The sequence below is a fragment of the Dermacoccus sp. BD5 genome, from assembly GCF_044878485.1.
Classification (GTDB): Bacteria; Actinomycetota; Actinomycetes; order Actinomycetales; family Dermatophilaceae; genus Dermacoccus; species Dermacoccus nishinomiyaensis.
In genome coordinates this window covers 55,797-112,787 of the sequence record NZ_JANJER010000005.1, presented here as the reverse complement: position 1 = coordinate 112,787, position 56,991 = coordinate 55,797, and the positions used below count along the sequence as shown (strand labels likewise).

Sequence of the window (56,991 nt, the reverse complement as noted above, 5' to 3'; positions counted from 1 at the left end):
GGGTGCGTGAGGATCTCACCGACCGCGCGAGCCGTTCGCCAGCCGCCGGAAGCGCGCCAGACGAGCGCCTTCGCCCAGAGCTCCCGGATCCCCTGTTCGACGGCCTTCTTCGACGCGCCGAGCGCGGCCGCGGCGCCGTCAGCACCGACGACGAGGAGGGCTTCGACGAGGCGCAGCGCGCCGCCGTCGAGATGTTCGAGCGCACGCTGGACGCTGGCGCGCGTCGAGGCGCGAGCCGCGAGGGAAGTGATGTCCGCCGGCGCCGGTCGCGTGAGGTCGGGGCGCGCGAGCAGGAGGGCCGCGAGCTCGTCGTCGCTGCGGGCCCTCAGATCATCGGCAAAACTGCGCGCGGCTCTGGGCACCCGCACCACGGTAGTCGGCGGCGCGGCCGGGGGCACCTCGACGTCCGGTGAAGACGTCTGTGGCGAGACGGCAGAGCGCACCATGGACGTCGGCTGGGTGGGCGGGGGCTCGAGTGCGCGGTATGACGGCCTGCTGAATATGAGCGAAATTCGCACATGCGGACAGCAATCGCGGATGTGGACGTGGATCGCGAAGGTGGACAGGAATCGCCGATGTGGATCTCGGATGGGGACGGGTGGGGCCAGCATTGTGAGGGTCGGGGTCGTGAGGATCAGTGGCGTGAGGAGATGCCGAAGGAGGCTGTCCATGTTCGGCCGGGGTGCAGCACCATGAGGCCCTCGCCCGTGTTGAACGCATTGGCGGGGCACGTCATCGGCTCCACGGCCAAGCCCGAGCGTCGGTTCTTCGGCTCCGGCAACCCGTCGCCCGTGAACAGCTGCACGTAGCCGAACTCGCGCGCATCGGCCCACAGCGTCGTCACCCGCGACGACGTGCTGACGCTGACCTCCCAGCGTGCGGCGTCGTTGCTCGACGACGCGGCTCCGTCAGCCCGTGGCGCCGCGTCAGCAGGCCGCGAGGGCATTCCGCTGCCCGGGCGGGCTCCGATACCGGTGAAGCACGTATCGAGGGTGACGCCGCGCAATGATGCGCTTTCGGTGAAGTCGATCGAGGCTGGTTCACGCCCCACCGGGATGAGCCGCTCGTCGACGGTAAGTGCTTCGTCTTGAGGGGCAGTCAGCGTCACGTCGTCGAGTGAGCTCTCACCTGCCGTCAGATAGGGGTGCATGCCGAACCCGAACGGGCATGGCGTGTCGGAGAGGTTCGTGGCGCGCGGCGTGATCGCCAGGCCATCGGGGCCGAGCACGTACGTCATCTCGAATCGCACCGTCCACGCCCATCCCGGCTGCGGGTGCAGCGTGACGCCGACGGTGACGCGATGCGTCGCGTGCTCCACGAGCTGCCACGGTTGCCAGCGCACCAGCCCGTGGGCGGCGTTGGCGTGCTCCGGTTCGGTCAGCGGCAGCAGGTACGTGTCGCCGTCGAACGCGTAGCGCCCGCCGGCGATGCGGTTCGGCCACGGCGCGAGGACGTGCCCGCGGGCCGCGTCGGCCATGGTGTCCTCGGCGTATCCATGGACGATGTCCTCGCCGTCGTGGCGCAGCGCCCGCAACCCGCCGCCGACCTCGACGATCGTCGCCTCGTACCCGGACGCCCGGATGTGCCATTGCGTGCCGCTGGGAAGGGTGGGCTGCTCGTCGTTCGTCACGCCCACAGCGTAGGGAACGGGCGCGTCGTTGGGGTTGTCGGCGCCATGCGCCAAGATGGTGAGCGTGAATCCTTCGACTGCCATGGCAAGCGTGATCATCGACGAACTCGTGCGGCTCGGCGTCAAGGACGTGGTGCTCTCGCCCGGTTCGCGTTCGGCGCCGCTCGCGTACGCGGTGGCCGCGGCCGACAAGGCTGGACGGCTGCGTCTGCACGTGCGCGTCGACGAACGTTCGGCTGGGTTCCTCGCCCTCGGTCTCGCGAAGATCTCGCGCAACCCGGTGCCCGTCATCACGACGAGCGGCACGGCCGTCGCGAACCTTCACCCGGCTGTCCTCGAAGCGCATCACGCGCAGGTGCCGCTCATCATCATGAGCGCCGACCGCCCCGCAGAACTGCGCGACACGGGCGCCAACCAGACGACCGACCAAGTCAAGATCTTCGGCTCCGCGACGCGGTGGTTTCACGAGTTCGCGACGCCGAGCGAGCGCGCTGGGCAGAACACGGTGTGGCGCTCGGTCGTCGGTCGCGCGTTCGCCCACGCGACGGGCGTTCCGACGGGCGACGTCGGGCCGGTTCACCTCAACCTGCCGTTCCGCGAGCCGCTGACGCCCGACGTCGCCGACCTCGCGATGGCCGGAGCCGTTGCGGGCGCGGGGGCGATCGTGGCGAGGGATACGAGCGCGACGTCCGATGAGGACGGCCGGGCTGATGACGCCCCCTCAGCGACGACACCCGTGTGGCCCGAAAGCCTCGAGGGGCGGGATCGCGGGCGCCCCTGGATGCAGTTGCGTGCTCCGGCATCGACGGTCACCGTCGCGCCCGGCCCGGGCATCGCACCGGTGCCGCGTACGCTCGTCCTGCTCGGTGATCTGCCCGATCCGAAGCTGGCCGCCGAGGTCGCCGAACTCGCCGACGCGGCGGGCTGGCCCGTCATCGCCGAGCCGTTCGGCGATTACCACCGCGGGCGCGCCATGCCGCACGGTTCGCTCATCCTCGCCGCCCACGACTGGCTCGACGAGCACCTGCCCGAGCGTGTTCTCGTCGCCGGACGCATGACGCTCTCGCGCGACGTCGCGAAGCTGCTGCGTCACCCCGAGGTGACCGTCGAGGTCATCACGGCCTCGACGTCGTGGGCCGACCCGTCGCACGTCGTGCAGCGCGTGCACGAGTGGGCCGCCATCGCGCGCTCGCACGAACTCGTCGCGGCGTGCGCGGACCGTCGGTGGTCGAGCAGTTGGCGCATCGCAGGGCAGCGTCTCGCGCAGCGCATCGGGCCGCTCGTCGCGCGGTCGTGGCCGTCCGGCCTGGCCGCGACGTCGACGCTCGTGCAGCACGTGCCGGCCGGGTCGGCGCTGCTCATCGGGTCGTCGAACACGGCGCGCGACCTCGATCTCGGTCGCAACCCGCAGCGCATCGCGCGTCAGGTCTGCTCCGTCGCGAACCGCGGGTTGTCGGGCATCGACGGGGTGGTCTCGACCGCCGTCGGCATCGCGCTGTCGCACGACGGCCCGAGTTTCGCACTCATGGGCGACCTGACGTTCCTGCACGACAGCAACGGCCTGCTCATCGGCCCCGGCGAGCCGCGCCCCGACCTGACGATCGTCGTCATCAACGACGACGGCGGCGGCATCTTCGGCACGCTCGAGCAGGGACGCAGCGAACTCGCCGAGCACTTCGAGCGCGTCTTCGGCACGCCGACGAACGCCGACCTCGCGCTCGTGTGCGAGGCCCGCGGTGTCGGGTATTCGCTCGTCGGGTCGCGTGACGAACTCATCGAGCGCGTCAGCGACCCGGCGCCCGGGCTGAACGTCATCGAGGTGCGCATCGAGCGTCACCTCGAGCGTCAGGCGCGCCACGACCTTTTCGCGGCCGCCATCGACGCCGTCGCCGACGCCGGTGAGATGGACGCGCGCTACGAACGTCGATGACGCGCCCCACCCTCAGGTATGGTGCGCGCCCGCGTCATCTCGGCAAGAGTGGCAGCAGGCGACGCCCGCCCGGGCGCCGCAGCCCACATGGTGGCGCACCACACGATGAAGGAGAGACGACATGACGGTTGCGACCGACGCAGTGTTCGAGATGCCCGAGGACGGCGACAACGACGGTGAGCGTCTGAGCGAGCAGGACGCCTCCAACATCGACACCCCCGACGCCGGCGGCGAGGCCGACACGGTGGACGAGGACAACGTTCCGCACTCCGGCCTCGACGGTGACAAACTGCAGGAGAACTGATCGCGCTGCCCGGCCGCCCGCGAGGTTGCGGGCGCCCGGGCATGATGCGCGAGACGACGACACGAGGAGATGACGAACATGGCACTGTCCGACTTCATCGAGCAGCTCAAGGCGCGCCTGAGCGGCGCGTCCGATAGGACCGGAGAGACGGCTCAGAACGCAACCGACAAGGCTGGTTCGATCGACGAAGGTGACCCCACGCGCACCATCGTCAGCAACGACCCGGGAACGCCGACGGACCACGCCGTCTGAACCGCATCGTCTGAATCACGCCATCACGCGGGAGCCGATCCGGCCCCGGTGAAGGTCATGTCGGCCTCGTCATGCACCACGTGCGTGGCGGGGCCGTTCGCCACTGTGATGTCGTATCCGGCCGAGTGGACGGGCGGCCATGCGAGGTCAGGCGGACCTCGCTGATCGCCTGATGCCCGGGCAAGATCTCGTGTGGGTGCGCGACGGTAGGAAGCGACGCGACCCCTATGCTGATTGCCGTCTCGAGATCAAGGGGGCCGTCGGCAGGCCCCGCGTCGATGACGGCGAAATCGCGCACATCGACATGCGACTATCCAGCGTTCGGTGTGATCGTCATGATCAGGGCCGTGTGCTGATCCGTGTTGGCGATGACACCGCTCGGGAAGGCCTTCGGTTCGAACGCGCCGCAGGCCCCGATCGCGAAGGCGATGTTGCCTCCAGTGGTGCGGCGCACGTTCTTGGGCCCGCCGAAGGCCGCGACGAAGGCCAGGGCCACACCCAGTGCGACGACGATGGCCGTCCAGGTGAGCGCGGGGTTCGGTTCGCCCCGCCGGGGGCGGAACGCTGGCATCGGTGTGACCGCTCCGCGTCACTACACGATGAGCGCGACCTCAGCCTATGTGTTGCGCCGCCGACCGAGGGTACTTCCGGGGCGATCGGGGGCTGCGTGATGGCGGGTGGCCGGTTGTCGCGCGTCACGATCGAGTGGCCCGGCGCCGCGCGGGCATGGTCACGCGTGTGAGTTCACCAGCCCATGTGAGTTCACCAGCCCAGCGGAGACGGCGAGATGGATGCTCAGTCCAACAGGTGTGCCGCGACGGTGGCTCCGAACTCGCGGGCAGCGGCGAGGTCGTCATCACCCACGTCGCCGAGACGTTCGAAGGGCTCGGCGACGAGGCGCAGTTCGAGGCCCGTCGTGATGGCGTCGAGAGCGCGGCGCGCGCCCGTCGCGTCGCTGCGTCCGTGCACCCAGTAGCTGAACGGGCGCCTGCGGACGTGCCCCTGCAGCGCGTCGTACGTCGAGTCAAAACTGTGCTTGAGTGCGCCAGAGAGGTAGCCGAAGTTGACCGGTGTGCCGAACAAGTACGCATCGGCGTCGAGGTAGGCCCGCGGGTCGGTCGCCTCCAGCGCTTCGATCGCGACGACCTCGACGAGTCCGTCGAAGAACTCCGGGTCGCTCGCCCCCGCGATCACTGCATCGCGCAGGGACACCGTGGCCAGGGTCGGTGCGTGGCTGATGACGAGAAGACGCTTCATCTGATCGACGCTACCGCCCGGCCGCCGAGCGTGGAACCAGCCGTCCCGCGCGGAGCTGAAGTACCGCATGGCAGGGTTGTGGCGCTCAACTCGCACCGTGAGGGCTGAAAGTCGGCATGGCGCGATCGCAGCTCCGAACGCGCACAAGAACCGGAGCGACGTCGCCAAACCTGCCCTCCTCGCGCGTCAGTCGTCGCGCAACGCCTCGCGCATGGGTGAGAGCTTGGCGACGGATTCGGCGACCTCGCTCACCGGATCGGACCCGGCGACGATGCCGCACCCGGCGAACAGCCTGATGCGGCAGGGGTTCTCGATGTCGATCTGGCCGCTGCGCAGCGCGATGCCCCACTCGCCGTCGCCGGCGGCGTCGATCCAGCCGACGGGCCCGGCGTAGCGTCCGCGGTCCATGTGTTCGAGCTCGTCGATGACGAGCGCCGCCTCGTTCGTCGGCGTCCCGCACACCGCAGCCGACGGGTGCAGCGACGCCGCGAGCGTCAGCGACGACGCACCCCCGGCGAGCGCGCCGGAGACGTCCGTGGCGAGGTGCAGCACGTTCGGCAGATTGAGGACGAACGGCGCGTCGGGCACGTTCATCGACGAACAGTGCGGCCGCAGCGCCGCCTCGACGGAGCGGACGGCATACTCGTGCTCCTCGAGGTCCTTCGAACTGCGCGCGAGGCTCGCGGCGAGCGCCAGATCCTGCTCCTCGCTGGAGGCGCCGGCCCCGGCGCGACGGATCGTCCCGGCGAGGACGCGTGAGGTGACGAGCCCCTTCTCCGAGCGCACGAGCAGCTCCGGCGTCGCGCCGACGAGACCGTCGACGGCGAACGCCCACGTGTCGCGGTAACGCGCCGCCAGACGCGTCAGCAGCCAGCGTGGGTCGATGTCGGCGTCCGCGACGTGGATCTCGTCACGCGCGAGCACGACCTTCCCGATGCGCCCCGTGCGGATCATCTCGATGGCGTCGCTCACGGCGCTGCGCCACTGCGCGGGCGTCAGCGCGCCGTCACGGGCCTCGACGCCCGTCGGTGCCAGCGCCGGCGTGACGTCGGGCAGGCGGTCGCTCGTGCGGTTGATCGTCGTGAGCCACGCTCGCCCGCCGCGGCGCCCGACGACCATCTCGGGCACGACGAGCGCCGAACCCTCGTCGGAGGAGTTGCGGAAACTGAACGAGCCGAACGCGACGAGTCCACTGCCGGGCAGGGCGACCTCGTCCTCGACGTCGGCTGCCGCGACGAGCGCATCCCACCACGACTCGGCGTCGGCGAATCGCTCGTCACCGCTCGTCGCGATCGACGCGGCGCGCCCCCACGCGACGAGACCCTCACCGCGGCGCACCCACGACATGACGTCCTCGGCCGGGCGGCCCGCCGGAACGAGCGAGACGAGATCGCCCGGGTCGGCGAGCTCCTGGGTGCGCACCCGCAGGTGCGGCGTGCGCGCGGCGTCGGCGGGCGATGGGGAAAGGCTCACGAGACACCAGCCTAACCCCGTGCCGCAGACGGCTCGGTGGCGCGAGGCGCCGCCGTCAGCGACGCGTGATGACGCCCCGCGCGCCTGCTCATTCAGGTGGCCGCGAGGGCACGCGCGCGCGAATGCGAGAATGGCCCCATGAATCGTGCTGGCCTGGACAAGCGACCCAGCGATGTCGCGCGCATGTTCGACGACGTCGCGGCGCGCTACGACATCATGAACGACCTGCTCTCCCTCGGCCAGGACCGTCGCTGGCGCAAGCAGGTGCTGACGGCGCTCGACCCCAAGCCGGGCGAGATCGTGCTCGACATCGCCGCAGGCACGGGAACCTCGTCGGAGCCCTTCGACGCCGCGGGCGCCCACGTCGTGCCCGCCGACTTCAGCCTCGGCATGCTGCGCGAGGGCAAGAAGCGCCGCGCCGACCTCGGATTCACCGCCGCCGACGCGACGAAGCTGCCGTTCGCCGATGCCTCGTTCGACGCCGTCACGATGAGCTTCGGCCTGCGCAACGTCGTCGACGTCACGGGCGCGCTCGCCGAGTTCGCGCGCGTGACGAAGCCCGGCGGGCGCCTGCTGATCTGCGAGTTCAGCCACCCGACGAACGGGCCGTTCCGCCGCGTCTACACCGAGTACCTCATGCAGGCGCTGCCGCCCGTCGCGCGCGCCGTCAGCTCGAACCCGGAGAGCTACGTCTACCTCGCCGAGTCGATCCAGAGCTGGCCCGCGCAGCGTGAGCTCGCCGAGCAGATCAAGACGGCAGGCTGGGCCGACGTCGAGTGGCGCAACCTCACCGGCGGCATCGTCGCGCTGCACCGCGCGGTCAAGCCCGCGGCGAAGAATGCGCCGAAGAACCAGCAGACGAAGAAGAAGGGCGGCGCGGCGTGAGCGACGCCGTCAGCACCAGCCCCCAGGCAGCCACCGAGAGCGCCGACGTCATCGTCGTCGGTGCCGGCCCGGGTGGGTCGACGATGGCCGCGTACCTCGCGCAGGCCGGCCTCGACGTCCTGCTGCTCGAGAAGACTCGTTTCCCGCGCGAGAAGGTGTGTGGTGACGGGTTGACGCCGCGCGCCGTCAAGGAGATCGACGCGCTCGGCATCCCCACGCCCGAGAGCGAGGGGTGGATCCGCAACAAGGGGCTGCGCCTCGTCGGGCGTGGCATGCGTCTGCAGGTCGACTGGCCCGACGAGGGAGCCTTCCCCGCCTACGGTCTCGTGCGCACGCGCCAGGACTTCGACGGCATCCTCGCCCAGCACGCCATCGCCCAGGGCGCCCGGCTGCTGCAGGGCGTCAACGTCACGGCGCCCGTCGTCGAGAACGGCCGCGTTGCCGGCGTCGAGGCGAAGCTGCTCGGCGAGGACGGGCGTGCCACCGGCGAGAAGGCGACGTACCGTGCCCCGCTCGTCGTCGCCTGCGACGGCAACTCGAGCCGCCTGGCGCTCGCCGTCGGCCGCGAGAAGCGCGAGGACCGGCCGATGGGCGTCGCCGTCCGTGCCTATTACACGAGCCCGCGCACGCACGACGACTACCTCGAGAGCTGGCTCGAACTGCCGTCGACGAACGAGCGCGGCGAGAAGATCCTGCTGCCCGGCTACGGGTGGATCTTCGGCGTCGGGGACGGCACGAGCAATGTCGGCCTCGGCATCCTCAACACCTCGAAGGCGTTCGGCAAGACCGACTACCGCGAGGTCATGCGCCGCTGGGTCGCGACGATGCCGCCCGAGTGGACGTTCGGCGACGCGACGATGGTCGGCGACATCCGCGGAGCGGCGCTGCCGATGGGCTTCAACCGCACCCCGCACTACGCCGACGGCCTCATGCTCGTCGGCGACTCCGGCGGCATGGTCAATCCGTTCAACGGTGAGGGCATCGCGTACGCGATGGAGGCCGCGCGCCTCGGTTCGAGCGTCGTCGCGGACGCGTTCGGCGCCGCGAAGAACGGCGGCGACGTCGCCCGCGAACGCATCCTCGCCACCTACCCCGACGTCATGAAGCAGGCCCTCGGCGGCTACTTCACGCTCGGTCGCCACTTCGCCACGATGATCGGGAATCCGCAGATCATGAAGCTCGCCGTCACGTACGGTTTGCCGCGCGAGGACCTGATGAAGATCATCGTCAAGGTGATGGCGAACCTCGCCGACCCGGGCGGCAAGAGCGCCACCGATCGCCTGTACACCGTGCTGACCCGCCTCGCGCCCAACGCGTGAACGGCCCAGGAAGAGTTGAACCATGAGTGCTGAATCCGCGCGCACCTCGAGCGCCCAGTCGGTCGCGTCCGCGATCGTCCCGGACGCCTCGGCGGAGCTGGGCGACCGCCTCGTCGACGGGTTGGAGCGCGTCAACGCACGCCTCGACGTCGTCGTCGACCACGACAGCCCGCTCGTGCGCGAGGCCAGCCACCACCTCGTGGACGCCGGCGGCAAGCGTTTCCGCCCGATGCTGACGTTGCTCACCTCGATGCTCGGCACCGGCATCAGCGACGAGGTCGTCGACGCGGCGGCCGGCGTCGAGCTGACGCACCTCGCCTCGCTGTACCACGACGACGTCATGGACGAGGCCGACATCCGCCGCGGTGTGCCGAGCGCCAACGCGGTGTACGGCAACTCGACGGCCATCCTCATCGGCGACCTGCTCTTCGGCAAGGCATCCGAACTCATCGCCCACCTCGGCCCGGAGGCCGTCATCCTGCAGGCCCGGACGTTCGTGCGCCTGTGCGCCGGCCAGATCGAGGACGAGCGTCAGACACCCGACGGCGCCGACCCGATGGAGTACTACCTCAAGGTGCTCGCCGACAAGACGGGCGTCCTCATCGCCGCCGCCGCGCAGTACGGGGCGATGTTCTCCGGCTGCGACGAGCGCACCGTCGAGGTGCTGGGCCGCTACGGCGAGCTCGTCGGGCTCGTCTTCCAGCTGAGCGACGACATCCTCGACATCGCGAGCGAGGCCGAGACTTCGGGCAAGACCCCGGGCACCGACCTGCGTGAGGGCGTCGCGACGCTGCCGACGTTCTACGTCAACGCCTCGAGCGACCCCGCCGACGCGCGCCTGAAGGCACTGCTCGCAAGGCCACTGACGGACGACGCCGAGCACGCCGAGGCCCTCGAGCTGCTGCGCGCGCACCCCGCCATGGAGCAGGCCCGCGCGCACACGCTGACGACAGCGCGCGAAGCCGCCGCTCTCATCGACGAACTCGGCGAGGGCGAGGTGCAGGACGCGCTCAAGGAGGTTCCGCTGAGCGTCGCGACACGTTCGGCGTGACGGGCGCCGGTGCGGGGCGCGTTGAGACCACGTGCTGACACCGCGTTCCGTCCCGAGGCGTGAACGCCGGGTGTTCAGCAGGTGACCATCTGGGTGTCGAATGTGGTGCAAGACACATGTCCAGTTGAGGGGGCGTTAGAGTCGCAGTTATGCCTCGGCTAGACATCGAAACGCGACGCGCGCAACTCATCCAGGCGGCCGTCGCGATCGCCCTGCGGGACGGTCTGGACAACACGACCGTCCGCCGTATCGCGACGGAGGCGGGCGTCTCGCTCGGCACCGTCCACTACTGCTTCGACAGCAAGAAGGCGCTGCTCGAAGCCATGGTCGAGTCGATCGCGACTCGCGACATCGGGGCGGCGTCACTGCCGTTGCAGGACGACGTCTCGCCCGTCGACGCCATCCGCGCCGCGTTCCGCCACTGCTGGTCGATCAGTGGTGCGCAGGCGGACCGGCAACGACTCGTCTACGAACTCGTCGCCTACCTCGTGCGTCAGGAAGACTCGGGCCCCGAGCTCGCGCGCCGCATCTTCGCCACGAACTACGCGATCGTCCACGACTTCGTCGAGACCTTCCAGACGCGCTGGTCGAACGACCTCGGCATCCCGACCGAGGTCGTCCAGCGCATGGTCGTCGCCATGACGGACGGCGTCGCCCTCGCCTGGCTCGCCGACGGTGATGACGACAAGGCGCTCGCCGTCCTCGACGCCTTCGCCGGCCTGTTCGCCGACCGAGTGTCCGCGTGAGCGTCTTCGACACACCGTTGGGGCCGATCGGGGCGCCGACGGCCGTCCTCGACCGCGCAGCGTTCACGCGCAACCTGACGGCGCTACGCGACGTCGCGGCCCCCGTGCGGCTGCGCATCGCGACGAAGTCGATCCGCGTGCGCGCGCTCATCGAGGAGGCGCTGCGCCACGACGGCGTCAGCGGTCTGCTCGCCTATTCGGTCGCCGAGGCGCGGTGGCTCGTGTCTCACGGGCTACGTGATGTGCTCGTCGCCTACCCGAGCACCGACGTCGTCGCGATGCGCGCCATTGCCGACGACGAGGACGCACGCGCCACCGTCACGCTCATGGTCGACTCGCCCGAGCACGTCGCGATGATCGCGCGCGTCGCCACGCAGGCGGGGGTCGTGCTGCGCGTGGCCATCGACGTCGACATGACGTTCAAGGTCGGTCCGTTCACCGCCGGCGCGCACCGTTCCGACGTGCGTACGCCCGAGGGCGCCGTCAGCCTCGCGCAGTGCATCGAGCGGACGCGAGGCGTCGAACTCGTCGGCTGCATGTTCTACGAGGCACAGATCGCGGGCGTGCCCGATTCGACGCCCGGTCACCGCCTCATGAAGTGGGCGTCGATGCGCGAGATCGAGGGCCGCCGACGCGCCGTCGTCGACGCGCTGCGGGCGTACTCCGACCTCGAGATCATCAACGGAGGCGGCACGGGATCGGCGCACATCAGCGGGCGTGACGGCGTGCTCGGCGACATCGCCGTCGGCTCCGGTCTGTTCGCGCCGCGCCTGTTCGACGGCTACCGCGCGCTGCGCACCGAACCGGCCTGCTGGTTCGTCTCACCCGTCGTGCGCAAACCCGACCCTCAGACCGCCGTCACGTATTCGGGCGGCTACATCGGCTCCGGGCCGCCGTCACGCTCGCGGGTGCCGGTGCCCGTGCATCCGCGTGGGCTCAAGTACTACGGCCAGCTGGGCGCGGGGGAGGTGCAGTCGCCGCTGCACGGAGCGTCCGCGCGCGGGTTGAGCATCGGTGACCACGTGTGGTTCCGCCACTCCAAGGCGGGGGAGATGTGCGAGCGGTTCGACTCGATCCTCGTCGTCGAGAACGGCGCCCTCGTCGACGAGGTCGCGACCTATCGGGGAGAAGGGCAGAACTTTGGCTGAGTGGAGCAACTGGGCCGGCAACGTGACGGCGACGCCGCGCGAGGTCGTCACGCCGCGATCACGCGACGAGGTGGTTGCGCTCGTGCAGCGCGCCGCGGCGTCGGGCGGGCGGGTCAAACCGGTCGGTGCAGGGCACTCGTTCACGGCGATCGCGGAGCCCGTCGACGTCCAGGTGCGTCTCGATGCGCTGAGCGGCATCGTCGTCGACGAGGCGACGAACCGGGTGCGCATCAAGGCGGGGACGCACCTGTACGACCTCGTCGAGCGGCTCGCCGAACACGGGCTCGCGCTGCCCAACATGGGCGACATCGACCGTCAGACGATCGCGGGAGCGGTCTCGACGTCGACGCATGGCACAGGGCTCGGCTGGACCGGGTTCGGTGGCGCCGTCGTCGGCGGCGAGATGGTGACGGGCACCGGCGAGGTTCTGCGCTGGAGCGACGGCGGGGAGGACGCCGACCTCGTTCCGGCGCTCGCCGTCACGCTCGGGGCGCTCGGGGTGATCACCGAGGTCGAGATGCAGTGCGTGCCGGCGTTCACGCTGGCCGCGACGGAGGGCCCGTCGACGATGACGGCGGAGTTCGCCGGCCTCGACGCGACGCTCGCCGAGATCGACCACTACGAGTTCTACTGGTTTCCGCACACCGACAAGGTGATGACGAAGCGCAACGTCCGCAGGGGCCGTGACGCGGCGGTGAAGCCGCTGCCGCGTTGGAAGGGACGACTCGAGGATCAGTTTCTGTCGAACACCGTCTTCGGGTGGCTAAACGAGCTCGCGGTGCGACGGCCGTCGCTCGTGCCGCGCCTCAACGGCATCTCCGCCTCGACGCTGTCCGCGCGCGAGTTCTCGGACCGCTCGCACGCCGTGTACGCCTCGCCGCGAACGGTGCGGTTTCGCGAATCGGAGATGGCCGTGCCGCTCGAGGCCGCCGAGCCGATCCTGCGCGAGATGCAGCGGTGGGTGGAGCGCACCGGTGAACCCGTCGCGTTCCCCGTCGAGGTGCGCTGGGCCGCCGGTGACGATCGCTGGATGTCGACGGCCTACGAACGCGACAGCTGCTACATCGCCATCCACCAATACGTGAAGGCCGACCACCGCGCTTATTTCGCGCACTTCTGGGACGCCACCCGCGAACACGGCGCGCGTCCTCACTGGGGCAAGATGCACGACTACGACGCCGACTACCTGCGCTCGGTCTACCCGCGCTTCGACGACTTCGTCGCCCTGCGCGATCGTCTCGACCCGCAGCGGGTGTTCGCCAACCCGTATCTGGGACAGGTGCTCGGGGCCTGACGTCTGGGCGCACGGGGCCGAGTCGAGCCGAGTACGAGCGAAATCGGTGGGATCGAGCGCTGCAGTGCTCGATCCCACCGATTTCGCTCGATCGTGGTTGGTTGCCCACACGGCGACGTCGTTCGCCCAGCACGCCATGTCCTCGATGGGCGACATTGCGAGAGTGAATCCACCACCCCGAGCTGCTGCGGCAGCGAATGCAGCACGGACCCCATCATCTGCACGTGAGTGAACTCGCCACCCATGGGCTCACGCATGACCACGTCCGACGCCGGGTGCGTGACGGTTGGCTCGAATCGCTCGGCAACGGCAGCTATCTCGTCGTGACGCCGCCGACGTCCGAGAATCCGGCGGCGTGGCGCCGCGAATTGGCCCGACGCCGTGTTGCCGCCACGCTCACGGCACTGCCAGGGGCCCACGCCCGCAGTACGAGCGCCGCCCTCATCCATCGGCTGCCGACACTGCATCTGCCCCACCGCGTAGAAGTGGCGCGCCGTGCGGAGATCCGTTCGCGTCGGGACGCGCTCGACTGTCGGGTCGCGTGGGGCCCACCGCCTGAGGACGTCGGCGGGGTGTTCACCCAGCGGGTGGCGGAGACCGTCGTCGAGGTCGCGGCGTGTCACGGCGCCGAGGCCGGGCTCATCGTGGCGGGCGCCGCGCTGCACCGTGGACTGTCACATGCACAGCTGTGCGACGCGCTCGCCCTCCATGACCGTCGCAAGGGGGTGAACATGGCGCGCGTCGTCGTCGATCTCGCGGACGCCCGGGTCGAGTCGCCGGGGGAGAGCCGGCTGCGCTGGTTGTGCCACACCTACTGGATCGCCTTGGAGCCGCAACACTCGATCCGCGACGAGACGGGCCACGTCTTCGCCCGGGCTGATTTCCGGGTGGCAGGTACCCGTGTCCTCATCGAGTTCGACGGGCTCGGCAAGTACGACAGCCCGCGCGCCCTGCAGGCCGAGAAGCTGCGTCACCTGCGTCTTGAGCGTCTTGGCTACATCGTCGTGCGGTTGACGTGGCCTGCGCTGCGTGTTCAGCCGGCGGCTGCGACGCGTCGGGCGCGGCGGTGCGGGTGGCGTGCTGCAGCGAGTCGAGCGTCAGGGCGACGAGGGCGAGCCACACGAGGCCGAAGCCGACCCAACGTCCGGCACTCATGTGCTCGCCGAGCACGAGCACGCCGCACAGCAACTGCATGATCGGCGTCATGAACTGCAGCAGCCCGATCGTCGTCAGCGGGATGCGACGGGCCGCCGCGGCGAACAGCAGCAACGGGATGGCCGTCGCGACGCCGCTGAAGGCGAGCAGAACGCTGTGCGAGACGCCGTGCCCGCTCCACGTCAGATCCTTCGACGGCAGCACGAACAGCAGCAGCGCTGCGGCCAACGGCGCGAGGACGACAGTCTCCGCTGTCAGCCCCTCGAGGGCGCTGAGGTGGCCGCCGATGCGCTTCTTCATGAGGCCGTATGCGGCGAACGACAACGCGAGGGAGATGGAGATCCACGGCGGGCTGCCGTAGTCGATCGCGAGGTAGACGCACGCGACGACACCGATCGCGACGGCGAGCCACTGCAGACGCCGCAGCTTCTCACCGAGCACGAGGACGCCGAGCATCACCGTCACGAGAGGGTTGAGGAAGTACCCGAGCGCGGCCTCGGTGACGTGGCCGCTCGTCACGGCGACGACGTAGATCGTCCAGTTCGCGGCGATGAGCAGCGCCGCGATGGTGATGGCGCCGAGCCTGCGCGCGTCCCTGAACAACCCGCCCAGGAAGCCCAGATTGCGGGTGATCGCCAGCAGGACGAGACACAGCAGCAGCGTCCACAGGATGCGATGGCTGAGGATCTCCCACGCGCCCGCCGGTTCGAGGGCATGGAAGTACAGCGGAAACAGACCCCACGCCAGGTAGGCGAGGAAGCCGTAGATCGTGCCTTGGCGCTGCTCGTCAGCCACGCTTCTCCATCGGTCGTCGGTCCGGGTGATCCCGGCGGGGCAGGTGACACCGGTCAGTGCATCAGAAATCTATCCATTCTCGGTTTTCGTCTCGCGCTGGATGTTCGTCTCGCGCAGGCGCCGCGCCAGCCCTGACGCTCGTCGCACCGGGGTGCGCACCGCGTGCTCGATGGCGTCGTCCGTGCCGACGACGGTGAGGTGCGCACTCGCGCGCGTCAGCGCGGTGTAGAGCATCTCGCGCGTCAGCAACCGCGAACCGACCGGCGGCACGATGACCGTGACGTGCTCGGCCTGGCTGCCCTGAGCCTTGTGCACCGTCATCGCGTGCATCGTCTCGACGTCGGCCAGGCGCCACGGTGAGAACTCGGTGCGTTTCTTCGTCCCCTCGCCCGCCTTCTGCCCGCGGTCGACGAGGACGACGAGGTGCCCGCCCGCGTCGATGACGACGCCCGTGTCACCGTTGAACAGCCCGAGGCTCGGGTCGTTCTTCGTCACGATGACCGGCCGGCCGACGTACATGCGGCCCGCCACGATGTCGATGCCCCGATCGGCGAGCGAGGCCTCGACGAGGCGGTTCCAGCGGGCGACACCGTATGGTCCGGTGCGGTGCGCGCACAGGAGACGGTGGTGACGCAGGGCGTCCAGTGCTGCGGCACGATCCCCGGCGGCGGCCGCCTGACGCAGCTGCCACGCCGATTCCGCGACGTGCGGCAGCGCGGCCAGGTCGACGTCGTCCTCGCTGAGGTGTTCGACGTCGCCGCGCCCACCGCGCAGCACCGCGGCGACGCCCGCGACCTGTTCGTCCGGCGTCGGCGCCGCGAAGGCCAGCGCGAGATCGCGGCGGGATTCGCTGAGCCGGTGATGCGTCGTGAGGCGCACGATCTGCGCGTCGTCGAGCCCGGAGACGAGGTCGCTCAGCACCGAACCGGCCTCGACGGATGCGAGCTGATCGGGGTCGCCGACGAGGAGCAGGCGCGCCGTCGGCTTCAGCGCTTCGAGCAGGCGCGCCGTCATCGCGAGCGACAGCATCGACGCCTCGTCGACGACGACGAGATCGTGCGGCAGCGGGTTGCTCGCGTCGTGCACGAAGCGCTGCGAGTTCGTGCGATCCCACCCGAGCAAGCGATGCAGGGTGATGGCGTCGGGGGCCGCGTCGGGGCCGACGCCGTTCTCACGCAATGACTCCGTCATGCGCGCCGCCGCCTTGCCGGTGGGAGCCGCGAGCGCAAGGCGCAGGTCGGCTCCGAGCCCCGCGTGGGCGGCGCGGATGATCGCAGCGAGCGTGTAGGTCTTGCCCATGCCCGGGCCACCGGTGAGGACGGTCAGCGATCGCGTCAGGACCGAGTGCACCGCTCCGCGCTGCGCGTCGTCGAGCGCGATGCCGGCGATGGCCGCGTCGGCATCTGCCTGCGACTGCGTGGTGAGGGGAGCCAGCAGTGATTGCCGCTGTGCGATGAGGTCGGCGATGAGGTTCTCGTCGCGGTCGTGACGATCCATGATGAGCAGCGGCGGATCTGCGGCGTCCGCGCCGTCGCCGCGCACGTGCACGACGCCTTGGTGCGCGAGCGCACTGGCACGCACGAGATCGGCGAGGGCCGCAGGGTCGGGCACGGCAATCACCTCGGCGAGCGTCGTCACCGCGAGGTCGACCTCGTCCTCCTGGTCACGCGCGACCTCGGCGCCCGTCGTGGCGACGCCTGTGAGGTCGAGCGCGCTCGATCCTTCTCGGGCCGCGCGTACGGCGAGAGCGAGCAGCGCGAGCGGCCACCCGTCGGGTTCACCCACGGCGCGGGCGATGCGACGGCCCACGAGTTCGTCGCCGCGGCTGACGAACTCGTGCTCGGCGAGGACGTCGAGTGGGTGGCGTCCGTCTGCGCGACCCGCGTCGGGCGCGACAACCGCCGATTCGGGCGCAGTCTCGACATGGTGGTCGGTCATCGTTGGCTCCCTCGCTCGCGACCGTCGATGATGGCGGACAGCGCGACAACGAGCGCTGCCGGTGGGCGCCACGTGAAGACTCCGAAGGGGGTGTCGTCGTCGCCTCGCGGCGTGTCAGCCCCCGCCATGCCACGCAGGTAGAGATACATGACGCCGCCGAGGTGGGTCTCGGGGTCGTAGCCGGGCAGGCGCCAGCGCAGGTAGCGGTGCAGGACGACGGCGTACAGAATCGCCTGCAGCGGATACGACGAGTGATTCATCGCCGCGGCGAGGGCCTCGGGGCCGTAAGCAGACAACGTGAGCGGGGCATCCGGATCACCCAGGCGGTTCGTCTTGTAGTCGACGACGAAATAGCGCCCGCCGTGACGGAACGTCAGGTCGATCGAGCCGGTCAGGTACCCGCGCAGCGTCTCCTCGCCGAGCAGGGAGGCCTCGAGATGGTCGGCGTAGGGACGCAGCGGGTCGTCTTCCGGCAGGTGACGGCGCAGGACGTCGGCGAACGCACGCAGGGTCGCCCGGGCGTGGGGGGTGTCACCGCCACCGAGGGGGATCTCGAAGTCCATCTCGGCGATGCGGTCGCTCGCTGCGATCCGACGCAGGCACACGTCGTCGGCCAGGGGCCCGAACGGGGTGGCGAGCACCCCGCGCAGCGCTTCGACGAGGGCGTCGACGTCGACGTCCGCCGGCCAGCGCAGCTGTTGTTCGACGATGTGCCGGCGCAGCTCGGCGTCGAGGTCGTCGGCCTGGAAGTCGGCCTCCTCGAGCACACCGTGCACGAGCGAGCCGAACGTCGCGCCGAGCGGCTGGTCGTACATGGGGGAGAGAGCGTCAGCCCCCAGGACATCGAGCGCCGACGGTGCCTGCGGCAGCGCGAGGTCGACGTCCGGGTCGAGCTGGGCGCCGACGGCGTCGGGCTCGCTGACGACGCCCGCCAGCTCGTCGGCGCGCTCGCCGGCGGCCGACAGCGCGGAGTACGACGTGCGTCGCCAGGACGTGTCGACGAGGCGTGGGTCGAACCGTGAGAGGTTCATCTCGTCCCTCGAGACGGCGACGTGAACGGGCGTCGGCTCGGCGCCGGGCACGACCTCGGTGAGGGTGAAGGCCCGGTGTTCGGCCCAGGTCTGGAGGGTCTCGAACCGCTTGTCACCGCGCGGCAGGCCGTTCTGCTCGGTCGTGGTGATGACCTCGCTGCCCTTGTCGCTCGTGCGGCGCGTCAGCAGTTCTCCCAGCGACGCGGGGTCGGCGGCCTGACCGAACAGCAGCCGGTGCAGGGCGCTCTTCGAGGTACTGCGTGCCGTCGGCGCCCACCACAACACCACCTTGCTCTGGGCGCGCGTCATCGCCACGTACGCGAGGCGCATCTCCTCGCCGGAGGCCTCCTCGTGCGATCGCGACGCGTTGATGACGCCCGGGTCGAACGAGACGACACGGCCCGCCTCGGTGTAGACGATGTCGGGAACCGAGCGGTCCTTGTCCCATCGGTTCCACAGCGTCGGCGCGAAGACGATGGGGTACTGCAGCCCCTTGCTCGCGTGGATGGTCGACAGTGTCACGGCCTGCGCGTCGGAGTCGAGACGCATGAGGCGCGCGTCGGCGGTGACCTTGGCATCCGCGGCGCTCTGCTCCTGCACCCACGCGACCAGCGCCGCGATGCCGCCGCCGGACGCGAGCTGACGCTCCGTCAGCAACTGCGCGCAGTGCTCGATGTCGGTGACGTCGCGTTCGCCGCCGACGCGGGCGAGGAGGCGTTCGAGCATGCCGCGCGCCCGCAGCGCATCCATGACGGCGGGGATGCCGCCCTCGTCGAACTGCGCCGCGAGCGCGTGGACGAGTTCGGCGGATTCGTCGACGTCGGCCGTCTCGAGTGCGTCGATGCGGGCGACGTCCCAGCCGATGAGGGGCGTCAGGCACGCAGCTCGCACGCGCTGCGCGCGATGGGGTTGTTCGAGGGCGAGCAGGAGCTCGAGCCACCAGGCCCCGGCGCTGCTGCGCAGTACGGAGTCGCCACTCATCATCACGGCGGGGATGCCGGCGGCACGCAGCTGCTCGCGGACCTCGAGCAGCTGTGCGTGGGTGCGCGCGAGGACCGCCATGTGGTGCGGCGCGAGCGGCGCGTCGGCGAATGTCGTCCCGCTCGCCAGCAGCTCGCTGGCGCGCACCGCGAGGTCGTGCGCGACGGCGCTGCGCGCGCCAGCTGCGGGCAGCGGGTCACCGTTGACCCAGCGCATCTCGATCGGCGCGGCGTCGCCGACGAGGCGGGACGTCTCGCGGTCGGCGGTGACGGGGTGCGCGACGATACCGGGCGAGAGCGTCACGTTGCCCATGAGGCGGCCGAGGGCGTCGACGAGCGGGCCGTCGCTGCGGTAGTTCGTCGGCAGCGTCGAACGGTGCTCGGCGGTCTGCGACGCCCGCAGGTAGGTGTGGACGTCGCCGCCGCGGAAACCGTAGATCGCCTGCTTGGGGTCGCCGACGAGGATGAGGGAGCGGCCCGCCTCCGAGAACGCCGTATGGAAGACCTCCCATTGCACGGGGTCGGTGTCCTGGAACTCGTCGACGAGCACGACACTCCACCGCGCCCGCATCCGTTCGCGGGCGATCGACGGGGTTGCACGCAGTGCGGTGCGCAGGTCGACGAGCAGGTCGTCGTACTCGATGATGCCGGCGCGGCGCTTGCGGCGCGCGTACTCGTTGCGCAGCGCCTCGGCGAAGTCGATGACGGCGCGTTGGCTGTCGTCGGCGGCCGCGTCGAGGGCGGCGCCGGTGTTCGTCAACACGCAGTGGCCGATGAATCGTGCCCGCTCGTGCGAGAGGTCGAACGACGGATCCTGCGCGCGGCGGGCGACGTAAAGGTCGTCGATGACCTCGTCGCGCAGGCCGGTCGTGTCCTCGACGAGCGTCGCGAACGAGTCGGAGTCGCCGGCGACGCCGAGGCCCTTGAGCACGTCGTGGCAGAACTGGTGGATCGTCGCGATGAGCGCCGAGTCGAACGACGCGAGCGCTCTCGCGAGGCGGTCGCAGCGCTCCGTGATCACCGCTGGGTCGTCGCTGCGCAGGGCTGCGACGAGAGCGCCGTCGTCATCGCGCGGCGCCTGACGCAGCCGCGTGAGCACGCGTTCGAGCTGTTCGCGCACGCGTTCGCGCAGCTCTTGGCTGGCGGCGCGCGAGAACGTCACGACGAGCAGTTCCTCGAGCGGCAGCCCCTCCTCGGCCACGAGACGGGTCACGAGGGCGCTCAGCGTCCAGGTCTTGCCCGTTCCGGCGCTGGCCTCGATGAGGGTCGTGCCGTGCGGGATGGGCGTCGTGACGTCGAACTGCACGGACGGCGGCGGCGCGGGTGCCCCGAGCGGGTTCGTCGCGACGGGTGCTGGGGTCTCGGTCATCGCCCGATCGGTCCCTTCTGGTCGAGCAGCGGCATCCACAGCCGTTTGCTCCGGTCGATGAACACGTTGCCGGCATTGAGCCGGTCGAGTGAGGGCACCTGTGGCGCGTAAACGCGCTGCCACCAGGGGTCGTCGCGTTCACCTTCGCGATCGAACGTGCCCACCCAGACCGGGAGCGCCTTGCTCGCCCCGACGTTGAGGGCGAGTTCTTCGGTGGCGTTGCGCGAGCGTCGCCCGGTGCGGTAGCCCTCGATGAACGCGAGCGACGTCTTCGCCGGCACCGGCAGGGGCGCGCGCAGACCGTCGAGGCGCAGGGACGCGAGGTCGGTGAGCGCGCCGAGCGGGTCATCGGGTGCGGTGAGGCGGCACTCGCCGTACTTGCCGCGCACGGCGGCGCTCCACTCCTGCCCGGGACGGGAGGCGGCGACCGCGAGGACGCTCACCCAGGCCCGCGCGAGGTGCCGAGCACTGACGGAGCTGTAGTTGACGATCTGGATCTCGTCGCCGATGACGTGCGGGACGACACCCGTCAGCCGGATGGAGGTCGGCCCGCTCGGTCCGTTGAGCGGGAGGGGGATCGACACGTCGATACTGCGTCGCTCACCCGGCGGCAGGCCCCGAAGGATGGCGCCGACCTTGCGCGTGATGTCGCCGATCTTCGACGGCAGCGGGCTCGGTGGCAACGCGCCACTGTGGCTCTCCTCGGCGCTCGCCTGCTCCAGCGGCACCCCGCTGAGGGTGCGACGCAGGAGGCGATCGCCGACGGCCCACTGCTCGAGCGGGTCGAGGTCGATCGGTAGCGCATCCTCGGTCTCGTCGGCCTCGTACGTGACGCCCGTCTGCAGCCGGTCGGACAGGAACGTGCGGGCCGGGTTCTCGATGAACCTCACGAGCTCGTCGAGGGTGACGTCACGGGGTTCGCGGGCCGGCAGCAGGCCGGTGAGCAGCGGCGGCAGCGAGGCCTCGTCGGCGACGGCGCGTCCGCTCTCACGCGCCTGCCGCAACGAACGCGCGCCGGCGAGCGCGGCCGCGTCGTACGAGCCACCCGGCAGGGGTGACCTGAACGTGAAGTTGCGTTCGTCGAACGGTTGCAGCGGGTGGACGAACTCGAAGGGGTGACGCTCGGCGTCCTCGGGGGTCGGCGCGCCGGTCGCGGCGGCCGCGGCGATGAGCTCCTGCAGCGGGACGGCGGGCGGGCGGCGAGTGCCGTCACGCTCGTCGAAGCCCGAGTAGAACGCGATGAGGTGCTTGCGCGCCGCCATGACGGCGTCGAGAAGCAATTGTCTGTCCTCACTGCGCGGGTCGCGCTCGCCGAGATGAGGGTCGCGAGCGAGTGCGTCGTCACCGTCGACGACGAAGGAGCGGGGGAAGCTCTCGTCGTCGAGGCCGAGCAGGATGACGGCCTGGTGCGGCACCGAACGCATCGGCGTCAGCGTGCACACGCTGACGGCGCCGTTGCGGAAGTTGCTGCGCGACGGGCGCGGGCCCCAGCGCTGCTCGAGCATGACGCGCATGTCGGTGAGACGCAGACCGGTGCGGGTGCTGCCTTCGGCGAGGAACGCCAACTCGCGCTCGAACGCCCCGAGCTGCCACGCCTCGTCGCGCGACGGAGCAGCGACGGCGCCCACGTGACGCCGCAACCAGTCGAACCATTCCTGCGGCGTGAAACTGCCCCGGGGAAGGTCGACGCCCGCTGAGCTCGTGCCGCGCACCGCCTTGGCGGCCGCCGTCACCTCCGTCATGAGGGTGACGAAGGCGCTCGCCGTCTCGATGTCGGAGGTGCCCAGGTCGTCGATGGGCAGCAGGGCGCCCGCCGGGGCTTCGGTGTCGGCGCTCATCGCGACGCCGAGTGCGAGCCGGTCGAGAGCCAGCGTCCACGTGTTGGCCGGCATCTGGAGGAGGCCGTACTCGCGGCGGTGCTCGGCGTCGTAACCCCAACGTGCACCGCTCGTGCGCACCCACCGGCTGATGCGGTCGAGGGCGTCCGTGTCGAAACCGAATTTCTCGCGCACGGCGGGCAGGTGCGCGAAGTCGAGCACCTCGGATGCGGTGGCGCGCCCGCCGGCGAGGCCGAGCAGTCGCAGGGCCACCTCGGCGAGGGGGTTGGTGGCGGCGAGGCCGCGGTCGGCGAGCTGCACGCGCAGACGTCGACCGGGATGGTGCGCGCCGTCGTCGTCGACGGAGGCGAACGCCGCCTTGATGAGCGGCGCGTACGTCTCGACGTCGGGGCACATGACGACGATGTCGCGCGGCTGCAGCCTGCCCTCGGACTCGTCGAGCAGCCACAGCAGCGTCTCGCGCAGGGCGTCGACCTGACGGGCCGGGCCGTGACAGGCGTGAACCTGGAAGGAGGCCGTGTCGTCGATGGTCGACACGGCGCTCGGGGCGCGGTTGGCGCGGATGTCGGCCTGCAGCTGCTCGAGGCGCGTGCCGGCAGCAGCCCCGCGCGAGGATCCCTCACCGGCAGGCCCCTGACCGAACGGGGCGGCCGCCGGTGCGCTCGCGTCCTCGACGTCGCGTCGCAGCAGCGTCAGTTCGAGTTCGCGGACGTCACGCCCGAGCATGGCGAGCAGCGGGTGCTCCGCGGCGCGCGCGCTGTCGTCGCCGCGGCGCCGGAGACCGCCGGAATCGAGCTGGCGCAACCGCTGCCAGAGGGCGTCGCTCGGGTGCGGCAGCCACAGATGCGTCTCGTGACGTGCGGCGAGCGCTTCGAGCAGGTCGAGTGTCGCCGTCGACACCCGGGTGTAGCCGAAGAAGTTGACGCGCCGCGGCAGGGACAGCGTCAGCGTGCCGTCGCGCAGGCCGGTGGACACGCGGTCGAGCCGCGTGACGGGCGACTCGTCGATGCCGTGCGCGCGCGCCACGTCGAGCACGTCACGCCACAACCGGGGCTGCCACGCGAGGTCGGGCGGGACGTCGCCGCCGGCACCGCTCTCCCAGGCACGAACGAGCGCGGGACGCTCGTCGCTGTAGCGCGCGAACAGCCCCGCGAGGCGACGCGCGACCGCGTACCGACGAGACTGGCGGGCACGGTGGAACCACGCGTCGTTCTTCGACGCGCCACCGGACAGCGCATCGGCCCCGAGGTGGTGGGCGAGCGTCTCGAACCCGGGGCGCTGCACGGCCGCGTCGACGGCTTCGAGGACGAGCCAGGCGAGCCGGTCGGGGTGCCACGGGTCGTCGAACTCGCGCCCGAGGGCGAACGACATGAACGAGTACGGCGTGTGGACGCTCAGCCCGGCGCACACCCCGTCGTCGCCGATGTCCGAGCCGAGCTCGTGCGCGAGGCGTTGGCTCAGCCAGCGCTCGACGCCGGGGGAGGGCGCGATGACGAGTTCACGGTCGAACACGTCGAGCGGATCGCTCGCGAGGAGCGAGCCGAGCTGCTCGGCGAGCGCGGTCGGGGAAGCTTCCCGATGCAGGATGAGTGCCACGTCACAGACAGTAGACGCTGCCTCCGACAACCGCGGGATTCCGGGGTTCTTGCGTCCTGCCGGCGACATCGCACCTGCCGGCAGGAGCCTATGAACGCCACGGCTGCGGGTGCGGGCCTTGTGCCCCGACGAACTCCCGTCGGTAGCAGGGGCAGACAGGCTCCCCACTCCATCTGTGAGAGGGCAGCCGCATGATGCCCGGCATCACCGCAGAACGCCCACAGGCGAGACACACGCGCCAGCCTCGCGGGCGCAGGTGGTGCGCCCCGATAGGCTGGCCCGGTGAATTCCGGTCTGCTGGGCTACCTCGTCGTGCTCGGCGTCACCCTCGGTGGCGTCGCGCTCTTCGTCGCTGCCATGGTGGTCCGTCGTGTCCTCGCACCGCGCGTGCCCAGCCCGACGAAGCTGACGACGTACGAGTCGGGCGTCGACCCCATCGCCGGCAACTGGCAGCAGTCCGGGTTCCGGTACGTCGCGTTCGCGTTTCTCTACGTGGTGTTCGCCGTCGACGCCGTCTACCTGTTCCCGTGGGCGCTCGTCCTGCGCACGAGCGGTCTCGGCGTTGCTTCACTGTTCGAGATGGGCATCTTCATCCTCGTCCTGCTCGTCGGCCTCGCGCATGCCGCGCGCCGGGGCCTGCTGGCCTGGCTGTGAGGTGAGCCGACGATGACCGACGATTCCCGCACGCCCGCCGCCGACGCGACCTCCCCCACGGCAGGGCCGATCGAAGCCACCGCAGCGCCCGCCGTCGACCTGCCGATGCCGATGGTGCGTCCCCACGTCGGCATGGCGCAGGAGCATGCACCGAAGCCGATGCGGCTCGTCCTCAACTGGGGGCGCCGCTACTCACTGTGGGTGTTCAACTTCGGCCTCGCCTGCTGCGCCATCGAATTCATCGCCGGCTCGATGTCGCGCCACGACTTCATCCGCCTCGGCGTCATCCCCTTCGCGCCGGGCCCACGCCAGGCCGACCTCATGGTCGTCTCCGGCACCGTCACCGACAAGATGGCGCCCGCCGTCCGTCGCCTCTACGACCAGATGCCCGAGCCGAAGTACGTCATCAGCTTCGGCGCGTGTTCGAACTCCGGTGGGCCGTACTGGGATTCGTACTCCGTGACGAAAGGCGTCGACCAGCTCGTGCCCGTCGACGTCTACGTGCCCGGTTGCCCGCCGCGCCCCGAAGCGCTGCTGCAGGGCATCGTCACGCTGCAGAACCAGATCGCGCAGGAGAAGCTGACCGGCGAGAGCATCATGTCGCGCCTCAACCCGTTCTCCACCAAACGCCGCAGCGCCGCGTCCGTCCAGCGTCCGCTCGTGACGAAGCCGGGGCACGACGTCCCCTCGACGAAGGCGACGGGCGCCACCAAGGCCGACGCCCCGACACCCGACACCCCCACGACCGGTGATGACGCATGAGCCGCGAACCGCGCCGCGTCGACGTCGCGCTCGACGAGTGGATCGCCACGCATGAAGCGCACCGCGCCGACGGCTACACGTTCTTCGACTTCGTCACCGCCGTCGACGAGACCGATCGCGATCTGCCCGACAAGCCGGCAGGTTTCGACCTCGTCAGCCACCTCTATGAGATCGGTGACGGCGACGTCCCCGGCGTGCGCGCGAGTGTCATGACGCGCGCACGGGTGCCGCTCGCCTCGGGTGACGACCCTGCGCACGCCCCGAGCCTCACCGGCCTGTGGCGCGGCGCGGCATGGCACGAACGTGAGACGTTCGAGATGTTCGGCATCGTCTTCGACGGGTTCGACGACGGCACGGGCGCCGGTCTGCGCAAGCTGCTGCTGCCCGAGACGTTCATCGGCACGCCGCTGCGAAAGTCGTTCGTCCTCACGGCGCGCGCGAGCAAGGAGTGGCCGGGCATCAAGGACCCCGGCGAGTCCAAGGGTGAGAGCCCTCGCGCGGGAGCGGCCAAGCGCCGCAAGGTCATGGCGCCGGGCGTCCCCGACGACACGTGGGGGCCGCGATGAGCGTTCTCGACGTGACGTTGCGCAGCGTGGCCGTGCTCGCCTGTTTCATGGTGCTGCCGCTCGTGCTCGGCCAGGTCGAGCACAAGGTGATGGCGCACATGCAGGGGCGCCTCGGCCCGATGGAGGCCGGCGGTTTTCACGGGTGGGCGCAGCTCGTCGCCGATGGCGTCAAATTCGCGCAGAAGGAGGACGTGACGCCGCGCGCCGCCGACCGGGGCGTGTTCAAGCTCGCGCCGGCGGTGTCGATGTTCAGCTATCTGCTGGCCCTCGCGGCCATCCCGTTCACGCCGAGCCTCGTCGCCGGTGACCTGCCCGCGTCGCTCGTCTACGTGCTCGCCGTCTCCGGCATCGGCACGGTCGCGACGCTCATGGCCGGGTTCGGTTCGGGCAACAAGTACGCGATGCTCGGCGCGTTCCGGTCGGCCGCGCAGCTCGTCAGCTACGAGGTGCCGCTCATCCTCGCGTGCGCGTCGTTCGCGATGGCTGCGGGTTCGCTCAGCATCTCCGGCATCGTCCACGAGTGGCACCCGATCTGGTTGCTGTGGCAGCTGCCGGGCGCGTTCGTCCTGCTCGTCGCGATGACGGCCGAGCTGCAACGTCCGCCGTTCGACATGCCCGTCGCCGACTCAGAGGTCGTCATGGGCGTGATGACGGAGTACACCGGCCTGCGTTTCGCGCTGTTCCTGCTGAGCGAGTACGCAGGCATCGTCGTGATGTCGGCACTGTTCGCCGCGCTCTACCTCGGCGGGTGGAACGGCCCGTTCGAGGGCGCGCTCGGGTTCGTATGGATGCTGCTCAAGACGGCCGTCGTCGCCTTCGTCATCTTGTGGATGCGCATGAGCTGGCCGCGGCTGCGTGAGGACCAGCTGCAGCGTTTCGCCTGGTTCGTGCTCGTCCCGCTCGCACTCGTCCAACTCGCTCTCACCGCGGCAGGAGTGATCTACACCGCATGACTCAGCCTCACGAGAACGACACGTCCACCTCAGGCGACGCGACTCCCGACGCCCCACGCGATCTCGGTCGCCACGTCCACCCGCTGCCCTCCTCCGGGCGTGAGGCGGGTCCGATCCGCGGCCTGCTCGCCGGGATGCGCACGACCGCGCGCACGATGACGAAGAAGACGTCCGTGCAGCAGTACCCGGACGTCAAGCCCGACCTGCCGCCGCGCAGCCGCGGCGTCATCGCGCTGCTCGAGGAGAACTGCACCGCCTGCATGCTGTGCGCACGCGAGTGCCCCGACTGGTGCCTCTACATCGACTCGCACAAGGAGACGGTGCCGAGCGAGACGCCGGGTGGGCGCGATCGTCAGCGCAACGTCGTCGACCGGTTCGCGATCGACTTCTCCCTGTGCATGTACTGCGGCATCTGCATCGAGGTCTGCCCGTTCGACGCGCTGTTCTGGAGCCCCGAGTTCGAGTACGCGACGAACGACATCCGCGACCTGCTGCAGGAGAAGGACGAGCTCGGCGCGTGGATGCGCACCGTCCCCGCGCCGCCCGACCTCGACGACGGCGCACCCGAGGCCGCCGAGGTGGCCGCGGCGAGCAAACCCGCACGCGTGCAACGACGTCGGCCGACGCAGTGAACGCGAGCGCCACGACGACGCGGGTCACCGCCCGCCACACCGAAGTCGACACGCCCATCAGCAGCCGGACAGCCAGGACCAGGGGGAGCGACCATGACCGTCCATGACGCCCTGTTCGCCTGCCTCGGCCTCATCAGCGCCGCGTCCGCGATCTGTGCGGTGACGACGCGGCAGATCGTCCACGCCGCACTGTGGCTGACGGTGTGCCTCGCGACGCTGTCGGGCTGCTACCTCGTCCTCGGCGCCGAACTCGTCGCGCTCGTGCAGTTGCTCGTCTACGTCGGCGCGGTCGTCGTCCTCGTCCTGTTCGCCGTCATGCTGACGCGCGCGCCGATCGGGCGCAGCGGCGACCACGACGCGCCCATCATGACGCGGATGGCCGCCCTCGTCATCGCCGCGGCGACGGGCGGTCTGCTGTTCTCGGCGTTCGTCTCGGCGTTCGGCACACGCCGCGCGCGCATCGACTCGGGCACGACGACCGACCTCGCGCAGAACCTGTTCGGCCGGTTCGCGTGGCCGTTCGAGGTCGTCTCGCTCGTTCTGCTCGCCGCCCTCGTCGGGGCCCTCGCGATGATCGGTTCGCGACGCTCGGGAGGCGGTCGATGATCCACCTCGTGCTGCCGTTCGGCCTCGCCTCGATCCTCGCCGGCGCCGGTGTCTACGCCATCCTCGCGCGCCGCAACGCCGTGCTCATGCTCATCGGTGTCGAACTCGTGCTCGCGGCCGCGAACCTCGTGCTCGTCACGACGAGCGCGATCCTGCCCGATCCGGGCGGCTCCGCCCAGATCATGTCCCTGTTCGTCATCACCCTCGCCGCCGCCGAGGTGACGCTCGCGCTCGGCATCATCCTGTACGCGTTCCGCGCGCGCGGCCACATCGACCTCGGCGAAGGACTCGACGCCGACGAGGTACGCGCCGACACGCGTGAGGTCACGGGGGAAAACAGCGGCGCTCGCGAGGCGGGCGCGACGGCCACCGCAGCTTCGCCGGCCGCGACGTCGACCACGTCGCCGGCATCCTCATCATCCTCGCCGGAGGTGACCTCGTGACGAGCGTGACGTCTCACCTCGCGCAGGCGGCTCTCGCGTTGCCGCTCATCGGCGCGCTGCTGGCGTTCGTCCTCGGGCGCCGCAACGTCGTCGCCTTCGTCCTCGCCTCCGTGACGACGGCCGCGGCGCTCGGCGCGGCCGTCTGGCTCGTGCTGCGTCATCTCGGCTCGGGGGTGGCGCAGGACGTCACGACGCTCGACGCGCTGCCGCTCGGGCCCACGCTGCGGGTGCCGCTGCAGTTGCGCGACGATGCGACGAGCGCGCTCATCGTCGCCGTCGTGCTTCTCGTGTCACTGACGGTGCAGCTCTTCGCGCGCTGGTACCTGTACTCCGATCCGCGCTATCGCGTGTTCGCCTCGAGCGTCGCGCTGTTCACCGCGGCGATGGTGCTCGTCGTGCTGTCGAACGACGTGCTGCTCACGCTGATGGGCTGGGAGGTCATGGGCTGGTGCTCGTACCTGCTCATCGGTCACGAGAGCGAGCGCGCTGCGGCCCGCCGCGCAGCGTTCAAGGCCCTCGTCGTCACCCGCCTCGCAGACGCGCCGTTCATCGTCGGCCTCGCGGCGCTCGCGATGGTCGCGCACACGACGCGTATCAGTGACATCCTCAGCACGTGGACGCACATCGACGGCCCTCTGCGTCTCGCCGTCCTGCTCGGCCTCGTCTGCGGCGTGCTCGGCAAGTCGGCGCAGCTGCCGTTCAGTGACTGGCTGCCTGATGCGATGGAGGGCCCGACGCCCGCCTCCGCGCTCATCCACGCCGCGACGATGGTGGCCGCCGGCACCGTCGTGCTCGCCCAGTTCGAGCCGCTGCTCGCGCTCGAACCGACAGCCCGCCTGACGCTCGTCCTCGTCACCGGCGTGACGTCGCTGCTCGCGGCGCTGGCCGCGTTCTGCCAGTTCGACCTCAAGCGGTTGCTCGCGTGGTCGACCGTCAGCCAGGTCGGGCTCATGCTGCTGGCCGTCGGCGCCGTCCCGCCGGGCGACTCGGCCGACGCCGCGCTGCTCCACCTCGTCGGCCACGCCTTCTTCAAGTCGATGCTGTTCTTGCTGCTCGGCTGGCTGTCCGTCGTCATCGGCAGCACGCTCGCGAGTCGCATGTCGGGGTCGCTGCGTCGCCTGCCGCGCACGCTCGTTCCGGCGACCCTGGGGCTGTTCACCATGGCGGGGCTGCCGCCGACGATCGCGTTCGTCTCGAAGGACGCGATGATCAACGACGCAGCGCGCTCGCAGGCGGACGGACACGTCGAAGGGCTCATCGGGTTCATCATGCTGTTCCTCATCGTCGCCGCGACCGCCGCGTACTCGATGCGTGCCTGGCTCATCCTGCAGCACCGCACGACGCTGGAGCGCCGCGGTGAACGTCAGGTCCTCAACGACTCGCACGTCGTGCGCGACGTCGACATCGTCGAACTGCTGCGCACCTCGCCCGAGGTCGACGAGCACGGCGAGGAGATCGCCGCCGTCGAGGAGTACGACGAGGACGAGGTGCTGCCGCGCCCCGGCGTCATGGTGCGGTTCATGCTGTGGGTGCTCGCCCTCGGCGGCATCTTCGGTGGAGCCCTCGCGCTGACGCCACTCATCGACATCGACACCCGGCATCTCAACCTGCCGATGATGGGGGCCACCGTGCTGCTCGTGCTCGCGTCGGTGCTCGTCGTGCGCATCATGTCGCTGCGTCAGCTCTACGGTGACGCCTCCCGGCGCCTGCCGCGACGCATGACGCTGCTCGCCACGCGCGGGTTCGGCCTCGATCGTGCCTATCTCGCGCTGGCGCGGCCGGTCGTGTGGTTCGCCCATGTCGTCCACGGCACCGATCTTCGTCTCGCCGCAGCGCACGACACGCTGCCCGCCGGCATGGCGCGCCTCGGCGACCTCGCCGACGCACCGCACACGCGCCGCCCCTCGACCGGCCTGTCGTGGGTCGTCGTCGGCGTCGTCGTCGCCTCGGTCGTGGGGGTGACGTTGTGGTGATCGCCCTGCTCCTCGCCAGCGCCCTGCCGCTCGGTCTCGGCGCCGCTCTCATGGCGGCCGACCGTCTCGGACGTCCGCTGTCGCACACCGCCGCCTGGTGCATCGCCCTCCTGACCGCGGCTGCGTCGCTCGGCGCCGGCCTCGCCGCGGCGATGGGGGACGCCGTCGTCGACCGGCCGTGGGTGCCGCAGATCGGGCTGCGCCTGCACCTGACGATCGACGGCATCAGCGCGCCCCTCGTCGTGCTCGCCGCAGCGGTGACGCTGCTCGCCGTCGCCGTGTCGTCCCGTCAGCGTCCGAAGGGCACGCCGGGGCTGTTCTACGGCAGCCTGCTCGTCGTGCTCGGCGCGGCCGTCGCCGCGTTCACGGTGCGCGACGTCATCGGCTTCTTCATCGCCTTCGAGGTCGCCCTCGTGCCGATGTGGGTGCTCATCGACCGCTTCGGTGACGCTGCGCCCGCCGAGCGTCGTCGCGCCGGGTGGATGTTCGCGCTCTACACCGTCGGTGGCTCCATGCTCATGCTCGCGGGGCTGCTCGTGCTCGTCGCCGCAACCGGCACGAGCGACCTCGACCACCTGACGACGGCCGCACACCACCTGCCGTTCACGACGACGCTCATCGCCGCGACGCTCATCAGCGTCGGCCTCGCCGTCAAGGTGCCGCTGCTCGGCGTGCACGCGTGGCTGCCGCGCGCTCACACGGCGGCACCGACTGCCGGTTCGATGATGCTCGCCGCCGTGCTGCTGAAGCTGGGCACGTACGGTTTCGTCCGTCTCGTCGCGCTGCCGATGCCGGACGCATGGCGCCGCATCGCGCCGATCGTCGCGATCCTGGCGGTCGCCGGCATCATCGTCGGTGGCCTCGTCTGTCTCGTCGAACACGACCTCAAACGCCTCGTCGCGTGGTCGTCGATCGCCCACATGGGTTTCGTCATGCTGGCGCTCGCGGCCGGGCAGGTCATCGGTTTCGGCGCCGCGCTCTACGGCAACATCGCGCACGGTGTCATCTCGGCGCTGCTGTTCGCGATCGTCGGTGCGCTGAAGGCGCGCCGTGGGCCGGTCGACGTCGACGCGCCCGCGCTCGGATTGCGTGACACCGATCCGCGACTCGGGTTCGCCCTGGTCGTCGGGGTCGCCGCTGCGTTCGGGCTGCCGGGGCTCGCCGGTTTCTGGGGCGAGATCCTCGCACTCTTCGCGGCGTGGGATGCGCCGTCACGACCCAACACCCTGTTCCACGTGCTGACGGCCCTCGCCGCCCTCGGCGCCGTGCTCGCCGCAGTCTACGGCGCACGCGTATTGCGCGCCGTCTGGGCCGGCGACCTCGACGACGACGCTCGTCGCGCGGCTGTCGATGACGCCCGTCGAGCGACTGCGAACGCTGCGTCTGACGCGGCGGCACAGCCTGGCGCGAGGTCGACCGAGCTCGGCGCGAAACCGGCCGGTGCGAGTTCGTTCGACGCGACGGCCGTCGCCGACGCGTCGGATGGCGTGGCAGCCGTCGCGTCGCCGGCCGACGGCGCCGCGGCCACGCAGCGCGTCACGGGCGCGGAGTGGCTCGCGATCGGCGTGCTGACGCTCGCGACGATCGCCCTCGGTCTCGTCCCGAGCCCCCTCATGCATCTCATGAATGACGAGCTCGTCACGCTGCTGGGAGGCGTCAAGTGAAGATCTCCGTCGACGCTCTCGCCCTCGCTCCGGCTGCCGTGCCGATGGTCGCGGCGCTTCTCGTGCTGCTCGTCGACGTGGTCTTCCACGCCAAGGCGCGGTTGCCGTGGATCATCGCGGCTCTCGGTCTGATCGGTGCGTTGGGTGCCCTCGTCGTCGCGGGGCGCCGAGGGCACGTGGCGACGTTGTGCTCCGGCGGGGAATGCTGGTGGCGTCTCGACGCGCCGGGTACGGGCCTCGCGGGGTTGGCGCTCGTATCGGCGCTCGTCGTCGTCGTGCTCGCGGCGTTCGAGCCGGTGCGTCCGACGTCCCCTCAACGCGCCGCGGTGCGCGCCATGCTCGTGCTGTCCGCGACGGCCGGATGCGTCGGCGTCGTCGCCGCGCGAGACCTCGCATCCTGGCTCGTGCTCCTCGAACTCGCGACGCTGCCGAGCATCGCCCTCGTCGCGTTGCGTGGTGGCCGGGCGGCCGCGCACGGTGCGTTGACGTTGCTCGTCACGGCGCTCGCGTCGTTCGCCGTGCTCGCGCTGGGGTGTGCGTTGTGGTTCGCTGCGACGGGCACCATCGCGATGAGCGGTGACGCCGTCATCACGGCGTTCGCCGACCCGGCTCGCAAGCCGCTCGCCGTCGTCGCGATGATGCTCGTGCTCGCCGGTGTGGGTTTCAAGCTGTCGCTCGCGCCGTTCCACGCGTGGACGCCGGAGGCGTTCGCGGGGTCCGGCACGTGGGTCGCGGCGTTCCTCGCGACGACGTCCAAGGTGGGCGCGCTCGGCGCGATGCTCGTCGTCGTGTCGGCGGCGTCCGCGCTCGGTTCGCCGGCGCAGACGGCCCTCGGCATCATCGCGGCGTTGTCGATGACGCTCGGCAACGTCATGGCGCTGCGTCAGGTCGATCTGCTGCGTCTCATGGCATGGTCGACGGTCGCGCAGGCCGGTTGGGTGCTGCTGCCGCTCACGAGTGTCTCGGCCGGTTCGACGCATGCGGCCGCGCAGTATCTTGCGCTCTACACGCTGGGCACGGCCGCGGTGTTCGTGGTCCTCGCCGCGTTCGAGCGGCCCGGCCGGGCCGTGCAGATCGACGCGCTGCGCGGCATGTTCCGCTCGCATCCGCTGAGTGCGGCGACGATGGCGCTCGGCCTGCTCGCGCTCGCCGGGTTGCCGCCGAGCATCGTCGGTGTCGTCGCCAAGGTCGTCGCGATGAAGCCCGTCGCCGTCGACCACTCGTGGTGGCTGCTCGGGTTCGCGGTGCTCAACACGCTGCTCGGCGTCGCGGTGTATCTGCGCTGGATCGTCGCGATGTTCGTGCCGATCGGTGACGCGACGGGCGGCGCATCCGATGCGCCGGCCGCTGACTCCGTCGAGGGGGCGGGCGCGACAGTCGTGGGTACGTCCGCAGGCGCGGCGGCCTCGCCGTTGGTCGTCGCGACGCGCGGCCACCGCGTCGTCATCGCGCTGATGGCGCTCGCGCTCGTCGCGACGAGCGTCCTGCCGTCGTTGCTGCTGCGCTTCTTCTGAGGCCCGGCGCCGTCGGTAACCGCGTTCCACCTGCGGCACACCCTGGGCTGGCAGGATGGCAGCATGACTCTGACGCGTGACGAAGCGCAAGCACGAGCCGCGATCGTGCATCCGACGGCCTACCGCATCGACCTCGATCTCGACGCGGGGCCCCGCACGTTCGGTTCGACGACGACGCTGACGTTCGACGCGCAGGCCGGAGCGTCGACGTTCGTCGACCTCGACCCCGACGAGCTGCTGTCAGCGTCGCTCAACGGGCGTGACCTCGACGTCACCACGGCCCTCGACGGTCGTCGCCTGCGCCTCGACGATCTCGCCGAGCGCAACGAACTCGTCGTCACCGCGCGCATGACGTACGGGCGCGACGGGCAGGGCCTGCACCGGGCCACCGACCCCGCCGACAGCAACGACTACGTCTACGGCCACCTGTTCATGGACGCGGCATCGCGCGTCTACGCCTGCTTCGACCAGCCCGACCTCAAGGCGCCGTACGACGTCAACGTGCGCGCCCCGCAGGGGTGGACGGTCGTCGCCAACGGCGCCATGCGCGAGGTCGAGCCGCAGCTCTGGCGCGCTGCGACGACGAAACCGCTCGCGACGTATTTCGTCACCGTCTGCGCCGGCCCCTTCGCCACCGTCACGGCTGAGCACGACGGCATTCCCCTCGCGCTGCACGCGCGCGCCTCGTTGCGCGACCGGCTCGAGGCGCAGGCCGACGAGATGCTCACCGTGACGCGCGAGTCGTTCGACTACTACCACCAGCTGTTCGGCATCCGATACCCGTTCGGCGAGTACCACCAGGTGTTCGTTCCCGAGTTCAACGCGGGCGCGATGGAGAACCCGGGGTGCGTGACGTTCCGCGACCAGCTCGTCTTCACCGGCGCCGCGAGCCGCACCGAGCACCTGTCGCGCGCCAACACGATCAGCCACGAGATGGCGCACATGTGGTTCGGCGACCTCGTGACGATGCAGTGGTGGGACGACCTGTGGCTCAACGAGTCGTTCGCCGAGTACATGGCCAATCGCACGCTCGTCGCGGCCACCGAGTTCGACGACGCGTGGGTCGACGTCGCCGCCGGCCGCAAGGCATGGGGTTACGCGGCGGAGCGGTCGCCGTCGACGCACCCCGTCGCGGGCGCGCCCGCGCCCGACACCGACACGGCGCTGCAGAACTTCGACGGCATCTCCTACGCCAAGGGTTCGGCGGTGCTGCGTCAGCTCATCCACCACATCGGTGACGACGCGTTCATCGCGGGCGTGCGCCTTCACCTGCAGCGGCACGCGTTCGCCAACGCGACGCTCGCCGACTTCCTCGCCTCCCTCGAAGAGGCCTCCGGCACCGACCTGACGCGGTGGGCCGCCGCGTGGCTCGAGACGGCCGGCATGGACACCCTCCGCGTCGACGGGTTCGTCGGCGCGGCCCGCGGTGTCGTGACCGAGGGTGCCGATGACGCAGCACGTACCACCCGCTCGCTCGACGACGCCCGCGACCCGGCTGCATCCGCTCCCTTGGATCACGATGCCTCCGCCGCGGCTGACACGACGAGCGCGCCCCACCTCGTCATCGAGGCCAACACGCAGTGGCCTGCCGAGCGCACGCACACCCTCCGCGTGAGCGCCCATTCAGCCGACGGCGCCCTCGTCGCCGTCGACGACCTGACGGGCGCTGCCGGCCGCGTCGACCTGCCCGAGGTGAGCGAGGCGATGGCGCGCGGTGAGCAGGTCGCCGCCATCATCCCGAACGCCGGTGACCTGACGTGGGCGGGCGTCGAGTTCGACGCCGCGACCCTCGCTGCGCTGCCGACCGCACTGCCCGGCATCGCCGACGCAACCACGCGCGGCATGATCTGGACGGCACTCGCCCACGGCCTCGCGACGGCTGTCGTCTCCCCGCAGCAGGGGCTCGCCATCGCCGAGGGCGCACTGCCGGCCGAGACGCAGATGCCGGTGCTCGACGTCGCCGTCGGCGTGGCCCTGGGGCAGGTCGTCGGACGCTTCATGCCGTGGTCCGAGCGTTCGGACGCTGCGGCACGTCTCGCCGCGGTGGGGGAGCAGCTCATGGCTGCGGCATCGGATTCTTCGACGAGCGCCATGTCAGCGGCGTCCTCGACGAGCACTGCCAGCCCGTCGTCGAGCGCTGCCGGCGCATCTTCGCTGAGCCCTGCCGGCGCGCCGTCATCGACTTCGGCCGGTGCGTCCTCGGGCGCACGGGTCGATGCCGTCGACGATCCCCGCCTCCTCGCGGGGGCGCGTCTCGTCGCCTCGACGGGTGACGCCGAGCGTCTGCGTCCCTGGTTCGCGGGGGAGGGCCTGCCGGCGGGGCTCGACGGTGACGCACCGTTCCGGTGGCGCGTGGCGCGTCGCCTCGCACAGCTCGACGCGGTGACGATCGCCGAGCTCGGCGACGCCCTCGCGGCTGACGAGACGATGTCGGGTCAGCTCGGCTATCTCACGGCACGGGCGTCGTTCCCGACCGCGGAGGCGAAGGAATGGGCGTGGGAGGAGCTGACGGCCGCTCCCACCGATGACGCGCCGGCGCACAGCAACTACGAGATGAACGCGCTCGCCACGGGTTTTTGGTCGGCCGACGACGAGGCCACCCTTGCGCCGTACATCGAGCGCTACGTCAGCGACATTCCCGCGATGCGCGCGTGGGTAGGCGAGGACGCGCTCGCCCGCGTCGCGTCGCTCGCGTTCCCGACGGCCCTCGCGAGCGAGGAACTCGACGTCGAAGCCCGCCGCATGCTCGAGCGCGACCTGCCCGCATCGGTGCGCCGTGCCGTCGTCGATCAGCAGGCCCTCGTGCGTGAGGTCCTCGCCTCGCGCGCCGCGTTCGTCGAGGGCTGATGGGGCTGTTCCCAAAGCCCGATCTCGAGACGGGGTTCGTGCCCGATCCGCGTCTCGACCCGTTTCGCGATCGCGCGGCGCGTGCCACGTTGCCCGATGGTCGCTCAGGAGTTCTGTACGTCGAATCGGTTCGCCTCGCCACGCTCGAGAGTGGTCATCTGTGGTGGCGATGCTGGTCGCACCCTACGAGAACGCGATTCTGTGGCTCGACCTGCCGGACGGAGTGTGCACAGACATCTGGCTGAGTGACGGCGCGGCAACCGAGGCCGAGACCGAACAGTGGGCTCGACGAGAGTGGACAGGGGTCAGGCAGGGCGGTCGCCCCGCCCCGATTCATGCGCTCGAGTGGCTGGGGGACGAGGAGTCCCGCAGAATAGGGGCCGCGTTCATCGACCCCGGGACCGACGAGTCGCAGGCCTGACGCACGATGGCGGGTAACTCACTGGTTGGTTCGAAACTGCGCTCCACCTCGTGAGTCACCCGCCATCGTGTGCGCTCGAACACGAGCGCAGCGGCGCCGATCGTCAGGGCACGATGACGCTCAGCGTCTGCGCGACGCACGCGGGTCGCTCCTGACCCTCGATCTCGACGGTCAGCGTCATGGCGACCTGGGCGCCCTTGGGGCTCTCGTCGACGCTGTCGAGCACGATGCTGCCGCGCACCCGCGACCCCACGGGCACGGGCTGCGTAAAGCGCACCTTGTTCGAGCCGTAGTTGACGGCCATCGTGATGCCTTCGATCGTCCAGATCTCCGACGACAGCATCGGCGCGAGCGACAACGTCAGGTAGCCGTGCGCGATGGTCGTGCCGAACGGGCCGCTCTTGGCGCGTTCGGGGTCGACGTGGATCCACTGGTGATCGCCGGTCGCGTCCGCGAACTGATCGACCATCTTCTGCGTGATCTCGTGCCACTCGCTCGTGCCGAGATGCTCGCCGACAGCCGTCTTGAGTTCGTCGAGTCCGTTGAACGTTCGCATGGTGTTCTCCTCGTCCCGGTTCAGCAGAGCGGTCCGCCGGCGACGTACAGCACCTGCCCGGAGACGTACCCGGAGCGCTCGTCGCAGAAGAACGACGCCGCGTTGGCGATGTCGTCGGGCTGGCCGGCCTTCTTGACGGCCGTCATCTCGGCGGCGCCCTTGATGAAGTCCTCGAACGGCACGCCGACGCGCTCGGCCGTCGCCGCCGTCATGTCCGTCTCGATGAAGCCCGGGGCGATGGCGTTCGCCGTCACGCCGAACTTACCGAGCTCGATCGCGAGCGTCTTCGTGAAGCCCTGCAGCCCCGCCTTCGCGGCCGAGTAGTTCGCCTGGCCGCGGTTGCCGAGCGCGGAGCTCGACGACAGGTTGACGATGCGGCCGAAGCCCTCCTTCGTCATGTGCGCCTGGCACTCGCGCGACATGAGGAACGAGCCGCGCAGGTGCACGTTCATCACCATGTCCCAGTCGTCGGCCGACATCTTGAACAGCAGGTTGTCGCGCAGGATGCCGGCGTTGTTGACGAGGACGGTCGGCGCGCCGAGCTCGTCGGCAACGCGGGCGACGGCGCCCTTGACGCTCTCCTCGTCGGCGACGTCGCAGCCGACGGCCAGGGCGTCGCCGCCGGCGGTCTTGATGGCCTCGACCGTTGCCGCGCAAGCGGATTCGTCGAGGTCGAGGACGGCGACCTTCATGCCGTCCGCGGCGAGGCGCTTGGCGACGGCGGCGCCGATGCCGCGCGCGGCTCCGGTGACGATGGCGGTTCGCTGGGTCATGGGAATTCCTTTCGTGAAGCGGGTGGTCGTTCAGGTTTCGTGGCTCATCTACTCGCGTGCACGTGCACCCGGGTGCACGTGCACGCAAACAGTGACGGCCGGTAGTTGCCGGCAGCAGGTCTCAGACGAGCCCGCCGGTGACGGTGATGCCGCCGTCGACGACGAGCGTCTGGCCCGTCATCCACGCGGCGTCGTCGGAGGCGAGGAACGCGACGGGCCCCGCGATGTCCTCCGGCGCGCCGAGGCGCTTGAGCGGGTAGGGCTTGGCGACGGATTCCTCGCGGCCCTCGTACAGGGCCTTCGCGAAGTCGGTCTTGACGACGGCGGGGGCGACCGCGTTGACGCGCACCTTGGGGCCGAGCTCGGCGGCGAGCTCCTCTGTCATGTGGATGACGCCGGCCTTCGTCACGCCGTAGAACGCGATGCCGGGTGCGGCGCGCAGCCCGGCGATGCTCGCGAGGTTGACGACCGAGCCGCCGTTGTCCTTCATCCACGCGTTCCAGACGGCGCGCGTCCACGACAGCGTCGCGAGCAGGTTGACGTCGGCGATCTTGCGCGCCGCGTCGTCGTCGAGGTCCATGAGGCCGCCGTAGACGGGGTTGATGCCCGTGTTGTTGACGAGCACGTCGATGCGGCCCCAGCGCTCCATCGCGGTGCGCACGACCTCGTCCTGGTGCGCCTTGTCCTGCGCCTTGCCGGCGACGGCGGCGGCCGCGTCGCCGAGCTGCGCGACGGCGGCGTCGAGCGTTTCCTGGCCGCGAGCGGTGATGATGACGTTGGCGCCCTCGTCGACGAAGCGCTGGGCGATGGCGAGGCCGATCCCGCGGCTCGCGCCGGTGACGATCGCGACCTTGCCGGTGAAGCGGCTGGCCTGTGCAGTCATGAAGCATTCCTCTCGAAAGACGCACGCAACGCTATTGAGCGTTGCTCAACAACACTATGCCCCTTCGGCGTACCTCGTGCGAAGTTCGCGCTTGAGCACCTTCATGCTCGGCCCGAGCGGCAGCGCCTCGACGATGTCGACGCGGCGCGGGTACTTGTGCGATCCGAGCTGCTCTCGGCTCCAGGCGACGAGCGTCTCCGCGTCGAGCGCAGCGTCGTCGGACGGCACGACGACGGCCATGATCTCCTCGCCGTACTGCTCGTCGGGCACGCCGATCACGGCGACCTGCGCGACGCCGTCATAGCGCATCAGCGTCTCCTCGACCTCGCGCGGGTAGACGTTGTACCCGCCGCGGATGACGAGATCCTTCGTCCGGTCGACGATGCGCACCCGCCCCGTCTCGTCCTGGATGCCGATGTCGCCGGTGCGGAACCACCCGTCCTGCAGGGCTTCGGCGCTCGCAGCCGGGTTGTTCCAGTAGCCGGCGAAGATGGCGTGGCCGCGGCAGACGACCTCGCCGCGCTCGCCCGGCGGCAGCAGCTCGACGCGTTCGGGCACCGTCAGGTCGGCGATGCCCATGTCGATGCCCCACAGCGCGTGTCCGACGGTGCCCGGTTCGACGCCGAGCGCCTCCTGGTTCGACGTGATCGACGGCGAGGTCTCGCTGAGGCCGTAGCCCTCGTGAATCTTCGTCGAGAACACCCTCTCGAACTTCTCGAGCACGGCTACGGGCAGCGACGCGCCGCCGCTGATGGCGTCAGCGAGCTGCGGGACGGGGATCTCGGGGTGCTCGCCGACCGCCTTGAGCAGCTGGATGTACATCGTCGGCACGGCGCAGATCATCGTCACGCCCTCGGCGTTCATGAGGCGCAGCGCCTCCGTCGCGTCGAAACGGGGCTGCAGGACGACGGTGACGCCGCGCCGGAACGCCGCGTTGAGCGAGACGGATTGACCGAAGATGTGGAACAACGGCAGGCACCCCAGGACGACCGCGCCCGCCGCGACGCCGTTGCCGTCGAACGCGCTGACCGTGCAGTTCATCACCAGGTTGAGATGGGTGAGGATCGCACCCTTGGGCTTGCCCGTCGTGCCGCTCGTGAAGAAGATGACGGCGGGGTCGAGCGGCTCGCGTGCCACGAAGTTGCTGATGGGTTCGGCGCCGGCCGCGTACGTCGTGATGTCGACCGCGGGGACGCCGGTGATCTCCGAGGCCTTCGTCGCCGTCGCCGCGACAGCCGGGTGGTGGAGCAGTCGGCTCACCTCGGCCGTCTCGAGGAGGTAGGCGGCCTCGCGCCCCTGCAGCAGCGTCGGCACGGGGACGACGACGCCACCCGCCGCGAGAATGCCGTAGTAGCTCGTGACGAACTCGACGACGTTGGGCGCCAGCAGCGCGACGCGGTCGCCTGGCGTGACGCCGTCCGCGATGAGTTGCGCGGCGACCGTGCGCGCCTGGCGCCAGACCTCCGCGTACGTGAGTCGACGCTCGCCCTCGATCAGGGCAAGAGCGTCAGGGGTGCGGCGCGCCGGTTCGGCGAGCACGCTGGCGAGGGAGAGCGTGGTGGAGACGAGGGGCAGCTCGGACATGTGCACTCCAGACGTTGACTGTGCTGTGCATCACATCACACCACACCGACAACGCTCCTGGGGCATCTTGTTGAGCATTGCTCAACAACTGGACGGCGTTGTCCTGCGCCCTGCCCGTCAGGCCTGATGACTTCCCCACATGGCGCCGCCTGACATGGAGTGGGACGTCCGCGGGCCGCCGCGTCCCCACCTGGCGTCGTTATGCATCGAGTGGGACGTCCGGGCAGCGTTGTCACCGGGGCCACCTACGCTGACTGCATGAGCGAAACAGCACTTCTCGTCGTCGATGTGCAGAACGATGTCATGGCCGAATCCGTCAACAGCGACGACGTCGTCGCGAAGATCTCATCGCTCGTCGATCGGGCGCGTGAGCAGGGTGTGCCCGTCATCTGGGTGCAGCACTCCGACCCGGGGATGCCGCGTGACAGCGACGAGTGGCAGATCGTCGCGCAGCTCGTTCCGGCACCTGACGAACCGGTCGTCCACAAGACGTGGGGTGATGCGTTCGTCGAGACCGACCTCGCCGAACGTCTGCAGGAGCGCGGCGTGAAGCGCATCGTCCTCTGCGGCGCTCAGACCGACGCCTGCATCCGCTCGACGTTCTACGGCGGCATCCACCGCGGCTACGACATGACGCTCGTCGAGGACGCGCACACGACCGCCGACATGCGCGAACATGGCCTGCCCTACGGCCCGGACGAAGCCATCCGCGTCCTCAACGCCCAAGCGTCCTGGACGAAGCAGCCCGACGCGGTGGGCTCGACGACGACAGCCGCCGACGCGTTCGCCTGACGGGTGGCAGCCGCTCCCACGAGGGTTGTGGGGGGGGGGGGGGGGGGGGGGGGGGCGCCCCCCCCCCCCCCGGCCGGCGCGGCCCCAACGGCCCCGGGGGGGGGGGGGGGGGGGGCGGGGGCGGGCGGCGCCCCCCCCCCCCCCCCCCCCCCCCCCCCCCCCCCCCCCCCCCCCCCCCCCCCCCCCCCCCCCCCCCCCCCCCCCCCCCCCCCCCCCCCCCCCCCCCCCACGGCCCTCAACCTTCGGTATTCGCTCGTCACAAACCCAGGTCACGCCCGATGATCATCTTCATGATCTCGTTCGAACCGGCCCAGATCTTGTGCACGCGAGCGTCACGCCACGCACGTGCCACGCGGTACTCGTTCATGTAGCCGTAGCCACCGTGCAACTGCACGCACTCGTCGAGCACGTCGCACTGCACCTGGGCGGCCCACCACTTCGCCTTCGCGGCGTCGACGGCCGTCAGCTTGCCCTCGGCGTGCGCGGCGACACAGTCGTCGATGTACGCCTCGGAGACCTCGATCTTCGTCACCATCTCGGCGATCTTGAACGTGTTGTGCTGGAACGAGCCGATCGGCTGACCGAACGCCTTGCGGTCCTTGCAGTACTGGATCGTCTCGGCGAGGATCTGCTTCGCGTTCGCGATGTTCGCGATGGCGTTGCCGATGCGCTCCTGCGGCAGGTGCTTCATCATCGCGATGAAGCCGAGGTCCTGCGGGCCGAGCAGCGCGTCGGCGGGCAGGCGCACGTTGTCGAAGAACAGCTCCGACGTGTCTGACTCGACCTGGCCGACCTTGTCGAGCTTGTTGCCCTTGGTGAAGCCCTCGGTGCCGGCTTCGACGAGGAACAGCGAGATGCCCTTCGCGCCCTTGCTCGGGTCCGTGCGTGCCGCGACGACGGCGACGTCGCACTGGTGGCCGTTCGTGATGAACGTCTTCGAACCGTTGAGGATCCAGTCGCCCGAGCCGTCGTCAGCCTTGACGGCGATCGACTTGAGGTTTGCGAGGTCCGAACCACCCGACGGTTCCGTCATGCCGATCGACAGGATCAGCTCACCCGTCGCGACGCGCGGCAGGTACTTCTGCTTCTGCTCCTCGGTGCCGAGGCTGACGATGTACGGCGCGGTGACATCCGAGTGGATGCCGAAGCACGACGCGACGGCAGCAGTGAACTTGCTGATCTCCTCGGCGAAGATGGCGTTGAAGCGGTAGTCGTCGATGCCGGCGCCACCGTACTCCTCGGGGATGCACAGGCCGAAGAAGCCCTGCTTGCCGGCCTCGAGCCAGATATCACGTGCGATGACGTGATCGCGGATCATCTCCTCGGCACGCGGGGCGAGGGTGCGCTCGACGAACTCGCGGGCGGAAGCGCGGAACGCCTCGTGGTCTTCGTCGTAGATGTTGCGGGGCATGGGACGCCGCCTTTCTCAACTCATGGGTAGCTTGATCGCTCTTTGCATGGTACGCCCCGTCACAGGTACTTGTCGCCGGGCTGCGATGCTTACCTTGACGTAACCGCTGTGATGGTCTCGGCGCCGTCGCGATGCGCACCTCATCCACGGTTCGAGGAACGCCGTAGGAGCTGGCCGTCAGGCGCGAGCATGAGAAAAAGTGTGGACGGGGTGAGCAGGCGCCCCATAGCGTCAATGCCATGACCCGGGACGAGACGCGAAGCGCTGACTACCTCATCGACTGGCGATCGTGGCGCGGCCCGAAGCAGTTCGGGTGGCACGAACTGTCAGCCCCGCGATGGTGGCCGCGCGGCGAGCGGGCCCGCTTCCCACTTCTCTTCGTGACGGCGCTCGCCGTCAAGACCCGGTTCGCGCTCTTCCCGCCCACGCCGGATGTCACGGAGGACGACGTCGACGAGGCAGAGCTCGAGGCCCTTCTCGACGAGATGCTCGGAACCCTGCCGATGGAACTGGCCCCGGCTGGGCAGCGTGCCGGCGCGGTGAGAGTCGGTTTCTCCGTCGATCCCGACGCCGATCTCACGCCGGCGCAGCGCCTCGTCGCAGAGCGAGGCGTCCGAGTTCGCGCGGATCACTGGAGCGACGGGTTCGCCCTTCACCCCGTCGATGTGCTGGCCTGGCAACCGTCCTTCGGCGGGTTCTCGACGGTCGACGGGCTCGTCGGGCGCGGATTCGACGCGTATGCCCGCATCCTGCACCCGATCGAGAAGCGCGACGGCGACATCACGCGCCTGCGATGGAGTGCCCTGCCCGACGCCCGACTCGACGAGCCGGGCTGGCGCCCCGATCGTCGTCCTGATGGTTCGATCGACTTCGACTTCGAGAGCGAACGCGGCGTCGAGCTCGTCGAGGGGGTCATTCCGGAGCCCGAGCGCCGTGTCATCCATCAGCTGTTGCGCGACGATCTCAGGCGGCGTGCCGATGCGTCCCGCATCGTCCAGGGGATCTGGGCCGGCATCGGCGGGTTGGGCGTCGAGGGCGCCACACAATGTCGCATCGACCAACCGGAGCGAGAGATCGTGCCATTCACCGGCGCTTTCGACGAGATCGTCCTCGTCGACGACTGGCACACGGTCTCGATCGTCTACCCCGAATCCGGCGCGTGGTGCCTGGCGAACGACACCGATCTCGTGAGCACCTACCTCGCCGCCGACGCGTCGTTGGCCCAGCGGTTCCTCGATGATCCGCGCCTCGAATGCCTCGTCGTCGGGCCCGAGAATCAGGTCGGTTGAGGAGCTACGAGTTCACGCCCCATTCAGACGCCCGTCACGTGCGCGCCGCTGGCCGTGGGCACCCTGGCACCTCCTGACCCCCGACGGAGAGTTGTCGTCATGCCTCGCCCCACACGTCGCGCGTTCCTCAAGGGCGCCTCCGGCTCCCTCGTCACCGCAGCGCTCGCCGCGACGAACGCCCAACTCGCGCAGGCCGCGGGTCGTTCGGTCTATACCCGCGGCACGACGCTCGAGCAGGCTGCGGCCCCGCTCGCGACGAGCGGCTACACGCGTCTGACGGCCGGGCCGGGCTACCCCCTCGTCGTGCGGGCCGACCTCGCCGAGCCGCGTCCTTCTCGCGACGACACCCGCACAGGCCTCGCGAGCATCGTCCAGTTCACCGACCTGCACGTCGTCGACGCGCAGAGCCCGGTGCGCTTCGAGTTCCTCAACACGGTCAACTCGAGCGCGTGTCGCCCGCAGGAGGCTCTCGGCACGCAGGGCGCGGCTCAGTTGGTCAAACGCATCAACGACCTCGCGAAGGGCCCGTTCACCGGGCGCCGGTTCGACTGCGTCGTCTCGACGGGTGACAACACCGACAACCACGAGCACGTCGAGCTCGAGTGGTACCTCGCAGTCATGAACGGCGGCGTCATCACCCCGAACACGGGCGCGAGCGACCGGTGGGAGGGTGCGCAGACGAGCGGCAACCCGCAGTACTACAACGTCGAGAATGCCTCCGTCCGCGACCGGTACGTCAGCGCAGGCTTTCCGGTCCTCGACGGCTTCTTCCGCCGCGCCACGGCAGCGCACCGCAGCCCGGGGCTGAACGTGCGATGGTTCTCGGTCTTCGGTAACCACGACGACTCCGTCAGCGGCGTCCTGCCGTCCGACTGGGGTGCACTGGCCGCGATGTACACCGGCGACGTGAAGTTCACCGGCTTCACCTCCGGCACGTCCGATGCGGCACTGCGACGCACCTTCACGAACGGCAGCACGGCGATCAAGGGCGTCAGCAGCAGCACCAAGAACACCTGGCACGTCACACCCGATGAGCGCCGTAGGCCGTTCACCCCGACGGAGTACATGCGCGCGCACCTGCCGAGCGGCGGCCACGGCTTCACGGACGAGAACGTGGCGACCGGGCGCGGCTACTACACGTTCCGCATCGCCGACGGTGTCACGGGCATCTCGCTCGATTCGACGAACCGCGCCGGATTCACCGAGGGCAGCCTCGGGCACGAGCAGTTCCTGTGGTTGCAGCGTGTCCTCACCGCGGGCAGCAGCACGTACGTCGACTTCTGGGGTCGCACACAACGCCATGCCGTGGCCGACGAGATGTTCGTCATCTTCAGCCATCACACGAGCACGACGATGACGAACGTGCTGCTCGACCCGGCCACGCCCGAACTGCGGCACGCCGGGCGCGAGGTGCGCGACACGCTCATGCGCTTCCGCAACGTCGTGGCGTGGGTCAACGGGCACACGCACGAGAACCGCATCACTGCGCATCGTCACGCCGATCCGCGACGGTCGTTCTGGGAGATCAACACGGCGAGCCACGTCGACTTCCCGCAGCACGCGCGCATCATCGAGCTCTGTGACAACGCCGACGGCACGCTCAGTCTGTTCACGACGCTGGTCGAGTCGGCCGCGCCGTACGCAGCGTCGACGACAGGGCAGGACCAGGCGGATCTGGCGTCGCTGTACCGCGAGCTGTCCTACAACGATCCGAACCGCTCGGCCGCCCTCACGGGCGCCGACGCCGACCGCAACACCGAACTGATCCTGCGCCACCCCTGGCGCTGACGTCGAGGATGCCGACGACGAGGCCCCGCGCCGAGCGAATCGGTGCGGGGCCCTCGTCCATCGGGTCGGTGAAGTACGCCGGTCAGCGGTAGTTCGTGAACTGCAGTGCGACGTCGAGGTCGGAACCCTTGAGCAGGGCCTGCACCTCCTGCAGGTCGTCGCGGCTCTTGCTCGTGACGCGCAGTTCGTCACCCTCGATGCGTGCCTTGACGCTCTTGGGGCCCTCGTCGCGGATGATCTTGCTGATCTTCTTCGCGTTCTCGCTCGAGATGCCCTCCTTGAGCTTCGCCTCGAGGCGGTATTCCTTGCCGGAGAGTTTCGGCGTCGGGTCGTCGTCGCCGTAGTCGAGTGTCTTGAGCGAGACGCCACGCTTGATGAGCTTCGTCTGCAGCACGTCGAGGACGGCGAGCGTGCGCTCCTCGGAGTTGGCCTTCATGACGATCGACTCGCCGGAGAGTTCGACGGACGCGCCGACGTTCTTGAAGTCGTAGCGCGAACCGATCTCCTTCGCGGCCTGGTTGACCGCGTTGGCGACCTCCTGCTTGTCGATCTTGCTGACGATGTCGAACGAGCTGTCTGCCACGGTTTCTCCTTCGTTGAACGCGGGCGCTTCCTGCGCCTCATTATGCCGTGACGCCGATCCCGTGCTGTCGCGCCACCGTCCCGCCCGCGGTCGAGCCGACGTCCCAGCCAGCGTCATGCCTTGACGGCGATGCCGCCACGCCGCCGTCACCTCGCGCACCCGCGCGTGTCCTGCCGATTGGCTCAACGGCGCGTGCTCTTGCTATGGTTTCCGAGCACGCGCGCCAGGTTGCCCGAGCGGCCAATGGGAGCGGACTGTAAATCCGTCGCGAAAGCTACGAAGGTTCGAATCCTTCACCTGGCACCACAGGTGCACCGAGAGCCCTGCAGATTCGTCTGCGGGGCTCTTGCCATGTCCAGGCCGTGCGTCGACCGGGTGCGGCGCTCACGCAGCCGGCGGCTGCTCGATCGGCTCGACGTTGCTCACGCATGACGTCGGCAGGGCGCCACCGTAGACGTGCGGAAACTTCTCGCTGTCGTCCTCGCCCGGCACCGCGGGTTCGACGCGAACCTCGAGCCCCGCCGCGACGATGGCGTCGGTGTCCAACGTCAGCAGCACGAGCGGAGCGTCGACGTCCGCGTAGAACCGCTCGAGCGTCGGTCGCACCTGCTCGGGAAAGCTCGCATGCAGGTAGCCAACCTGTTCGATCGTCATCCCGCGCGTCGACCAGATGTACTCGCCGCTCTCGAGCGCGTCCTGCCACTCGTCGGCCACCGCGATGTGCTGAATCGTTCTCATGCGCGCCACGATAGACGGGCATGATGGGCACATGGCCTTTCGCGCAGATTCCACCACGCTTCCCCGCATCGGTGTCACCGGTGTGACGGGTGCCGTCGGCGGCGCCGTCGCGCGCCTCGTCTCGGCGCCGGGGCGTCCGGTTCGCTTTCTCCTGCGCGACGTCTCGCGCCTGCCACATCTCGGTGACGTCGACGGTGAGAGCGAGGTCGCCGTCGCCGAGTACGGAGCCTCCGACGCGGCCGCAGCGCTCGAAGGCGTCGGCACCCTGTTCATGGTGTCGGCGGCCGAGAGCCCCACGCGCGTCGAGGAGCACCGCAACTTCGTCGACCAGGCCGCGAAGGCGGGCGTGCAGCACATCGTGTACACCTCGTTCCTCAATGCGGCGCCTGATTCGACGTTCACGCTCGGGCGCGACCACTTCGCGACGGAGGAGCACATCAAGGCCTCCGGCATGGTGTGGACGTTCCTGCGAGACAGCTTCTACGCCGACGTCTTCGAGCACTTCGCCGACGAGGACGGCGTCATCCGTGGCCCGGCGGGTGACGGACGCGTCGCGCCCGTCGCCCGAGCGGACGTCGCCCGTGCCGCGCACGCGGTGCTCCTCGCACCGGGCGAGCACGCAGGCCGCACGTACGATCTCACCGGCCCGCAGGCCCTGACGCTGGACGAGATCGCCGCCATCCTCAGCGCGGGTCGCGACCGCGACTTCCGCTACGAACCCGAGACGATCGAGCAGGCGCGCGCGTCACGGCAGAAGTACGACCCGCAGCCGTTCGAGATGGACGCATGGGTGAGCACCTACACGGCGATCGCCGCGGGGGAGCTCGACGTCTTCAGCAACGACGTGCGACTGCTCACCGGGCAGAAGGCGATGACGTTGGAACAGCTCGTCGCCTCCAGCGAACCGGTGCGCTGAGCCCCGGGACGCCCCCGCGTGCGGCCAGGCACATCACCAGACGCGCGGACAGAACGCCTGACGGGCGCCCCACCAGCCAGGTGAGGCGCCCGTCAGCATTCGCGCCGCGATGCGTCGGCCGCCGAAGCGCCCTGTAACCCGCGACGCGTCGAACCCGTCGTCAGGCCGTCACACCCGCGCGGTCCTGACCGAGGTCGATGAGGTCGTTCTCGAGCCACGACTCGGGGATTCCGAACGCCTTCGTCAGGTCGACGGCGTGGGGACGCAGCTCGGCGCACAGCTCGTTGATGCGCGTCGTGACGGCCTTCGAACGTGACGTCGTGATGCGACCGTGCTCGATGAACCAGCCCTTGTCCTCCTCGATCGACGCCAGTGCGTAGAGGTCGAACACCTTCGCCATGAGCTTGCGCGCCTCGCCCTCGGGCATGGCCTCGAGGCCTTCCTTGAACGCTTCGAAGATCCGCAGGTCGATGTCGGCCTTCGCCGCGGCGAGGATGTGATCCTGGGCCGCGTTGAACACGGCGAACCCGTCGCTCTTGCCCGCCTTGCGCAGCCGCATCGCGGCCGTCTCGAGCAGGTGCGACGCGCGCTCGGAGAACATCGACTCCTGCCAGCCGCGCGAGTCGAGCGCCGTCTCGTCGTTGCGCGGCGTCGCGCCGTCGATGAGGCGCTGCAGGCCGGCACGCTTCAGCGTGTTCTCGACGAGTCCCTCGACGGTCTGCGCGGTGACCTTCGCGATCGTCCCCGCGATGTCGAGATCGCCCCACTGGTCCTTGTACTCCGTCAGCAGCCCCTTCGCGACGAGCTGCATGAGGACGGTGTTGTCGCCCTCGAACGTCGCGAACACGTCGATGTCCGCGCGCATCTGCGTCAGCCCGTTGGTCGCCATGTACCCGGCGCCGCCGCACGCCTCGCGGCACGCCTGGATCGTGTCGAGCGCATGCCAAGTCGTCTGCGCCTTCATGCCGGCGACCCACGCCTCGAGCTCACGCTGAGCGTCCTCGTGGTCGGCGCCGGGCGTCTCCTTCTCCGACGACGTCGCTGCGTCCTCCAGTTCCTGCAGGCGCGCCGTCATGGCGTTCTGCGTGAAGCGCAGCGCGAACGACTTCGCGAGGCGCGGCAGCAGCTTGCGCTGGTGCGCGAGGTAGTCGAGGACGACGAGTTCGTCGGGCGAGCCGGGAGCGGAGAACTGACGCCGCTGTTCGCCGTAGCGGACGGCGATGGCGAGCGCCTTCTGCGCCGCCGCACCCGCGCCACCGCCGACGCACACACGGCCGCGCACGAGCGTGCCGAGCATCGTGAAGAAGCGCCGGTTGATGTTGTCGATCTCCGAGACGTAGGTGCCGGTCTCGTCGATGCCGCCGAACTTGTCGAGCAGGTTCTCGCGGGGCACACGGACGTGGTCGAACGCGATCGTGCCGTTGTCGACGCCGGGCAGCCCGCCCTTGACGCCGTTGTCGCCGATCGTGACGCCCGGCATCGGGTTTCCGTCTTCGTCGCGGATCGGCACGACGACGACATGGACGCCCTTGCTCGGGGTCTCCTCCTCGCCGTCGGCGACGTCACCGACGCTCGGGACGACGAGCTGCGCGAACACGGCGGCCGCGCGTCCGTCCTTGGCGGCGTTGCCGATGTACGTCTTCGTCGCGGAGACGGTGGGGGAGTGCACGACGATCTCGTCGGTCTGCGCGTCGTATGTCGCGGTCGTCTCGACGGCGGCGACGTTCGAGCCGTGCCCGACCTCCGTCATCGCGAAGCAGCCCATCAGTTTGCCGCTCATGATGTCGGGCACGTACGCGGCGAGGTGCTTGTCGGTGCCGAGGCGCGAGACGGCGCCGCCGAACAGACCGAACTGGACGCCGTTCTTGATGAGCAGCGACAGGTCGCCGTACGCCTCCATCTCGAACGCGACGCAGGACGCGCCGTAGTCGAGCGTGCCGCCGTACTGCGTCGGGAAACCGATCGAGCCGTACCCCTTGTCGGCGAGCGCGAGCACCTGACGCGTCACTCGCTCGCGCTGGGCCTCGATCGACTCGCCGGGCGTGCCACTGATGGCCTCCCACGGCAGCTCGCCGCGGATCCGCTCGCGCAGGTCGCGCCACGGCCCGTCGAGCGCGATGCGCATCTGCTCGACGACGTCGTTCGTCGCGGGCGCGGGCGCGGGCGGAGTGTTCTCGGTCGTGGTCTCGGGAGTCGTGCTCATGTCGTCCTCCTTGTCGGCCGCGGGCGCCGCGGTGCGGCCTGCGGGTGAGAGCTGCCTCGGAACGGATCGTGTCATCCGGCCGGGTCGAACGTCGGTGTTTCGTCGGATCGGGCAGTGTCGTCGTGGATGCTTCGCTCGTCGCGTCCGGTGTCGGCGGGGCGGTCGGGTCGGTCGACGCCGCCGGGGCCATCAGTAGCGATGTGCGCATCGGCCGGCCCTGGCACGTCTCGCGCCAGCGCCCCGGCGAGGCCGCCGTGGGCGAGCGCGGCGAGGTGGGCGGCGAGCTGCGCGCGACTCAATCCGCCGGGGTTCTCCAGCCACCGGTCGGCCGATTCCTTGACGAGGCCGACGACGCCCCACGCGAACGCTCGCGCTCTCCCGCGAGCTTCCTGGGTGCCGGGGCCGAAGGCCAGCAGGAGGTCGAAGAGGTTGTCGGCGATCCGTCCCGAAAGGCCGGTGACGGGATCGCCAGGACCCTCCGGCAGCGTCACGTCCGGGCGCCTCACGACGAACCGGTACACCTCGGGATCGCGTTCGACGAGGCGCAGGTAGGAGTCGATGACGGCGCCGAGCATCGCGGGCCCGGGCGGCGTGCGTCGCGCGGACGAACCGGTGGCGCGGGCCTCGCCGTCACCATCCGACGTGGCGCTCGCGGCGGCGTCGATCTCGGCGAGGATGAGCGCGTCGACCGATTCGCACACGGCGAGGTAGAGCCCCAGCCGGTCGCCGAGGTGGCGGTAGATGACGGTCTTGCTCGTGCCGGCCTCGGCCGCGATCTCGTCCATCCCCACTCCGGCGCCGTGACGGCGGATGGCGCGCAGGGCGGCGTCGACGAGCTCGCGACGGCGGGCGACGCGATGGGCGGCCCAGCGCGCGTCGCGTCCGTCGGGTTGGGCGCTCGTTGCTCGGGTGGTGGTGGACATGCCTGACACGGTATCGCGTACGCGTCGTACCTGCTACTGTCCGTATCGGTAAGTTTTGACGAGTGCTCACGTCCGCGCGGCCTCGTCATCGGCTCGCGCACGACCCACCACGACTCAACCGGAGCGATTCATGACCACGATCCGTGACGCCTACGTCATCGGCGGCAACCGCATCCCGTTCGCCCGCTCGGGCGGCGCCTACCTCAAGGCCTCCAACCAGGACATGCTGACGGCGGCCCTCGACGGCCTCGTCTCGCGCTTCTCCCTCTCGGGTGAGCGCCTCGGTGAGGTCGTCGCCGGTGCCGTCATCAAGCACTCGCGCGACTTCAACCTCACCCGCGAATCCGTCCTCGGCAGCCACCTCGCGCCGACGACGCCGGCCTACGACATCCAGCAGGCCTGCGCGACGGGTCTCGAGGCCGCGATCCTCGTGACGAACAAGATCAAGCTCGGCCAGATCGACTCGGCGATCGCCGGTGGCACGGACACGACGTCCGACGCGCCGCTCGCACTGAACGAGGGTCTGCGCAAGACGCTCATGAAGGCGAACTACGCGAAGACGACGCCGGATCGCCTCAAGGCGTTCGCCTCGATCCGCCCGAACCAGCTCGCGCCCGAGCAGCCCCGCAACTCGGAGCCGCGCACCGGCCTCGCGATGGGCGACCACATGGCCATCACGGCCAAGGAGTGGGGTATCACGCGTGAGGCTCAGGACGAGCTCGCCGCCGCGTCGCACCAGAAGATGGCCGCCGCCTACGAGCGTGGCTTCTTCGACGACCTCGTCACGCCGTTCCTCGGCCTCGCCAAGGACAACAACCTGCGTCCCGACAGCACGGTCGAGAAGCTCGCGAAGCTCAAGCCGGTCTTCGGCAAGGGCGAGGGCCTGACGATGACCGCCGGCAACTCGACGCCGCTGACGGATGGCGCCTCGGCCGTGCTGTTCGGCAGCGAGGCGTGGGCGAAGGAGCGCAATCTGCCGCTGCTCGCCCGTTTCGTCGACGGTGAGGCCGCCGCGGTCGACTACGTCGACGGCAAGGAGGGCCTGCTCATGGCCCCCGCGTACGCGGTGCCGCGCCTGCTCGCGCGCAACGGTCTGAGCCTGCAGGACTTCGACTTCTACGAGATCCACGAGGCGTTCGCCTCGACGGTGCTCGCCACGCTCAAGGCCTGGGAGAGCCCCGAGTTCTGCAAGGACAAGCTCGGTCTCGACGCGCCGCTCGGCTCGATCGAGCGCAGCAAGCTCAACGTCAACGGAAGCTCGCTCGCCGCGGGCCACCCGTTCGCGGCCACCGGTGGCCGCATCATCGCGCAGCTCGCCAAGCAGTTGCACGAGAAGGGCTCCGGCCGCGGCCTCATCTCCGTGTGCGCCGCTGGTGGCCAGGGCGTCGTCGCGATTCTGGAGGCAGTGTGATGGCTGACGGTTACTCGAACTTCGTCAACAACGGTTTCGGCAAGAAGCTCGCCAAGCAGATCGGGCTGCCGCAGCCTCCCGTCCTGCGCCGCTACGAGGTCGGTCAGGACCTGCTCGACGGCCCCGCCGCCGTCGGCACGGTCGGTTCCGGCGTCGTCGGTTCGACGGCCGCGGCGATCCTGCGCGGCTCCGGCGCCGACGTCGTCGACGCCACCGCAGAGGCGACGTACTCCGACAAGCTCGGCGCGTTCGTCATCGACGTCACCGCGGCGACGAAGCTGAGCGACCTCGAGACGTTCCGCGAGATCGCGATCCCGGCGGTCAAGGCGCTCGGCAGGTCGGCGCGCGTCATCGTCATGGCGACGACGCCGTCCGCGCTCGACGACGTCGAAGCCGCCGCGACGGCGCAGGCGTTCGAGGGCATCACGCGCTCGATCGGCAAGGAACTGCGCGCCGGCGGCTCGGCGAACCTGTTCTGGATCGACCCCGACGCCCAGGGCGACGCGGCCGTGCTGGAGGCGCCGCTGCGCTTCTTCGGCTCGAGCCGCTCGGCGTACGTGTCGGGTCAGCCGATCCGCATCCGCAAGCACGCCGTCACCGAGGTCGCCGACTGGCACCAGCCGTTCGCAGGCCAGGTCGCCGTCATCACGGGTGCGGCGCGCGGCATCGGCGCGCAGATCGCGCGCGTGTTCGCCCGCGCCGGTGCACACGTCATCGCCGTCGACATCCCGGCCGCCGGGGACGCGCTGAGCAAGGTCGCCAACGAGATCGGCGGCACCTCGCTCGGGCTCGACATCACCTCACCCGACGCGGGCGCGAAGATCGCCGAGGCCGTCGCCCGTCACGCCGACAAGCTCGACGTCATCGTCCACAACGCCGGCATCACGCGCGACAAGCTGTTCGTCAACACCGACGAGGCGCGCTGGAACTCGGTCGTCGACGTCAACCTCGGCGCGCAGTTCCGCATCAACGAGGTGCTGCTCGACCCGGCGACGAAGGGTGGTCTCAAGGACGGCGGACGCATCGTGTCGGTCGCCTCGACCTCCGGCATCGGCGGCAACCGCGGCCAGGCCAACTACGCGGCGTCGAAGGCCGGCGTCATCGGCATGGTGCGTGAGCTCTCGGAGAAGCTGGCCGACCGCGACATCACCGTCAACGCCGTCGCGCCCGGCTTCATCGAGACCGACATGACGTCCAAGATCCCGATGGCGACGCGCGAGGTGGTCCGCCGCCTCAACTCGATGATGCAGGGCGGCAACCCGATCGACGTCGGCGAGGCCATCGCGTTCTTCGCCGAGCCGGGCTCGGCGGGCGTCACCGGCCAGGTGCTGCGCGTGTGTGGTCAGAGCCAGATCGGAGCCTGACATGGCGCGCACGATCGAGCTGAAGGGCGAGCCGAAGCTCGGCCCCATGTTCGCGAAGGCCGTCGTCACCGGGTCGAAGCGCAAGGGGCGGACGCTGCCCGACCTCGAGGTCGTGCGACGCGACGTGACGCCGAGCGTCGCGGACGTCGCCGACTACGACGCGGTCTGCGGGTTCGCCCTGAGCAACCGGGTGCCGAGCACGTACCTGCACGTGCTCGTCTTCCCGCTGCAGGTCGCGCTCATGTCGGATCCGGGTTTCCCGTTCCCCCTCATGGGTTCGGTGCACCTCGAGAACACGATCCGTCAGCACCGTCCGGTGCTGTTGGGCGAGACGCTGGAGCTGCGCGCGCGGGTCGAGAACCTGCGTCCGCACTTTCGTGGTGCGCAGGCCGACCTCGTCGGTGAGGCGTACGTCGACGGCGAACTCGTGTGGGAGGACCGCTCGACGTACCTCTTTCGCGGCGCGAAGGTCGACGGAGAGGTGCCGCCGAAGGTCGACGAGCCGGAAGCCATCGACGGTTTCGGTGCGACGTGGCGCCTCGCCGGCGACCTCGGACGCCGATACGCGAAGGTGTCGGGCGACGTCAACCCGATCCACATGAACCCGCTCGCCGCGAAGGCGCTCGGCTTCCCGACGACGATCGTGCACGGCATGTGGAGCAAGGCCCGCATGCTCGGCGCGCTCGAGAACCGGTTGCCCGACGCCTACGAGGTGAACGTTGCGTTCAAGAAGCCGGTGCTCATCCCGTCGACGGTGCGTTTCATCGCGCAGTCCGCGGGCGGGCCGGGGTCGTTCGTCCTCGCGTTGCGCAACGCCAAGAAGGGCACGGAGCACGCTCGGGGCACGATCCGTCCGCTGTGAGGCACACCCCTGAGACGCGGGATCCCGACGGCATGACGTGGCGTCGGGATCCCGCGTCTCGTGCGTGACACGTCTCGGCGCCGGGACGGTGACGACGACCCGATCCGCCGTCGTGGGGCGAGCCGCGGCGGCACCGCGTCCGTCGCCGTGGGCCCGTCGATTTCGTGTTCGTTCGGGCGCCGTGTAAGGTATTTCTCGCGCCTGAAACGCGCTGAGCAGCTGAAACAGCCTCGGCGGCAGTGGCGTGAGGCCCCTATAGCTCAGTCGGCAGAGCGTCTCCATGGTAAGGAGAAGGTCAACGGTTCGATTCCGTTTGGGGGCTCGCGTGAGCGCCGGAGACGGCGATCATGGCATGGCGGGGTAGCTCAGCTGGTTAGAGCGCACGACTCATAATCGTGAGGTCGCGGGATCGAGTCCCGCTCCCGCTACCAAGTTTTTCCCGACAGTCTGTCTCGCGACAGTTTTCGACCTTTTTGAGAGTAGGTGTAGGACATGGCCTCGAAGAGCGCTGACGTTCGCCCGAAGATCACGATGGCTTGCACCGAGTGCAAGGAGCGCAACTACGTCACCAAGAAGAACCGTCGGAACAACCCCGACCGTCTCGAGCTGGCGAAGTACTGCAAGCGCTGCACGAAGCACACGGCTCACCGCGAGACCCGCTGATCTCGTCTGAACCACACGTCACGGCCGTCACCCCTCGAGGGTGACGGCCGTTTCGCAACCCCGCCCCATCTGCGATTCACGTCCCCATCGGCGAATCCTGTCCACCTTCGCGATTCTCGTCCCCATCTGCGATTCTCGGTCACACTCGTCTGACGTCCGTCGTGCTGCCGTCTCCGAACCTATGCGCGCCTCGACCTCGCGCCTCTCCGACTTCCGAGTAACGCCGAGGCACCTCTAGCGTCGAGACATGCCAGTGAACCCGGCGGTCGAGGGCCGCACCTACCGCATGCCGCAGGCGCACGTCGTCACGCGCGATGAGATCGTGACGTTCGCCCGCGCCGTCCGCACGAGCGACGACCGTTGCCTCGACGTCGACGCCGCCCGCGCCGCGGGCCACACGGACGTCGTCGCGCCGACGACGTTCGCCGTCACGCTCGCCCAGCAGGCGGAGGCGCTCTTCATGCGCGATGAGCAGGCCGGCGTCGACTTCTCGCGCCTCGTCCATGGCGAGGAGACGTTCACGCATCACGCGCCGATCGTCGCGGGGGAGGCGCTCATCGCCGAGACGACCGTCGCGCGCGTTCGGTCGGCCGGCGGACACGACATGGTCACGCTCGCCACCGCCGTCACCACCGATGGCGGGTCGCGTCGAGCTGACACGACGAGCGTCGTCGTCATCAGGGCAGAGGAGACGCACGCATGAGCGAGCACGAACACCGCAGCGTCGACCTCACGTCCGCGAGCGCGGGCGACACGTTGCTCGAGACGAGCGAGGCGCTTCGACGCGCCGATCTCGTCGCCTACGCGGACGCCAGCGGCGATCAGAACCCGATCCACCAGGACGAGGCGTTCGCCAAGAGCGTCGGCCTGCCCGACGTCATCGCCCACGGCATGCTGACGATGGGGCTGGTCGCCTCACGCATCGAGGAGCTGGCGCAGGGGCACCCGATCATCTCCTTCGGCACCCGTTTCGCCGCCCCCGTCGTCGTGCCTGCCGACGGCGATGCACGCGTCGACATCGTCGTCTCGCTGTTCTCGCGCGACGACGACGCGGGCAGGGTGACGCTGGACGCGGCGGTGTCGGTGGCAGGCACTAAGGTCTTGAGTCGAACGAGAGCAGTCATCCAACTCTGATCGAGGTCTTCATGCAGGAGCAGTTCGACGTCCCGCTCGCGAGCCTGACGACGATGCACGTCGGTGGCCCTGCTCGACGTCTCGTGGTCGCG

General features: G+C 69.9%; 50 protein-coding genes and 3 tRNA genes (2 of these 53 running past the window's edge). 35 read left to right on the top strand and 18 right to left on the bottom strand.

Annotated elements, in window-relative coordinates:
- Together NQ706_RS05840 and NQ706_RS05835 are read right to left on the bottom strand one after the other, a co-directional pair.
- On the bottom strand, positions 1–362 hold the 5' portion of the coding sequence (locus NQ706_RS05840; RefSeq protein WP_038570341.1) for a helicase-associated domain-containing protein. The gene continues 1,900 nt to the left of window position 1, outside the view; 362 of the gene's 2,262 nt are visible here — the first part of the coding sequence; it begins with the start codon at positions 360–362; its stop codon lies beyond the left edge, outside the window.
- A gap of 272 nt (positions 363–634) precedes the next feature.
- Positions 635–1,714 (bottom strand): aldose 1-epimerase family protein, encoded by a 1,080-nt coding sequence (locus NQ706_RS05835; RefSeq protein WP_081873584.1) that lies wholly within the window; start codon positions 1,712–1,714, stop codon positions 635–637.
- On the opposite strand from NQ706_RS05835, the gene menD reads away from it, so the two are divergent.
- The 3 genes from menD (at position 1,713) to NQ706_RS05820 (ending at position 4,116) form a co-directional block, all read left to right on the top strand.
- A complete protein-coding gene (menD, locus tag NQ706_RS05830; protein WP_235182006.1) occupies positions 1,713–3,560 on the top strand; it encodes a 2-succinyl-5-enolpyruvyl-6-hydroxy-3-cyclohexene-1-carboxylic-acid synthase in 1,848 nt (615 codons plus the stop codon). The genes NQ706_RS05835 and menD overlap by 2 nt on opposite strands.
- A gap of 121 nt (positions 3,561–3,681) precedes the next feature.
- Entirely contained in the window at positions 3,682–3,864 is a 183-nt protein-coding gene (locus NQ706_RS05825; RefSeq protein ID WP_038566985.1) for a hypothetical protein, read from the top strand.
- Positions 3,865–3,942: 78 nt separating this feature from the next.
- A complete protein-coding gene (locus NQ706_RS05820) occupies positions 3,943–4,116 on the top strand; it encodes a hypothetical protein (RefSeq protein WP_165584157.1) in 174 nt (57 codons plus the stop codon).
- A 310-nt stretch (positions 4,117–4,426) separates the two neighbouring features.
- Here the strand turns inward: NQ706_RS05820 and NQ706_RS05815 are convergent, their stop codons facing one another.
- The 3 genes from NQ706_RS05815 to NQ706_RS05805 form a co-directional block, all read right to left on the bottom strand.
- A complete protein-coding gene (locus tag NQ706_RS05815) occupies positions 4,427–4,687 on the bottom strand; it encodes a hypothetical protein (protein WP_038566991.1) in 261 nt (86 codons plus the stop codon).
- A 224-nt stretch (positions 4,688–4,911) separates the two neighbouring features.
- Positions 4,912–5,373 (bottom strand): hypothetical protein, encoded by a 462-nt coding sequence (locus NQ706_RS05810; RefSeq protein WP_038566995.1) that lies wholly within the window; start codon positions 5,371–5,373, stop codon positions 4,912–4,914.
- Between the two features lie 186 nt (positions 5,374–5,559).
- Positions 5,560–6,846 (bottom strand): isochorismate synthase MenF, encoded by a 1,287-nt coding sequence (locus tag NQ706_RS05805; RefSeq protein ID WP_006946244.1) that lies wholly within the window; start codon positions 6,844–6,846, stop codon positions 5,560–5,562.
- A 138-nt stretch (positions 6,847–6,984) separates the two neighbouring features.
- Between NQ706_RS05805 and NQ706_RS05800 the strand changes: the two genes are divergently transcribed.
- From NQ706_RS05800 to NQ706_RS05775, 6 genes are all read left to right on the top strand, one after another.
- A complete protein-coding gene (locus tag NQ706_RS05800) occupies positions 6,985–7,731 on the top strand; it encodes a demethylmenaquinone methyltransferase (protein ID WP_051805652.1) in 747 nt (248 codons plus the stop codon).
- Positions 7,728–9,050: a geranylgeranyl reductase family protein gene (locus NQ706_RS05795; protein WP_038566998.1), complete on the top strand. Its 1,323-nt coding sequence runs from the start codon at positions 7,728–7,730 to the stop codon at positions 9,048–9,050. Before NQ706_RS05800 ends, NQ706_RS05795 begins: the two co-directional genes overlap by 4 nt.
- 22 nt (positions 9,051–9,072) lie before the next feature.
- On the top strand, positions 9,073–10,101 hold the full coding sequence (locus NQ706_RS05790) for a polyprenyl synthetase family protein (protein WP_051805654.1): 1,029 nt from the start codon (positions 9,073–9,075) through the stop codon (positions 10,099–10,101).
- 149 nt (positions 10,102–10,250) lie between these two features.
- Positions 10,251–10,847: a TetR/AcrR family transcriptional regulator gene (locus NQ706_RS05785; RefSeq protein ID WP_051805656.1), complete on the top strand. Its 597-nt coding sequence runs from the start codon at positions 10,251–10,253 to the stop codon at positions 10,845–10,847.
- The gene (locus tag NQ706_RS05780; RefSeq protein ID WP_038567000.1) at positions 10,844–11,995 is read left to right on the top strand and encodes an alanine racemase; all 1,152 of its coding nucleotides are present in this window, start codon (positions 10,844–10,846) and stop codon (positions 11,993–11,995) included. Before NQ706_RS05785 ends, NQ706_RS05780 begins: the two co-directional genes overlap by 4 nt.
- The gene (locus NQ706_RS05775) at positions 11,988–13,289 is read left to right on the top strand and encodes a D-arabinono-1,4-lactone oxidase (RefSeq protein ID WP_038567003.1); all 1,302 of its coding nucleotides are present in this window, start codon (positions 11,988–11,990) and stop codon (positions 13,287–13,289) included. The genes NQ706_RS05780 and NQ706_RS05775 overlap by 8 nt, the downstream gene beginning before the upstream one ends.
- A gap of 906 nt (positions 13,290–14,195) precedes the next feature.
- Here NQ706_RS05775 and rarD read toward each other — a convergent pair.
- From rarD to recC, 4 genes are all read right to left on the bottom strand, one after another.
- Positions 14,196–15,239 (bottom strand): EamA family transporter RarD, encoded by a 1,044-nt coding sequence (gene rarD, locus NQ706_RS05770; protein ID WP_081873585.1) that lies wholly within the window; start codon positions 15,237–15,239, stop codon positions 14,196–14,198.
- A gap of 69 nt (positions 15,240–15,308) precedes the next feature.
- Entirely contained in the window at positions 15,309–17,177 is a 1,869-nt protein-coding gene (gene recD / locus NQ706_RS05765; protein ID WP_051805658.1) for an exodeoxyribonuclease V subunit alpha, read from the bottom strand.
- Positions 17,174–20,557 (bottom strand): UvrD-helicase domain-containing protein, encoded by a 3,384-nt coding sequence (locus NQ706_RS05760; RefSeq protein WP_051805661.1) that lies wholly within the window; start codon positions 20,555–20,557, stop codon positions 17,174–17,176. Before NQ706_RS05760 ends, recD begins: the two co-directional genes overlap by 4 nt.
- Complete coding sequence (recC, locus tag NQ706_RS05755; protein WP_038567007.1) at positions 20,554–23,991, bottom strand: exodeoxyribonuclease V subunit gamma; 3,438 nt, start codon at positions 23,989–23,991, stop codon at positions 20,554–20,556. The genes NQ706_RS05760 and recC overlap by 4 nt, the downstream gene beginning before the upstream one ends.
- Positions 23,992–24,273: 282 nt before the next feature.
- Between recC and NQ706_RS05750 the strand changes: the two genes are divergently transcribed.
- The 12 genes from NQ706_RS05750 (at position 24,274) to NQ706_RS05695 (ending at position 37,026) form a co-directional block, all read left to right on the top strand.
- The gene (locus NQ706_RS05750; RefSeq protein WP_006946140.1) at positions 24,274–24,645 is read left to right on the top strand and encodes an NADH-quinone oxidoreductase subunit A; all 372 of its coding nucleotides are present in this window, start codon (positions 24,274–24,276) and stop codon (positions 24,643–24,645) included.
- A 12-nt stretch (positions 24,646–24,657) separates the two neighbouring features.
- Positions 24,658–25,407 carry an NADH-quinone oxidoreductase subunit B gene (locus NQ706_RS05745; RefSeq protein WP_038567009.1) on the top strand — a complete coding sequence of 250 codons (750 nt, stop codon included), beginning with the start codon at positions 24,658–24,660 and terminating at the stop codon, positions 25,405–25,407.
- Positions 25,404–25,973 carry an NADH-quinone oxidoreductase subunit C gene (locus tag NQ706_RS05740; protein ID WP_038567011.1) on the top strand — a complete coding sequence of 190 codons (570 nt, stop codon included), beginning with the start codon at positions 25,404–25,406 and terminating at the stop codon, positions 25,971–25,973. Before NQ706_RS05745 ends, NQ706_RS05740 begins: the two co-directional genes overlap by 4 nt.
- Positions 25,970–26,926 (top strand): complex I subunit 1 family protein, encoded by a 957-nt coding sequence (locus NQ706_RS05735; RefSeq protein ID WP_038570367.1) that lies wholly within the window; start codon positions 25,970–25,972, stop codon positions 26,924–26,926. Before NQ706_RS05740 ends, NQ706_RS05735 begins: the two co-directional genes overlap by 4 nt.
- Complete coding sequence (locus NQ706_RS05730) at positions 26,923–27,558, top strand: NADH-quinone oxidoreductase subunit I (protein WP_200874239.1); 636 nt, start codon at positions 26,923–26,925, stop codon at positions 27,556–27,558. Before NQ706_RS05735 ends, NQ706_RS05730 begins: the two co-directional genes overlap by 4 nt.
- A gap of 93 nt (positions 27,559–27,651) precedes the next feature.
- A complete protein-coding gene (locus tag NQ706_RS05725) occupies positions 27,652–28,164 on the top strand; it encodes an NADH-quinone oxidoreductase subunit J (RefSeq protein ID WP_038567014.1) in 513 nt (170 codons plus the stop codon).
- The gene (gene nuoK / locus NQ706_RS05720) at positions 28,161–28,607 is read left to right on the top strand and encodes an NADH-quinone oxidoreductase subunit NuoK (protein WP_081873587.1); all 447 of its coding nucleotides are present in this window, start codon (positions 28,161–28,163) and stop codon (positions 28,605–28,607) included. The genes NQ706_RS05725 and nuoK overlap by 4 nt, the downstream gene beginning before the upstream one ends.
- Entirely contained in the window at positions 28,604–30,580 is a 1,977-nt protein-coding gene (locus tag NQ706_RS05715; RefSeq protein WP_051805663.1) for an NADH-quinone oxidoreductase subunit L, read from the top strand. Before nuoK ends, NQ706_RS05715 begins: the two co-directional genes overlap by 4 nt.
- Positions 30,577–32,244 carry a NuoM family protein gene (locus tag NQ706_RS05710; protein ID WP_150112716.1) on the top strand — a complete coding sequence of 556 codons (1,668 nt, stop codon included), beginning with the start codon at positions 30,577–30,579 and terminating at the stop codon, positions 32,242–32,244. The genes NQ706_RS05715 and NQ706_RS05710 overlap by 4 nt, the downstream gene beginning before the upstream one ends.
- Positions 32,241–33,758, top strand: a complete 1,518-nt coding sequence (locus NQ706_RS05705; protein WP_038567016.1) for an NADH-quinone oxidoreductase subunit N — start codon at positions 32,241–32,243, stop codon at positions 33,756–33,758. The genes NQ706_RS05710 and NQ706_RS05705 overlap by 4 nt, the downstream gene beginning before the upstream one ends.
- A 63-nt stretch (positions 33,759–33,821) precedes the next feature.
- A complete protein-coding gene (gene pepN, locus NQ706_RS05700) occupies positions 33,822–36,605 on the top strand; it encodes an aminopeptidase N (protein WP_038567019.1) in 2,784 nt (927 codons plus the stop codon).
- 160 nt (positions 36,606–36,765) lie between these two features.
- Positions 36,766–37,026 carry a hypothetical protein gene (locus NQ706_RS05695; protein WP_038567022.1) on the top strand — a complete coding sequence of 87 codons (261 nt, stop codon included), beginning with the start codon at positions 36,766–36,768 and terminating at the stop codon, positions 37,024–37,026.
- 103 nt (positions 37,027–37,129) lie between these two features.
- On the opposite strand, the gene NQ706_RS05690 is transcribed toward NQ706_RS05695, so the two are convergent.
- From NQ706_RS05690 to NQ706_RS05675, 4 genes are all read right to left on the bottom strand, one after another.
- Positions 37,130–37,582 carry a MaoC family dehydratase gene (locus NQ706_RS05690; protein WP_038567023.1) on the bottom strand — a complete coding sequence of 151 codons (453 nt, stop codon included), beginning with the start codon at positions 37,580–37,582 and terminating at the stop codon, positions 37,130–37,132.
- A gap of 20 nt (positions 37,583–37,602) precedes the next feature.
- Positions 37,603–38,355, bottom strand: a complete 753-nt coding sequence (gene fabG / locus NQ706_RS05685; RefSeq protein WP_006946283.1) for a 3-oxoacyl-ACP reductase FabG — start codon at positions 38,353–38,355, stop codon at positions 37,603–37,605.
- Between the two features lie 121 nt (positions 38,356–38,476).
- Positions 38,477–39,238 (bottom strand): SDR family oxidoreductase, encoded by a 762-nt coding sequence (locus NQ706_RS05680; RefSeq protein WP_038567025.1) that lies wholly within the window; start codon positions 39,236–39,238, stop codon positions 38,477–38,479.
- A gap of 54 nt (positions 39,239–39,292) precedes the next feature.
- Complete coding sequence (locus NQ706_RS05675; protein ID WP_038567028.1) at positions 39,293–40,822, bottom strand: AMP-binding protein; 1,530 nt, start codon at positions 40,820–40,822, stop codon at positions 39,293–39,295.
- A 258-nt stretch (positions 40,823–41,080) separates the two neighbouring features.
- On the opposite strand from NQ706_RS05675, the gene NQ706_RS05670 reads away from it, so the two are divergent.
- Entirely contained in the window at positions 41,081–41,614 is a 534-nt protein-coding gene (locus NQ706_RS05670) for a cysteine hydrolase family protein (protein WP_038567030.1), read from the top strand.
- A 256-nt stretch (positions 41,615–41,870) separates the two neighbouring features.
- Here the strand turns inward: NQ706_RS05670 and NQ706_RS05665 are convergent, their stop codons facing one another.
- Positions 41,871–43,025: an acyl-CoA dehydrogenase family protein gene (locus NQ706_RS05665; RefSeq protein WP_038567032.1), complete on the bottom strand. Its 1,155-nt coding sequence runs from the start codon at positions 43,023–43,025 to the stop codon at positions 41,871–41,873.
- Between the two features lie 239 nt (positions 43,026–43,264).
- Between NQ706_RS05665 and NQ706_RS05660 the strand changes: the two genes are divergently transcribed.
- Together NQ706_RS05660 and NQ706_RS05655 are read left to right on the top strand one after the other, a co-directional pair.
- Positions 43,265–44,314 (top strand): hypothetical protein, encoded by a 1,050-nt coding sequence (locus tag NQ706_RS05660; protein WP_006946190.1) that lies wholly within the window; start codon positions 43,265–43,267, stop codon positions 44,312–44,314.
- A gap of 99 nt (positions 44,315–44,413) precedes the next feature.
- Positions 44,414–46,102 carry a TIGR03767 family metallophosphoesterase gene (locus NQ706_RS05655; protein WP_006946299.1) on the top strand — a complete coding sequence of 563 codons (1,689 nt, stop codon included), beginning with the start codon at positions 44,414–44,416 and terminating at the stop codon, positions 46,100–46,102.
- Positions 46,103–46,184: 82 nt separating this feature from the next.
- Here the strand turns inward: NQ706_RS05655 and NQ706_RS05650 are convergent, their stop codons facing one another.
- On the bottom strand, positions 46,185–46,685 hold the full coding sequence (locus NQ706_RS05650) for a YajQ family cyclic di-GMP-binding protein (protein WP_006946198.1): 501 nt from the start codon (positions 46,683–46,685) through the stop codon (positions 46,185–46,187).
- Positions 46,686–46,907: 222 nt separating this feature from the next.
- Here NQ706_RS05650 and NQ706_RS05645 point away from each other — a divergent pair.
- Positions 46,908–46,991, top strand: a tRNA-Tyr gene (locus NQ706_RS05645).
- 78 nt (positions 46,992–47,069) lie between these two features.
- Here NQ706_RS05645 and NQ706_RS05640 read toward each other — a convergent pair.
- Complete coding sequence (locus NQ706_RS05640; RefSeq protein ID WP_006946117.1) at positions 47,070–47,423, bottom strand: DUF952 domain-containing protein; 354 nt, start codon at positions 47,421–47,423, stop codon at positions 47,070–47,072.
- Between the two features lie 31 nt (positions 47,424–47,454).
- On the opposite strand from NQ706_RS05640, the gene NQ706_RS05635 reads away from it, so the two are divergent.
- On the top strand, positions 47,455–48,339 hold the full coding sequence (locus tag NQ706_RS05635; protein ID WP_404360548.1) for an SDR family oxidoreductase: 885 nt from the start codon (positions 47,455–47,457) through the stop codon (positions 48,337–48,339).
- A 160-nt stretch (positions 48,340–48,499) separates the two neighbouring features.
- Here NQ706_RS05635 and NQ706_RS05630 read toward each other — a convergent pair whose 3' ends face one another.
- Together NQ706_RS05630 and NQ706_RS05625 are read right to left on the bottom strand one after the other, a co-directional pair.
- Positions 48,500–50,542, bottom strand: a complete 2,043-nt coding sequence (locus tag NQ706_RS05630) for an acyl-CoA dehydrogenase (RefSeq protein ID WP_006946147.1) — start codon at positions 50,540–50,542, stop codon at positions 48,500–48,502.
- Between the two features lie 71 nt (positions 50,543–50,613).
- Complete coding sequence (locus tag NQ706_RS05625) at positions 50,614–51,465, bottom strand: TetR/AcrR family transcriptional regulator (RefSeq protein ID WP_006946275.1); 852 nt, start codon at positions 51,463–51,465, stop codon at positions 50,614–50,616.
- 130 nt (positions 51,466–51,595) lie between these two features.
- Between NQ706_RS05625 and NQ706_RS05620 the strand changes: the two genes are divergently transcribed.
- The 9 genes from NQ706_RS05620 to NQ706_RS05580 all read left to right on the top strand — a co-directional run.
- Positions 51,596–52,876 carry an acetyl-CoA C-acetyltransferase gene (locus tag NQ706_RS05620; protein ID WP_006946239.1) on the top strand — a complete coding sequence of 427 codons (1,281 nt, stop codon included), beginning with the start codon at positions 51,596–51,598 and terminating at the stop codon, positions 52,874–52,876.
- The gene (locus tag NQ706_RS05615) at positions 52,876–54,240 is read left to right on the top strand and encodes a 3-oxoacyl-ACP reductase (RefSeq protein ID WP_038567034.1); all 1,365 of its coding nucleotides are present in this window, start codon (positions 52,876–52,878) and stop codon (positions 54,238–54,240) included. Before NQ706_RS05620 ends, NQ706_RS05615 begins: the two co-directional genes overlap by 1 nt.
- Position 54,241: 1 nt before the next feature.
- Positions 54,242–55,102: a MaoC/PaaZ C-terminal domain-containing protein gene (locus NQ706_RS05610; RefSeq protein ID WP_038567037.1), complete on the top strand. Its 861-nt coding sequence runs from the start codon at positions 54,242–54,244 to the stop codon at positions 55,100–55,102.
- A 249-nt stretch (positions 55,103–55,351) separates the two neighbouring features.
- A tRNA-Thr gene (locus tag NQ706_RS05605) sits at positions 55,352–55,424 on the top strand.
- 32 nt (positions 55,425–55,456) lie between these two features.
- Positions 55,457–55,533, top strand: a tRNA-Met gene (locus NQ706_RS05600).
- A 61-nt stretch (positions 55,534–55,594) separates the two neighbouring features.
- On the top strand, positions 55,595–55,765 hold the full coding sequence (rpmG, locus tag NQ706_RS05595) for a 50S ribosomal protein L33 (RefSeq protein WP_006946127.1): 171 nt from the start codon (positions 55,595–55,597) through the stop codon (positions 55,763–55,765).
- A gap of 247 nt (positions 55,766–56,012) precedes the next feature.
- Entirely contained in the window at positions 56,013–56,468 is a 456-nt protein-coding gene (locus NQ706_RS05590; RefSeq protein WP_038567039.1) for a MaoC family dehydratase N-terminal domain-containing protein, read from the top strand.
- The gene (locus tag NQ706_RS05585) at positions 56,465–56,899 is read left to right on the top strand and encodes a MaoC/PaaZ C-terminal domain-containing protein (protein ID WP_038567042.1); all 435 of its coding nucleotides are present in this window, start codon (positions 56,465–56,467) and stop codon (positions 56,897–56,899) included. Before NQ706_RS05590 ends, NQ706_RS05585 begins: the two co-directional genes overlap by 4 nt.
- Before the next feature lie 11 nt (positions 56,900–56,910).
- On the top strand, positions 56,911–56,991 hold the 5' end (the start) of the coding sequence (locus NQ706_RS05580) for a UDP-N-acetylmuramate dehydrogenase (RefSeq protein WP_404360544.1). The gene runs 1,032 nt beyond the window's last position; only the first 81 of its 1,113 coding nucleotides appear in the window; the start codon lies at positions 56,911–56,913; its stop codon lies beyond the right edge, outside the window.

What these genes read in the sequence shown, in the direction of transcription:
- menD (WP_235182006.1), top strand. Translation starts at nt 1,713, where the DNA reads ATGGCAAGCGTGATCATCGACGAACTCGTGCGGCTCGGCGTCAAGGAC.
- NQ706_RS05835 (WP_081873584.1), bottom strand. Translation starts at nt 1,714, where the DNA reads ATGGCAGTCGAAGGATTCACGCTCACCATCTTGGCGCATGGCGCCGAC.
- NQ706_RS05825 (WP_038566985.1), top strand. Translation starts at nt 3,682, where the DNA reads ATGACGGTTGCGACCGACGCAGTGTTCGAGATGCCCGAGGACGGCGAC.
- NQ706_RS05820 (WP_165584157.1), top strand. Translation starts at nt 3,943, where the DNA reads ATGGCACTGTCCGACTTCATCGAGCAGCTCAAGGCGCGCCTGAGCGGC.
- NQ706_RS05815 (WP_038566991.1), bottom strand. Translation starts at nt 4,687, where the DNA reads ATGCCAGCGTTCCGCCCCCGGCGGGGCGAACCGAACCCCGCGCTCACC.
- NQ706_RS05810 (WP_038566995.1), bottom strand. Translation starts at nt 5,373, where the DNA reads ATGAAGCGTCTTCTCGTCATCAGCCACGCACCGACCCTGGCCACGGTG.
- NQ706_RS05800 (WP_051805652.1), top strand. Translation starts at nt 6,985, where the DNA reads ATGAATCGTGCTGGCCTGGACAAGCGACCCAGCGATGTCGCGCGCATG.
- NQ706_RS05790 (WP_051805654.1), top strand. Translation starts at nt 9,073, where the DNA reads ATGAGTGCTGAATCCGCGCGCACCTCGAGCGCCCAGTCGGTCGCGTCC.
- NQ706_RS05785 (WP_051805656.1), top strand. Translation starts at nt 10,251, where the DNA reads ATGCCTCGGCTAGACATCGAAACGCGACGCGCGCAACTCATCCAGGCG.
- recD (WP_051805658.1), bottom strand. Translation starts at nt 17,177, where the DNA reads ATGACCGACCACCATGTCGAGACTGCGCCCGAATCGGCGGTTGTCGCG.
- NQ706_RS05760 (WP_051805661.1), bottom strand. Translation starts at nt 20,557, where the DNA reads ATGACCGAGACCCCAGCACCCGTCGCGACGAACCCGCTCGGGGCACCC.
- NQ706_RS05745 (WP_038567009.1), top strand. Translation starts at nt 24,658, where the DNA reads ATGACCGACGATTCCCGCACGCCCGCCGCCGACGCGACCTCCCCCACG.
- NQ706_RS05740 (WP_038567011.1), top strand. Translation starts at nt 25,404, where the DNA reads ATGAGCCGCGAACCGCGCCGCGTCGACGTCGCGCTCGACGAGTGGATC.
- NQ706_RS05735 (WP_038570367.1), top strand. Translation starts at nt 25,970, where the DNA reads ATGAGCGTTCTCGACGTGACGTTGCGCAGCGTGGCCGTGCTCGCCTGT.
- NQ706_RS05730 (WP_200874239.1), top strand. Translation starts at nt 26,923, where the DNA reads ATGACTCAGCCTCACGAGAACGACACGTCCACCTCAGGCGACGCGACT.
- NQ706_RS05725 (WP_038567014.1), top strand. Translation starts at nt 27,652, where the DNA reads ATGACCGTCCATGACGCCCTGTTCGCCTGCCTCGGCCTCATCAGCGCC.
- nuoK (WP_081873587.1), top strand. Translation starts at nt 28,161, where the DNA reads ATGATCCACCTCGTGCTGCCGTTCGGCCTCGCCTCGATCCTCGCCGGC.
- pepN (WP_038567019.1), top strand. Translation starts at nt 33,822, where the DNA reads ATGACTCTGACGCGTGACGAAGCGCAAGCACGAGCCGCGATCGTGCAT.
- NQ706_RS05690 (WP_038567023.1), bottom strand. Translation starts at nt 37,582, where the DNA reads ATGCGAACGTTCAACGGACTCGACGAACTCAAGACGGCTGTCGGCGAG.
- fabG (WP_006946283.1), bottom strand. Translation starts at nt 38,355, where the DNA reads ATGACCCAGCGAACCGCCATCGTCACCGGAGCCGCGCGCGGCATCGGC.
- NQ706_RS05680 (WP_038567025.1), bottom strand. Translation starts at nt 39,238, where the DNA reads ATGACTGCACAGGCCAGCCGCTTCACCGGCAAGGTCGCGATCGTCACC.
- NQ706_RS05675 (WP_038567028.1), bottom strand. Translation starts at nt 40,822, where the DNA reads ATGTCCGAGCTGCCCCTCGTCTCCACCACGCTCTCCCTCGCCAGCGTG.
- NQ706_RS05670 (WP_038567030.1), top strand. Translation starts at nt 41,081, where the DNA reads ATGAGCGAAACAGCACTTCTCGTCGTCGATGTGCAGAACGATGTCATG.
- NQ706_RS05665 (WP_038567032.1), bottom strand. Translation starts at nt 43,025, where the DNA reads ATGCCCCGCAACATCTACGACGAAGACCACGAGGCGTTCCGCGCTTCC.
- NQ706_RS05660 (WP_006946190.1), top strand. Translation starts at nt 43,265, where the DNA reads ATGACCCGGGACGAGACGCGAAGCGCTGACTACCTCATCGACTGGCGA.
- NQ706_RS05655 (WP_006946299.1), top strand. Translation starts at nt 44,414, where the DNA reads ATGCCTCGCCCCACACGTCGCGCGTTCCTCAAGGGCGCCTCCGGCTCC.
- NQ706_RS05640 (WP_006946117.1), bottom strand. Translation starts at nt 47,423, where the DNA reads ATGAGAACGATTCAGCACATCGCGGTGGCCGACGAGTGGCAGGACGCG.
- NQ706_RS05635 (WP_404360548.1), top strand. Translation starts at nt 47,455, where the DNA reads ATGGCCTTTCGCGCAGATTCCACCACGCTTCCCCGCATCGGTGTCACC.
- NQ706_RS05630 (WP_006946147.1), bottom strand. Translation starts at nt 50,542, where the DNA reads ATGAGCACGACTCCCGAGACCACGACCGAGAACACTCCGCCCGCGCCC.
- NQ706_RS05625 (WP_006946275.1), bottom strand. Translation starts at nt 51,465, where the DNA reads ATGTCCACCACCACCCGAGCAACGAGCGCCCAACCCGACGGACGCGAC.
- NQ706_RS05620 (WP_006946239.1), top strand. Translation starts at nt 51,596, where the DNA reads ATGACCACGATCCGTGACGCCTACGTCATCGGCGGCAACCGCATCCCG.
- NQ706_RS05615 (WP_038567034.1), top strand. Translation starts at nt 52,876, where the DNA reads ATGGCTGACGGTTACTCGAACTTCGTCAACAACGGTTTCGGCAAGAAG.
- NQ706_RS05610 (WP_038567037.1), top strand. Translation starts at nt 54,242, where the DNA reads ATGGCGCGCACGATCGAGCTGAAGGGCGAGCCGAAGCTCGGCCCCATG.
- rpmG (WP_006946127.1), top strand. Translation starts at nt 55,595, where the DNA reads ATGGCCTCGAAGAGCGCTGACGTTCGCCCGAAGATCACGATGGCTTGC.
- NQ706_RS05590 (WP_038567039.1), top strand. Translation starts at nt 56,013, where the DNA reads ATGCCAGTGAACCCGGCGGTCGAGGGCCGCACCTACCGCATGCCGCAG.
- NQ706_RS05585 (WP_038567042.1), top strand. Translation starts at nt 56,465, where the DNA reads ATGAGCGAGCACGAACACCGCAGCGTCGACCTCACGTCCGCGAGCGCG.